Source organism: Prauserella sp. PE36 (assembly GCF_003311655.1).
GTDB lineage: Bacteria > Actinomycetota > Actinomycetes > Mycobacteriales > Pseudonocardiaceae > Prauserella_A > Prauserella_A endophytica.
This window is the reverse complement of sequence record NZ_QEQT01000085.1, coordinates 1-57,009: the sequence shown is the minus strand read 5'-3', so window position 1 is coordinate 57,009 and position 57,009 is coordinate 1. Positions and strand designations below refer to the sequence as shown.

The following is a 57,009-nucleotide window of genomic DNA, read 5'->3' as shown; positions in this document are numbered from 1 at the left end:
GCGGCTAGGGTGGGGCAGATCCCAAACGCGGAGGTGGATTTCGTGCTCGTCGTCGGGTTCCCGGCCGGCGCGTTCCAGGCGAACTGCTACCTGCTGGCCGCCGACGCCGGTCACGGCTGTGTGATCGTGGACCCCGGCGAGGGCGCACGCGAGGGTGTCGACGCCGCGCTGCGGGAGCACCGGCTCACCCCGGCGGCCGTGCTCGCCACGCACGGGCACTTCGACCACGTGTACTCGGCAGCCGAGATCGCCGACGCGCACGGCATCCCGGTGTGGATCCGGCCCGAGGACCGCGTGCTGCTCTCCGATCCGCTGAAGGGGCTCGGCCCGGAGCTCGCCGCCGCGTTCGGCTCCGTCAGCCTCACCGAACCGCGCGACGTCCGGGAACTCGGCGACGGCCCGCTCGAGCTGGCCGGGCTGCGGATCACCACCGGTCACACACCGGGGCACACCCCCGGCTCAGCCGTGTTCCGGCTCGACAGTGACGAGGGCGGGCAGCTCGCGCTCACCGGCGACACACTGTTCGCGGGCTCCATCGGCCGCACCGACCTGCCCGGCGGCGACGCCAGGGAGATCGCCAGCTCGCTGCGTACCCTGCTGACCTACCCCGACGACACCGTCGTCCTTCCGGGGCACGGACCCACCACGACCATCGGCCGCGAGCGGGCCACGAATCCGTTTCTGGAAAACGGCGGGGGGATGTCATGACCGAACCGGAACCTGCCCAGCGCGAGCCGGGTCCCGAGCCGGACCGGATCCCGCTCTACGGGGACGACGCGGCACTGCGCCGCAAGCGCATGGTTTCCGGGCTCGTCGGCGTCGTTCTGTTCGCGGCCGCGTTCGGCGGCATCGCCGGCCTCATCGGCGGCCAGGTGACCGGGCTGGTCGTGGCCGGGATCATCGCGCTGCCGCTGCTCTACCTCGTGTCCTACAACGCGCGCCGCCAGGTGTGGCTGGAGGGCAAGACGGTGGTGGTGCGCAACTGGGGCAGCAGGCGCATCGACCTCGTCACGGCGGGGCGCATCGACCTGCTGGTCTCCGACGTCCGCGGCACCCGCACGGTGAGTCTGCTGGTCAACGCCGCCGAGCGGGGCAAGGCCATCAAGATCGACCTCGCCGTCTACGCCGGCACCGGTGGTCGCGAGCTGGGCATCCTCGCGCTGCGGAGGCTGGCCGACGCACTGCTGAACAACATCGACGCCAACGGCGTGGTGTTCTCGGAGTTGCTCGTCGCGCAGCTGCGGTCGGAGGCGCGCGGCGACGCCGCGGCCGACCGCCCGCTCTACCGGCTCGCGTCGGCCGCGCCGTCCGGCAAGCTGGTCCAGCGCTTCACGATGGACGCCGTGAACCGGTTCGTGGCGACCCTGGAGTGACGGCCTGCCCGTCCGCTCCCGGAGTGGTCAGGCGGCGTTCGATCGCGGTCAGCTGCGCGCGCATCGCCTCGAGCTGGTAGACGATCTCCGGCAGTTCCTGGGCGGCGAACACCGACAGCCGTTCCAGCTGTTCGCCCGTCTCCCGCAGGTCGCCGAGCAGCGCCGCGATCCTCGGCAGCGCCTCGATCGCCGCGTGGGCGGCGCGGCCGGCTCGGAGCGCGGTGTCCAGCACCCGGCGAGGGCTGGCGAGAGCTGAACCGAACATGGCGCCTCCAGCCGGGAAGGTTGCCCTGGACACGCCACTTCGTACCGCACCGGCGGCTGCCAAGGGGAGGCGGGGCGTGCCGGTGAGGCTGGTGTGACTACGGAGTATTCGCGGGGCTGATGTGATCCGGCAGATCCTCCCGGACGACGATCAGGGCGGCCAGCAGGGTGGTCACCGGCACCGCGGCGACGATGCCGATGCTGCCCGCGAGCGTGCGGACGATCTCGGACGCGATGTCCTGCGAGCCCAGGATCGAACCGAGCCCCACGCCCGACAGCGAGGCCAGCAGCAGCACCGGCAGGGCGGCGCCCGCGTAGGCCATCACGAGCGTGTTGACCGCCGACCCGACATGGTCGCGGCCGATGCGCAGGCCCGCGCCGTAGAGCTCGCGCCAGCCCAGTGACGGGTTCGCCCTGCGCAGCTCCCACACGGCGCTGGTCTGGGTCACCGTGACATCGTCGAGCACGCCGAGCGCGCCGATCACCACCCCGGCCAGCAGCAGGCCGCGCGCGTCGATGCCGTGACCGAGCGAGGCGATGAGCGTGGACGTGTCGTCGCTGAGCCCGGTCAGCTCCGACATGGCCGAGAAGATCGCCGACAGGATCCCGATGAGCGTCAGGGACACCATGGTGCCGAGCACGGCGACCGACGTCCGCGCGGACAGGCCGTGGGTGAGGTACAGGGTGACGAACATGATCAGCCCGGAGCCGGCGATCGCGACCAGCAGCGGGTTCTCGCCGTGCAGGATCGCGGGCAGCACGAACACGGCGAGCGCCACGATGCTCAACCCGAGCGCGACGAGCGCGGCGAGGCCACGCCAGCGGCCGAGCGCGATCACCGCGAGCCCGAACAGCCCGGCGAGGATCAGCAGCGGCGTGCCGCGCTGGAAGTCCTGGATCTGGTAGGACTCCGAGTCCTCCGGCTGCGCGCCGCTGTAGGCGAGCACTACGGCGTCGCCGACGGCGAAGCGTGGTGTGCTCGGCTCGAGCGGAATCGTCTTACGGATGGTGGTGCCCTCGGCGTCGCCGTCGGTGAGCAGGACGTCCACGGTGAGGCACTCGCTGCCGCCCTGCGGCGGTTCCCCCACCTGGACCTGCCCCGGCGCGAGACACGGCCCGGCCTCCGCCGCGGTCACCTCGCCGTGCACCGGCGTGCCGACCGCGTTGGCGCCCAGCGCCGCCGGCTCTCCCCACGGGTACAGCAGCGCCACCCCGGTCACGGTCGCCAGCGCGAGCGGGGCGAGCAGCGCGATCAGCAGCATCTTCACCCGGCGGGACGCGGGTTCGGCTGGTCCGTGGCCGTGGCCGTGCCCGACGGGGAAAGCGGGTTCCCTGCGCTCCTCGGGTTCCCTGGGCTCCTGAGGGCGCTGTGGCGCGCTGCGCGGTCGCGCGGTCCGCCGCGTGGATTCGCGCTCCGGTGTCGCGCGCCGGGCGGTGTGCCTGCGCGGACCCGAGGGACGGTTCTCCCGTGGCTCGGCGGGGACCCGGCGGATGGGGCCGGTGTCGTCGTCGGAGATGTCGCGTGGCACCGGCCTATCTTGCGCCAACTCACCGGAACCGTCCCGAAGGCCCCCGCGTCAGAGCTGATCGAGAACGGGGTCCGGACGGCGGCGTGGTACGGAGTCGGTCCCGCCGGTCACGTCCGGCTGGGGGTCGGACGTGACCGGGGTGGGCCACCGCCACGCCGTCCCGTTCTCACCCGGCTTCTCTCCGGCAGATTCCGGCGAGCGAAACGGCCGCGTTGTCGCCCGTGCCGCCCGCCCGCGACCCTCCCGCGTACACCGAACGCGAGGAGGCAGGACGTGGACGAGCGTACGCCGCGGCCCCCGGAGCGACACGAGTTCCGGGTGCGCAGAAGGATCGCGTTGGCCGGCGGTGCGCTCACGCTCGTGGTGTACCTCGCGATTCCCGCCCTCACCGCGTTCACGACCCTGTTCGACGGGCACCTCGGCCCCGTCGGGCTCGGCTACGTGGCGGCCGCGTTCGCGATCCTGTTCCCGCTCGGCGGCGCCTACGCCTACTGCCGGTGGGCCAACCGAAGGGAGGGCGCGTCATGAACGTCCTCGCCGTCGTCGTGGTGATCGGGATCGTCGCGATCACCCTTGGTCTGACCAGCTTCGCGGCGCGCCGCAACCGCGACACCGATGACCACTACATCGCGGGCAGGCGCGTGAGCGGCTGGCAGAACGGCCTCGCGCTCGCCGGCGACCAGCTGTCCGCGGCGTCGTTCCTCGGCATCACGGGCGCGGTGGCGCTGTCCGGATTCGAGGGGATGTACCTCGCGCTGGGCATCCCGGTGGCCTACCTGCTGGTGCTTCTGGTGATCGCCGAGCCGCTGCGCAACCTCGGCCGGTTCACCCTCGCCGACGCGGTGGCCGCGCGGTTCGACGGCCGGCTGCTTCGCGGTGTGCTCGCGGTGGCGTCGCTGATCCTGTCCGTGGTCTACATGCTCATCCAGTTCGTCGGCGCCGGCCTGCTCGCGCAACTGCTGCTGGGCGTCGACTTCACGCTCGCCGTGCTGCTGATCGGCGCGCTCATGACCGTCTACACGTTCCTCGGCGGAATGGTCGGGACCACCTACATCCAGGTGTTCAAGGCGGTTCTGCTGATCGCGACCGTGCTGGTGATGCTCGGCATCGTGATGTCGCGGACCGGCTGGAACCCCGTCGGCTCGATGATCGAGGCGGAGCGCGAGTTCGGCAGCGAGGTCGTCGTGCCGCGGCACGACGACACCACCGCGGGGCTGAACAACCTGTCCCTCAACCTCGGCGTTGCGCTCGGCATCATGGGCCTGCCGCACGTGATGATCCGGTTCCTGACCGTGCGCGACGCCAGGGCCGCCCGCCACTCGGCCCAGTTCGCGATGTGGCTGTTCGCGTTCTTCTTCCTCACCCTGCCTGTCTTCGGGTACGCGGCGCTGCGCGAGGTGGGCCGGGAGCAGATCCTCGCCGACAACCCCGGCGGCAATCTCGCCGCGGCCCGGCTCGCGGAGATCATCGGCGGCAACCTGCTGTTCGCGATCGTCGTCGGCGTCGTGATGGCCACGATCCTCGCCGTGCTCGCGGGGCTGTCCATCGCGTCATCCGGCGCGGTCGCGCACGACCTATACAACGTCGCGATGCGCGAGGGAAAGGTCAGCCGCCGCAGGCAGTTCGTGGTCGGCCGCGTGGCCGGGGTGGCGATCTCGGTTGTGGCGATCCTGCTGGCACTCGGCGCCAAATCGCTCAACGTGGCCTTCCTCGCCAACGTCGCGTTCGCCATCGCGGCGAGCACGACGATGCCCGTGCTGCTGCTGACGATCTACTGGCGGGGCTTCAACCGCGTCGGCGCGACGTGGGGACTCGTCGGCGGGCTGGTGGTTTCACTGGGACTGGTGCTGATCGGTCCCGACGTCCTCGGCGAGGACCACTTGTTCCCGCTCTCGGTGCCCGCGCTCGTGTCGGTGCCGGCCGGGTTCTTGTGCGCGTGGCTCGGCAGTCTTGTGGGCAGGAACCGGCCGCAGGCGCGGGGTATCCCGTACGACGACCTCGTCGCGATGGCGTTTCCCCGGCGGCGGAGCACCGATGACAGCGAGGAAGTGATGGCGTGAACGGGTATTCGACGAGCAGGGCCTTCCTGGAGGCACTCCACGAGGGCGGCGTCCGGTACGTCTTCGCCAACCTCGGCAGCGACCACCCGGGGCTCGTCGAGGCGTACGCGCGGGCGAGGGCCGACGGGACCCTGGGCGAGCTGCCCGAGCTGGTGATCTGTCCCCACGAGAGCGTCGCCATGTCGGCGGCGCAGGGCTACGCGCAGGTGACCGGTGTGCCGCAGGCCGTGGTGGTGCACGTGGAGTGCGGCACGCAGAACATCGGCGGCATGTTGCACAACGCGGCCAAGGGCCGCGTCGGGGTGCTGCTCTACGCTGGCGCGTCGCCGTTCACGCAGGAGGGTGAGCTGCCGGGCAGCCGCAACGAGTTCATCCAGTGGATCCAGGACGTGCACGACCAGCGCGGCATCGTGCGCGGATACACCAAGTACGACAACGAGATCCGCACCGGGCACAACGTCAAGCAGCTCGTGCACCGGGCGTTGCAGCTCGCACGCAGCGAACCGGCCGGGCCGGTGTACCTCGTCGGCCCGCGCGAGGTGATGGAGTCACCCGCGCCCCGGCAGCACGCCGACCCCGCTTCCTTCGGTCCGATCGCTCCCTCGGCGCTCGCGCCGGAGGTGGTCGAGCGGATCGGCGACGCCCTCGCCGGGGCGCGCAACCCCGTGGCCGTGACGTCCTATCTGGGCCGCGACCCGGAGGCGGTGCCGGGGCTCGTGGAGCTGTGCGAGACGCTGGCGCTTCCCGTGCTCGAGTCGGTGCCCATGCACGTGAACTTCCCCGGCGACCACCCGTTGCACTGGGGATACCAGTGGAACGAGCAGCGCGACAACCCGCTGCTGGCCGCCGCCGACGTGGTGCTCGTGCTCGGCAGCGACGTGCCGTGGATCCCGGTGAAGAACCGGCCCTCGCGGGACGCGCGGCTGTTCGTCGTCGACGTCGACCCGCTCAAGGAGCAGATGCCGCTGTGGCACGTCCCGGCCGAGTGTTTCGCGAGGGCCGACCTGCGCACGGCCGTCACCCAGCTCACCGGGTACGTGCGGGGCCGCGTGGACGCCGACGTGGTGGCCGACCGCGCGGCCCGTGCCGCCGCCGAGCACCACCGCCAGGTCCGCTCGCAGGTGGAGCGCGAGCAGCCGGACGGGGAGGTGATCACGCCGGAGTATCTGGTGGCGTGCGTGCGGGAGGCCATCGACGACGACACGATCGTGCTCACCGAGGCGATCACCAACTACCCGGTGGTCAGCGAGCACCTGCGGCGCTCGCGGCCCGGCTCCCTGATCGGCTCCGGTGGGGGCTCGCTCGGCTGGTCGGCGGGTGCGGCGATCGGGGTGAAGCTGGCGGCGCCGGAGCGCACGGTCGTGTCCTTGATCGGCGACGGATCCTACCTGTTCGGGGTGCCGTCGTCGGCGCAGTGGGTGGCGCGGCGCTACGGCACTCCGAGCCTGACGGTCATCTTCGACAACCGGGGCTGGAAGGCGCCGAAGATGTCCACGCTCGGTGTCTACCCGGACGGGGTGGCGGCCCAGCGGTCGGACTTCCCGGTGGGCTTCGAGCCCGAGGCGGACCTCCCGGGCATCGCCGAGGCCGCGGGCGGGGCGTGGGGCCGGACGGTGCGCGCCGCGAGCGAGTTGAAGGGCGTGCTCGCGGAGGCTCTCGGAGTCGTGCGGTCCGGACGCTCGGCGGTGGTCAGCGTGCACGTGCCGGACGCCTGAAGCTTTCAGTCAGTGGAAACCCCGGTTGATCTGGGCTGTCGTGATCGTCACCATCACGCACGTGAGCGGGCAGAGTCGCCATGCGGACCGCCCGGCGCCGAAATCGGTGCTGGCGCGGGGACTGTCATTGCTGGACGCGTTCGGAGCGGGCGAACCCGAGCTGAGCCTTGCCGAGATCGCCGCGCGCAGCGGGCTGCCGAAACCCACGGCCCACCGGCTGCTGGCAGAGCTGGTGGAGTGGGGCGCCCTTGAGCGGTCGAGTCCGGGGCACTACCGGCTCGCGACGAAGCTCTTCCGGCTCGGCCAGCTCGTGCCGCGGCACCGGGTGCTCAGGGAGGCGGCGCTGCCGCACCTGGAGCAGCTCTACGAGGCCAGCCACGAGAACGTGCACCTGGCCGTTCCCGACAACGTCTACACCCTCTTCCTGGAGAAGCTCACCGGCCGCGAGTCGATGAGCATCCGCTCCCGGGTCGGCGGCCGGATGCCGTCGCACTGCACGGCCACCGGCAAGGTGTTCCTCGCGTGGGGCGGCCGTGACCGGCTCCGCCGCGTCGTCGACGCCGGCCTGCCCCGGTTGACGCCCAGGACCATCGTGCTGCCGGGCCTGCTGCACCAGGACCTCGAGCGCACGATTGCCCGTGGCCTCGGCATCAACCGCGAGGAGGCCGAGCCCGGCGTGTCCGCCGTGGCCGCCCCGGTGCTCGGCGCGAGGGGTGAGGTAGTGGCGGCCCTGTCGGTGACGGGCCGCTCCCACCGCCTCGACCTCGACCGGGTCGGCGGCCTCGTGCGTGCCGCGGCGAACGCGGTGTCGGCGAGCCTGCCCGCGGTGGCCGGCGCTCAGAACGGGTAACCGGCGACGTCTCCGCGCAGCGTGACCCAGCGGGTCTCGGTGAACGCCTCGATGTTGGCGGCGGCACCGCCGAAGCGGGAGCCCGTGCCGGAGGCGAGCACCCCGCCGAACGGAGCGTGCGCCTCGTCGTTCACCGTCTGGTCGTTGATGTGCACGATGCCGGTCGGGACGCGGTCGGCCAGCGCGAGGCCCTTGGCGATGTCCTTGGTCAGGATGCCCAGCGAGAGCCCGTACTCGCTCGCGGCGGCCAGCCGCGCGGCCTCTTCGATCGTGCCGAACCTCGCGACCGGCGCCACCGGCCCGAACACCTCCTGGTCGTAGGCGGGCACGCTCGGCTTCGCCCCGGCCAGCACGGTGGGCCGGTAGAACAGCCCCTCGTACTCCCCGCCGGCCGCGAGGCTCGCGCCCGCGTCGACGCTGGAGCCCACCAGGGCGTGGATCTTGTCGCGCTGCCGCTCGTCGATGATCGGCCCGAGCGCGACCTCCCCCGTGGCCGGGTTCCCGACCGGCAGCCCGGCTGCCGTCGCCGCGAGGCGCTCGACGTACTCGTCGTAGATCGACTCGTGGACCAGGTGCCTGCCCGTTGTCATGCAGATCTGACCCTGGTGGAAGAACGACCCCCACGCCGCCGCGCTCGTCGTGGCCGCGACGTCGGCGTCGTCGAGCACGATCAGCGCCGAGTTGCCACCCAGCTCGAGGTGGGCGCGCTTGAGGTGACGGCCCGCCAGTTCGCCGACCGCACGGCCCGCGGCCGTCGACCCGGTGAACGAGATGACGCGGACGTTCGGATCCTCCACCAGCGCCTGCCCGACCTCGGCTCCACCGGGCAGCACATGAAGTACCCCAGGCGGCAGCCCGGCCTCCTCGAAGACGCGTGCGAGCGCGACCCCACCGCACACGGCCGTGCGCGGGTCTGGCTTGAGCACCACGGCGTTGCCGAGGGCGAGCGCCGGGGCCACCGATCTGATGGACAGGATCAGTGGCGCGTTGAACGGCGAGATCACTCCCACCACGCCTGCCGGAACGCGGCGCGCCATGCTCAGCCTCGGCGCCTCGCTCGGCAGCAACTCGCCCAGCGGGTGCGAGGGCAGTGCCGACGCCTCGAAGCACTCGCCCTCGGCGACGTGCAGCTCGAAGTCAGCCTTGCCGGGGATGCTGCCGGACTCGCGGATCAGCCAGTCGCGCAGCTCCTCTGCGTGCGTGCTCCACAGCTCACCGGCCCGCCGCAGGATCGCGGCCCGCTCGGAGAAGGGCGTCGTGGCCCAGTCGCGCTGCGCCTGCGCGGCAACGGCCGCGGAGCGGGCGACGTCAGTCGCCGACGCGGCGCCGACCCGGCCCAGCTCCTCGCCGGTCGCCGGTTCGACAACGGTCGTCTCACCGCCATCGGCCTTCTCCCACGAGCCGGTGAAGACCCGGCCGTGCCATGTCCGGACGTCGAGAAAGCTCACGGTCACTCCCATCCGCATCGTGCGCGCTGTGGCGTCATGATGGACTGGGTCCGGTCCCGGTCGCAGTGCGCCTTTCCATCGACCGGAACGCGGGTGCGGGCCTGAGGTGTCCGATGCCCGTGCGCCGTGTGGTCCCGTGTCCTCTCCGTCGAGCCGTGTGGCAGGGAAGGCCGCTTCCCCGTCCCGATGCCGACGATCGCGGCGGGCTCTGTGTGGTCACGCCCTGTGGGCTGTTGGCATCGCGTACCTCCTCTCCTGATCGTGGGTGCCGATCCCCGTCGCACCTGGGCGCTCGCCGCGCGCGAGATCCCCTCGTCCAGGTTCCTGTGCGGGTCCGGCCCGACGCCGGTGACCGCGCGTTGCCTTGACACTACATCGAACATATGTTCGAATCAAGTCTGTGAGATGGGATGGCCAGCGAGCCGACGGGAACGCCGAGCAGGCGCTGCTCGGGCTGTCCGGCCTGATCCGCTCCGTGCGGTCACCGGACTTCTCCGGCGTGACCTTTCACGAGGTCCACGCCCGCTCGGTGCTGAACAAGGTGCCCGACGCGTCGCGGGTGCCGTTCCGATGGACGATCAACCCGTACCGGGGCTGTTCTCACGCGTGTACCTACTGCCTCGCGGGCGAGACGCCGATCCTGCTGGCGAACGGCCGGACGAAGCCGTTGGCCGAGCTCGAGGTCGGCGAGGAGATCTACGGCACGCGGCTGGAGGGCGACTACCGGCGCTACGTGCCTACGCGCGTGCTCGCGCACTGGTCGACGATCAAGCCCGCCTACCGGATCAACCTGGAGGACGGCACGAGCCTCGTCGCCAGTGGCGACCACCGGTTCCTCACCAACCGTGGCTGGAAGCACGTCACCGGAGCGCAGCAGGGCGCGGCGCGCAGGCCGTACCTCACGACCGGCAACAAGCTCATGGGCGTCGGCCGCTTCGCCGCCCAGCCGGAACTGTCGCGCGCATACCGCGAGGGCTACCTGAAGGGGATAGGCGCCGGGCGGGGACCGGCCGAGGGTGAGGCGCTGGACCGGATCCGGTCGTTCTCGCAGGGGCACGGCGGTGCCAGGGATACCGCCGTGCCGATGGTGCCGGATGAGGACTGGCAGAAGGGCTTCCTCGCCGGGATCTTCGACGCCGAGGGCAGCCACTCGCGAGGCATCGTCCGGATCTCGGTACTGGCACCGGACGTGCTCGACACGGCGCGCCTCGCGTTGAAGCGCTTCGACTTCGCGCACGTCGTCGAGGATCCGGGCCGGGCCAGCGGTCTGCGGGTGCTCCGGCTCTCGGGCGGGCTAGCCGAGCGGCTGCGCTTCTTCCACACCACCGACCCCGCGGACACCCGCAAACGCACCATCGTCGGAATGGCGATCAAGTCGGGGGCGCGGCTCGGGGTCGTGTCCGTCGAGCCGCTGGGAGTGGAACGGCCGCTGTTCGACATCACCACGGGCACGGGGGACTTCATCGCCGACGGGGTGGTGAGCCACAACTGCTTCGCGCGCAACACCCACACCTATCTCGATCTCGACGCGGGCAGGGACTTCGACACCCAGGTGGTCGTGAAGGTCAACGCGCCCGAGGTCCTCGCGGCTCAGCTCCGGCGTCCGAGCTGGAAACGCGAGCACGTCGCGATGGGCACGAACACCGACCCGTATCAGCGCGCCGAAGGCAAGTACGAGCTGATGCCGCGCATCATCACGGAGCTGGCCGGGTCGGGCACGCCCTTCTCGATCCTCACCAAGGGCACGGTGCTGGCCAGGGACCTGCCCCTGCTGCGGACGGTGGGCAGGGACGTCTCCGTCGGCCTCGGGGTCTCGATCGCATTGCTGGACCGCGACCTGCAGAGCACGCTCGAACCGGGCACGCCGAGCCCGAGGGTGCGGCTCGCGCTCGTGCGGAAGGCGCGGGAGGCCGGGTTGCCCTGCGGGGTGTTCCTCGCTCCGGTGCTGCCGGGGCTCACCGATTCCACCGAGGCGCTCGAGAGCCTCTTGGCGGAGGTGGTCGATGCCGGCGCGACGGGTGTCACGGTGATCCCGCTGCATCTGCGTCCAGGTGCGCGGGAGTGGTTCGCGCGTTGGCTGGCGGAGCACCACCCGGACCTCGTGCCGCGCTACCGGCAGTTGTACGCGCGGGGCAGTTACGTGAACGCGGCGTACCGGCGGTGGCTGTCCGCACGCGTCACGCCGCTGCTGCGCCGGTACGGGCTCGATCCCAGGTCCGGTGGTGAGGAGCGTGGCGTGCCAGGGGATGAGGAAGCCGGCTGGCCGGACGGCAGCATGCCGCGTGGGGAGAGGGGGCCGATCCGGACGAAGGGAGACCAGATGACACTGCTTTAGGTGCCCGCGCACTCGGGAAACCTGGTGGCGGCCGACCCCGGTCGGTTCGTTAACCTGAGCCGTCGGCGAAACGCCGCTGCACACCGATGGCAAGACCGCTACCACTGCTTTCCGAGAGGATCCTGCGAAAGTGCTTCGCACCCACAACGCCGGCACGTTGCGTGTCGAGCAGGCTGGCCAGACCGTCACGCTCACCGGTTGGGTGGCCCGGCGGCGGGACCACGGCGGGGTCATCTTCGTCGATCTCCGGGACGCGAGCGGGGTCGCGCAGGTCGTCTTCCGTGAGGGCGAGATGGCCGAGCGGGCGCACCAGCTCCGCGCGGAGTACTGCATCAAGGTGGTCGGCGAGATCGCGAAGCGGCCCGAGGGCAACGAGAACCCGGAGATCCCGACCGGGCAGATCGAGGTCCTGGTCACGGAGCTGGACGTGCTGTCCGAGTCGGCGGTGCTGCCGTTCCCGATCGACGAGCGGCTCGAGGTCGGCGAGGAGGTGCGGCTCAAGCACCGGTACCTCGACCTGCGCCGCAACGGTCCCGCGAGTGCGATGCGGCTGCGCAGCGAGGTCAACCGGGTGGCGAGGACCGTCCTGCACGACGAGGGCTTCATCGAGGTGGAGACGCCCACGATGACGCGCTCGACGCCCGAGGGCGCCCGCGACTTCCTGGTGCCCGCACGCCTGCGGCCGGGCTCCTGGTACGCGCTGCCCCAGTCGCCGCAGCTGTTCAAGCAGCTGCTGATGGTGGGCGGGCTCGAGCGGTACTACCAGATCGCCCGGTGCTACCGCGACGAGGACTTCCGTGCCGACCGGCAGCCGGAGTTCACGCAGCTCGACATCGAGATGAGCTTCGTCGAGCAGGACGACGTGATCGCGCTCGGCGAGCGGGTGGTCACCGCGCTGTGGAAGCTCGTCGGGGTCGACGTGCCGCAGCCGTTCCGCCGGATCAGCTACGCCGAGGCGATGGCGAAGTACGGCACGGACAAGCCGGACCTGCGGTTCGGTCTGGAGCTCACCGAGCTGACGGAGTTCTTCGCCGACACGCCGTTCCGCGTGTTCCAGGCGCCCTACGTCGGTGCGGTGGTCATGCCAGGCGGTGCCGACCAGCCGCGGCGGCAGCTCGACGCCTGGCAGGAGTGGGCCAAGCAGCGCGGGCACAAGGGCCTCGCGTACGTGCTCGTCGGTGAGGACGGCACGCTCGGCGGTCCCGTGGCGAAGAACCTGTCCGACCACGAGCGGGAGCATCTGGCCGAGGCGGCGGGCGCGAAGCCCGGCGACTGCGTGTTCTTCTCCGCGGGCAAGCCCAACGACGCGCGGCAGCTGCTCGGTGCGGCTCGCGTGGAGATCGCGCAGCGGCTCGGCATGATCGACGAGAACGCGTGGTCGTTCGTGTGGGTGGTGGACTTCCCGCTGTTCGAGGCCGCGGACGAGACCGACGACGTCGCCGTGGGCGGCGGCAAGTGGACGGCGCTGCACCACGCGTTCACCTCGCCGACGCCGGAGTGGATCGAGAAGTTCGAGTCCGACCCCGGCAACGCGCTGGCCTACGCCTACGACATCGTCTGCAACGGCAACGAGATCGGCGGCGGCTCCATCCGTATCCACCGCGGTGACGTGCAGCGGCGCGTCTTCGAGGTGATGGGCCTTTCCGAGGAGGAGGCGCAGGAGAAGTTCGGCTTCCTGCTGGACGCGTTCCAGTTCGGCCCGCCGCCGCACGGCGGCATCGCGTTCGGCTGGGACCGCATCGTGATGCTGCTCGCCGGCGCGGACTCGCTGCGGGACGTGATCGCCTTCCCGAAGACCGGCGGCGGCTACGACCCGCTGACCGGCGCCCCGGCGCCGATCACCGCAGAGCAGCGCAAGGAAGCCGGGGTGGACGCGAAGCCGCAGCAGCGCGGCTGACGGCCGGTGCCGCAGCTCAGGACCACCGGTGCCGCAACTCAGGACCGTCTGCCCGCCGGGGCGCACCGACGCGGTACCGGCGGCGGGCTCCGGCGCCGCTCCGGGGCGGCCCACGTGGTGCCGTGGGGCACCGCCGTTTCGCCCGAGGGCGACATTGGAGGCCGACAGCGCGCGGGGCCGCCGACGAGGTCGTCAACGGGCTCTACGAGCAGGAGTTCGGACGGGGTCGTCACCCGGCTTTGCCGCAGTAGCTCGACCACACCGGCGCACTCGAGCTGGAGATGTGCCCCAGCCTGCTACGCCGCGGTCGCAGCCGTGCTCGGACAGTGGTCCCTGTCCGCCTCGGCCAGGGCGGTTCGTTGTGAACCGTCCTGGGCATCGCGCTCGCGGCGGTTTGGTGAGGACGGCGCGGGTACGAAGGAAACGTTCCGCGGCGTCGCCCCGACCACCGTCGGACGGTTGAGGGACAATCCCGCGAAATCTTCATGTTCTCGCCGACGTTGTGGTCACCGCTGCTCGTTCACTAGTAGGGTCGGAGCCAATGACTGTGGACACCTCCTCTACCGATGAGTCGCCGATCGGTGCAGGAGCGGAACTTCTCTCTGTCGATGCCGCCGTCGCCGCCGCCGAGGCGGTGCTCGCCCAGCGGTTCGGCAGCACGATCACTCTGATCGATGCCGAGGACCTGGCCGGGAGCGGCCCCGCCACCGTGGTCAGGGCCCGGGTCGACTCGTCGTCCTTCGCCCTACCACGCACGCTGGTGATCAAGCACTACCCGGGTGCGGCCCGGCAGGGGCAGGACGACTCGTTCGCCAGGGAGGCGGCGAGCTACCAGCTGTTCACGGCGCTCTCCCCCGAGGACCGGATGTGCCCCGAGCTCCTGGCACACAGCGCCGACCAGCGGGTGCTGGTGATCGACGACCTCGGGAGGATGCCGACTCTCGAGGACAAGCTCTGCGGGGGCGACAGCCGCGCCGCCGAGACGGCCCTGCTGTCGTGGGCCCGCTCGCTCGGGCGCCTGCACTTCAGCACGGCCAACCGCGAGGCCGACTTCAACGCGCTGCTGCGCAGGCTCAACCCGCGGAACCGGACCGGCGAGGCGCCGGACGACGCGGGCGCCGCGCCGGGCGACGTCACCGAACAGACCCCGCACCTGCTGGAGCAGGCCTTCGGCATGCGGACGCCCGACGCCGTGCGGGAGGCCGCCGCGCGTGCCGCGGAGCAGATCCGAGCCGGCGGCTACCGCGCGTTCAGCCCGGTGGACCTGTGGCCCGACAACAACCTGGTCACCGGCGCGGGTGTGCGGTTCCTCGATTTCGAACACGGCCGGGTGCGCAGCGCGCTGATCGACGCGGCTCATCTGCGCGTGCCGTTCGTCTCCGCCTCGCACCCGCTGTCGCTGCCAGCGGGGATGAGGGAGGCGATGATCGCGGCGTGGCGCGCCGAGGTCGTCGGCCTCTGGCCCGCCCTGGCCGACGAGGACACGCTGTCCGCGTACCTGCTCGACACCGAGCTGCTGGCCGTGTGGCACGCGACGTGCCGGCACGTGCCCGGGCTCGCCGACGTGCGCAACGCCTCGCGCACCGGGCGCGCGGCCGCGCTGGTCACCTGGTGGCGCGGTCTCGCCGAGCACGCGGAGCACAGCGACCGCGAGTGCGACACCGCGGTCGCGGAGCACGCCGCCAGGGTGGCAGCGGCGCTCGACACGCGCTTCGGGCCGGATCTGGAGCTCGCGCTGTACCCCGCCTTCCGTTAGGCACTGGCACCGAGCATTCCTCGACACGTCCACGCGTCGTTACCCGCGGCTCACCGCTGGTGAGCTTCGGTGGCCGATGGTGTCCACGTGGTGTGCGACGACGTGGCCAGGACAGCAATCCCCGAGACCCCACAGCCCTCCCCGCCGGTGCGGGCACGGCGCCTCGTCGTGCTCGGTGACTCGACTGCCGTCGGCCTCGGCGACCCGCTGCCCGACGGCGCCTGGCGCGGGATGGGCCCGCTCGTCGCCGACTCTCTGGGCATCGAACCCGCCGGGTACCTCAACTGCTCCTTCACGGGCGCGCGCATGGCCTGCGTCCGCACCGACCAGCTGCCCAAGGCGCTCGCGCACCGGCCCGACGTCGCGCTGCTGGTCGTCGGCATGAACGACACCCTCCGTTCCGACTTCTCGCCCCGGCGGATCGCCGCCGATCTCGACCACGTGCTGACCGAACTGGCCGCGGCCGGGGCGCTCGTGCTGCCCGTCAGGTACCACGACCACGGCCGGGTGTTCCGGCTGCCACGCTCGCTGCACCGGGCGCTGCGGGCCCGCATCGACGCGCTTAACGCCGCCATCGACGAGGTGGTGGTGCGGCACGGGGTGCCGTGTCTCGATCTCGACGCCGTGCCGGGGACCTACGAGCTCGCCTCGTGGAGCGTCGACCGGCTCCACCCGTCCGAGCTGGGGCACCGGTTGCTCGCGCGCGGGTTCGGGGAGTTGCTCGCCGGCGCGGGGTACGCGGTGCCCGCGCCGGTGAGCCTGGTCTGCTCCGGGGGCAAGGAGATCGGCGCGCTCGACCACGTCGGCTGGCTCGTGGTCAAGGGCATCCCGTGGCTGTGGCGGCGGGGCCGGGACCTCATGCCCTACGCCGCGGGGATCATGCTGCGGGCCGCCACCGAGCGGCGCCGCCGTCCGGCCGGAGCGGAGGAGAGCCCGGCCGAGCTGCCCGCACCCGCGGCGGCGCACTGAACCGACGCGCCGAGGGGGCGCGCCGGATGTCGGCCCTCGCGGCTACCGTCGAGGTGTGCACCAAGACGAACTCTTCACGGTGAACCCGGACGTGGCCCCGCCGCCGGAGCCCGTCGCGGTCTCGGAGCCGCCGCCCCCGCCGCCCGGCTCTCCGCTGGCCGTGCGGATGCGCCCGCGCACCCTCGGCGAGGTCGTCGGTCAGCAGCACCTGCTGGGGGAGGGCGCGCCGCTGCGCAGGCTGGTCGAGGGCGCGGCCCCTGCGTCGGTCCTGTTGTACGGCCCGCCGGGCACCGGGAAGACGACGCTCGCCAACCTCGTGTCGACGGCGACGGGCCGGCGTTTCGTCGCGCTGTCGGCGCTCTCGGCAGGGGTCAAGGAGGTCCGGGGCGTCATCGAGGAGGCCAAGCGGCGCCGCCGCTACAACGGCGAGAACACGGTGCTGTTCATCGACGAGGTCCACCGCTTCTCCAAGACCCAGCAGGACGCGCTGCTTGGCGCGGTCGAGGACCGCACGGTGCTGCTCGTCGCCGCCACCACGGAGAACCCGTCGTTCTCCGTGGTCTCCCCGCTGTTGTCGCGCTCGCTCGTGCTTCAGCTGCGCCCGCTCACCGACGACGACATCCGGGACCTCCTGGGCCGCGCCCTCGCCGACGAACGCGGCCTCGGCGGCGAGTTCACCCTCACCGACGAGGCGACGGCGCACCTGGTGCGACTCGCGGCGGGTGACGCGCGGCGCGCGCTCACCGCGCTGGAGGCCGCGGCCGACGCGGCCTCGGCCACGAGCAGCCCCACGATCGAGCTCGCCACCGTGGAGTCCACTGTGGACAAGGCTGCGGTGCGCTACGACCGCGACGGGGACCAGCACTACGACGTCATCAGCGCGTTCATCAAGTCGATCCGCGGTTCCGATGCCGACGCCGCGCTGCACTACCTCGCCCGAATGATCGAGGCGGGGGAGGACCCGCGCTTCATCGCGCGCAGGCTGGTCGTGCACGCGAGCGAGGACATCGGGCTCGCCGATCCCACCGCGTTGCAGGCAGCGGTCGCGGCGGCGCACGCCGTGCAGTTCATCGGAATGCCCGAGGGCAGGCTCGCGCTGGCACAGGCGACGCTGCATCTCGCCACGGCGCCGAAGTCCAACGCGGTGATCACCGCGATCGACAGCGCGCTGGCCGACGTCCGCTCCGGCGGCGTCGGCACGGTGCCCCCGCACCTGCGGGACGGCCACTACGCGGGCGCGGAGAAGCTCGGCAACGCGCAGGGCTACCGCTACCCGCACAACGTGGCCGAGGGAGTGCTCGCCCAGCAGTACCCGCCGGACGAACTGGTGGGCCGCGACTACTACGAACCGACCCAGCGCGGCGCCGAGCGCACGCTCGCCGAGCGGGTGCCGCGGCTGCGCCGCACCATCAGGGGAGGCTGATCCGGCGAAGGAGGGACCATGACGGGCAACCCGGTCGTCGCCGTGCTCGGCACGGGCACCATGGGGCTGCCGATGGCGCTGAACCTGCTCGAAGCGGGCCTGCCCGTGCGGGCGTGGAACCGCACGGTCGGCCGGGCGCAGCCACTCGCCGAGCTGGGCGGGGACCTGGTCACCGAACCACGCGCGGCCGTCGGGGGAGCCGACGTGGTGGTGACGATGCTCGCCGACGGTCCCGCCACGCGCGAGACCGTCGAGCCCGTGCTGGATTCGTTCGGCCCCGCTGCCGTGTGGCTGCAGATGGGCACGATCGGGCCGGCGTGGACGGAGACCCTCGCCGGCCTGGCCGCCTCGGCCGGGGTGGACTTCGCCGACGCGCCCGTGCTGGGCACCAGGAAACCCGCCGAGGACGGCACGCTCGTGGTCCTCGGCTCAGGGCCGGCACACGTGCGGGGACGCTGCGAGCCGGTGTTCGACGCGGTCGGCAGCCGCACACTCTGGGTCGGTGACACGGGTGCCGGCAGCAGGCTCAAGCTCGTCGCCAACGCGTGGGTGCTCGCGCTGACCAACGCCACGGCCGAGAGTGTGGCGCTCGCGCGTGAGCTCGGCCTCGACCCGGAGCTGTTCCTCGAAGCCATCGGGGGAGGCCCGCTCGACGCCGGCTACGCGCACGTCAAGGGCGAGGCGATGATCACGGGGCAGTTCCCGTTGAGCTTCGCCGTGCGGCACGCGCTCAAGGACGCCGACCTCGTTCTCGCCGAGGAGGGCGACGCCGATCTCGCCGGGGTGCGCGCCGCCCGGCGGCACCTCGCGGCCGCCGCGGAGGCTGGCCACGCCGACGACGACATGGCGGCGCTGTACCGCGGAGTCGTGAGCCGGGACAGGGCGGACGCGCGGCAGGGTCGCACGGCCGGGGCCGACGACGCACGGTAGCCTGACCCGCACATCGACGTCGCCACCGATCCTGGAGGAGGGCACGTGTCGGCAGGGCAGATCGCCGCACTGATCGCCGCTGGCGCATTCGTGCTGCTGGTGTTGTTCCTCGCGATCGCGTTGATCAAGCTCGGCCGCACGCTGGACGAGGCCACGATCGCGATCCGCAAGGCACACGAGAACACCGACCCGCTGCTGCACGGCGCGAACGACACGATCACGCATGTCAACACGCAGCTCGAGCGTGTGGACGGCATCACGGCCAACGCGCAGGCCGTCTCGGGCAACGTGTCGGCGCTGTCGTCGGTGTTCACCGCGACCCTCGGCGGCCCCCTCGTGAAGACCGCCGCGCTGTCCTACGGACTGTCCAAGGCCGTGCGCGCGCGCCGCAAGGGCAAGGCCGAGAACGGCAAGCACACGCTGCGCCGGGGCAGGAAGAGCAAGCGATGAGGCGGCTGTTCTGGCTCGGCATGGGCGTCGCCGCCGGGGTCGCCCTCTCCCGTAAGGCGACCGAAACGGCTCGTCAAGCCACTCCGGCGGGGTTAGCCTCGAACCTGGGCGACGCCGTGCGGGAGCTGGCGGGCGCCATCGGCGCGTTCGGTGCGGACGTCCGCGCCGGGATGAGCGAGCGGGAGCAGGAGCTGAGCGACATCGTGGAGCGGCGCACGGGCCTTCCGGGGAGGACCGAGGCCACGAGGTACACGGCGGCGGGCGGCAGGCACGCCGCCACCGAGTCGCGCGCCCGGCGAGCGCCCCGGGCGGAGAGCTGAGCGGCGTCGTTCGCCGCGCTCCCCGCCGTCACCGCCGTCCCCGAAACCAGGCTCGCGCCCGATCCGGTGCCGCCGAGCCTCACCCAGAGGAAAACCAGTGGAAACACACGAGATCAACAAGCGGTTCCTGAACTACTTCGAGGGGCACGGGCACACCAGGGTGCCCAGCGCCTCGCTGATCCTCGACGACCCGACCCTGCTGTTCGTCAACGCGGGCATGGTCCAGTTCAAGCCGTACTTCCTCGGCGAGGTGCCGCCGCCCTACCCGCGTGCCACGAGCGTGCAGAAGTGCGTGCGCACCGGGGACATCGACGAGGTCGGCAAGACCACGCGGCACAACACGTTCTTCCAGATGGCGGGGAACTTCTCGTTCGGTGACTACTTCAAGGAAGGCGCCATCGCACGTGCCTGGGAGCTGATCACCACCTCGCAGGACGACGGCGGCTTCGGGTTCGACCCCGGCCGCATCTGGGTCACCGTCTACGAGAACGACTCCGAGGCCGCGGGCCTGTGGCGGGAGATCGCCGGCATCCCGTCCGAGCGGATCCAGGCCCGCGACGGCAGGGACAACTACTGGGACATGGGCGTGCCCGGCCCCGGCGGCCCGTGCTCGGAGATCTACTACGACCGCGGCCCCGCGTACGGTCGCGAGGGCGGCCCCGTCGTCGACGAGGACCGCTACCTGGAGATCTGGAACCTCGTCTTCATGCAGGACGTGCGAGGCGACCAGAGTCCGAAGTACGGCCACCCTCCGGTCGGTGAGCTGCCGAAGAAGAACATCGACACCGGCATGGGCGTCGAGCGGGTCGCGTACCTGCTGCAGGGCGTCGAGAACGTCTACGAGACCGACCTCGTCCGCCCGGTGATCACCAAGGCGGAGGAATTCTCCGGCCGCCGCTACGGTGCGAACCACACCGACGACGTGCGCTTCCGCGTCATCGCCGACCACGCGCGCTCGGGCGTCATGCTCATCACCGACGGTGTCACGCCCGGCAACGAGGCGCGCGGTTACGTGCTGCGGCGCCTGCTGCGCCGCATCGTGCGTTCCGTGCGCCTGCTCGGCGTGCACGAGCCGGTGCTGCCGGAGTTCGCCAAGGTGGTGCGCGACGCGATGTCGCCGTCGTACCCGGAGATCGCGCGCGACTTCGACCGCATCAGCGACGTGATGCGCGTCGAGGAGGAGACCTTCCTCTCCACGCTCACCAGCGGCTCGAAGATCTTCGACCTCGCCGCCGAGGAGACCAAGCGCTCCGGCGGCGACATCCTGGCCGGGGACAAGGCGTTCCAGCTGCATGACACCTACGGCTTCCCGATCGACCTGACCCTCGAGATGGCCGCGGAGCAGGGCCTTTCGGTCGACGAGGACGGTTTCCGCACGCTCATGGAGGAGCAGCGGCAGCGGGCCAAGGCCGACGCCGCGGCACGCAAGAGCGGCCACGGCGATCTCTCCGAGTACCGCAAGGTGCTGGAGCAGCACGGCGAGACCGAGTTCCTCGGCTACACCGACCTCCAGGCCACCTCGCGCGTGCTCGCGCTGCTGCAGGACGGCGTGCCCGTGCCCTCGGTCGGCGAGGGGCAGCGGGCCGGCCTGATCCTCGACCGCACGCCGTTCTACGCCGAGAGCGGTGGCCAGATCGCCGACACCGGCACGCTCTTGGGTCACGGCGTCGAGCTGAAGGTGCTCGACGTGCAGAAGCTCGTGCCCGGCCTGTTCGTGCACAGCGTCGAGGTGATCGCGGGCGAGGTCGGCCTCGACACCGAGCTGACGGCGTCGGTCGACGCCACGCGCCGCGCCTCCATCGAGCGGTCGCACTCGGCCACGCACCTCGTGCACGCGGCCGTGCGCGGCGCCTACGGCAAGCGCGCCGCCCAGGCGGGCTCGCTGAACTCGCCGGGTCGCATGCGCTTCGACTTCACCACGCCCGGCTCGGTGTCGGCCGACGTGCTCACCGAGGTCGAGGAGGAGGTCAACGACTACCTCCAGACCGATGTCGAGGTGCAGTCCTACGTCACCACGAAGGACAAGGCGCTCGAGCTCGGGGCGGTCGCCCTGTTCGGCGAGAAGTACGGCAACGACGTGCGCGTGGTCGACATGGGCGACTACTCGCGTGAGCTCTGCGGTGGCACGCACGTCGGCCGCATCGGCCAGCTCGGCCTCGTCAAGCTCGTCAGCGACGCGTCGATCGGCTCTGGAGTGCACCGCGTCGAGGCGCTCGTGGGCACCGACGCGCTGAGGCACGTGCGCAAGGAGCAGCTGCTCGTCTCACAACTGGCCGGAACGCTGAAGGTACCGACCGACCAGCTGCCCTCCCGCATCGAGGACGTGCTCTCGCGGCTGCGCAACGCCGAGAAGGAGATCGAGCAGCTTCGCACGCGGCAGGTGCTCGGCTCGGCGGGGTCGCTGGCGGAGAAGGCGCAGGACGTGGGCGGTGTCTCCCTGGTCGCGGAGCAGCTCGCCGAGGGCGTCGACGCGGGTGGCGTGCGCGCGCTCGCGGGTGAGGTCCGCAACCGGCTGGGCTCGCGGCCCGGCGTGGTGGCGCTGTTCGCCCCCGCCGACGGCAAGGTGAGCTTCGTCGTCGCCACCACCGCTGCGGCGCGAGACAAGGGGCTCGCGGCGGGCAAGCTGGTGCCCGCGTTCGCCGAGGCGGTCGGCGGTCGCGGCGGCGGCAAGCCGGACATGGCACAGGGCGGCGGCACGAACCCCGCGGGCATCGACCAGGCCATCGCGGCGCTGCGCGGTGCCCTCGCCTCGGGGTGAGCGACATCCGTCCGGACCGGCCCGGGGAGCAGGATCCCGGGGCCGGCCGCAGGCTTGCCGTCGATGTCGGGTCCGTGCGGGTGGGCGTGGCCCTCAGCGATCCCGCGCCCATCCTGGCGAGCCCGCTCGCTACCCTGTCGCGTGATGCGGACGACGACACCGATCTCGACGAGCTGGCGCGGCTTGTCGCCGAACACGAGGTGGTCGAGGTGATCGTGGGACTGCCGAGGACACTGGCCGACCGCCACGGCGCGGCGGCCGAGACCGCCGCGGACTACGCCCGCAGGCTCGCCGAGCGGGTGGCCCCCGTGGCGGTGCGGCTCGCGGACGAGCGGCTCACCACGGTGAGCGCCAGCCGCATGCTGTCCCAGCGCGGCGTCAAGGGCCGTAAGCAGCGGGCCGTGGTGGACCAGGCCGCCGCCGTCGAGATCCTGCAGGGCTGGCTCGACGCGCGCGGCGCGGCGATCGCGAGGGAGGCCGGTCCGGCATGAGCACCCCCGACGACGGTCCCGGCGGCAGGCGCCGCCTCCGCCCGGCCCAGCGGTCCCCGCAGGCGGAGCGCCCGCCCCGGCCCCCGCGCCAGGCCGCGGCGGAGCCGCCCCAGCGCCCGCTGCCCTCCGACCCGCCGGTGCCGAGGCGCCCGCCCGCCCGACGGGCGCGGCACGCCGCACCCGAGCCAGGCCCCGCGCCGCGTCCCGGGGAGCCGAGGGGCGCGGTGCCCGAGCGCAGGCCCCGGCCGCCCGCCCGCCGCAGGCGCTCGCCCAACGAGGGCGTGCCGCCGGACGAGAACCCCACCGAGGTGCTCGGCCTCGACTTCGGCGACCGGGACTACCGCGACTACGACGAGTACGGCGACTACGACGACCTGCTCGACGAGGACATCCACGACGAGTACGGCGACGGGGACGACGAGCGGGCCGTCCCCGAGTACTTCGAGGACGAGCGTGAGGACCGGCCGGAGCCGAGGGCGCCGCGCAAGCGCCGCAAGCGGTTTCTGGGCTGGCTCGCCGCGCTCACGGTGATCGTCCTGCTCGCCGGGGGTGCCTACTACGGGGCGCGTGAGCTGCTCGGCTTCGGCTTCGAGGACTACGAGGGCACCGGCGAGAACGACGTGCTCCTGCATGTCGAGGAAGGCGACTCGACGCGCGCCATCGCCACGAAGCTCAACGAGCTCGACGTGGTCGCGAGCGCCGAGGCGTTCGTCGACGCGAGCGCGGACGACGAGCGCGTGCTGGGCGTGCAGCCCGGCTACTACGTGCTCAAGACGAAGATGTCGGGCGCGAGCGCGGTGAGCGGCCTCGTGGCGCCGGATGCCAGGGTCGGTGAGCTGCAGCTGCGGGCAGGCACCCAGCTCGACGACATCCAGCAGCCCGACGGCTCCGTCACCCCCGGCGTGTTCTCGCTGCTGTCGCAGGCCTCCTGCGCGGACCTCAACGGCGAGAGCACGTGCATCCCGGTGGAGGAGCTGCGGCGCGTTGCCGACACCACCGACCTCGCGCAGCTGGGCGTGCCCGAATGGGCCGCCGCCGACGCCGCGAGGGCCGAGCCGGGCCGCAAGCTCGAGGGCATGATCGCCCCGGGTGTGTACGACGTGAAGCCGGGCTGGGACGCGGCGACGCTGCTCGGCGAGGTGCTCAAGACCTCGACGCTGCGGATGCAGGCCGCCGGGCTGCCCGACGCGGCCGGGCGGACCGGCTACAGCCCGTACCAGATCCTCATCATCGCGTCGCTGATCGAGCGCGAGGCCGTGGCGAACGACTTCGGGAAGGTATCCAGGGTCCTGCACAACCGGCTCGCGGAGGACATGCGGCTCGAGCTCGACTCGACCATCAACTACGTGCTCCACCAGCCCGAGGTGCGCACCAACGACGCGGACCGGGCGCGGGCGGGTGCGTACAACACCTACCGCAACCGCGGCCTGCCGCCGACACCGATCGCCGCGCCGAGCCTGGAGGCCATCACCGCGGCGGAGGAGCCCCCCGAGGGGCCCTGGCTGTACTTCGTGAAGTGCGAGACCAACGGGCTCTCGTGCTTCTCGGTCGACTACCAGGAGCACCTGCGCAACCGCGACGACGCGATCGCCCGTGGTGTCTTCTAGTCCCCGCCGCGCGGCGGTACTCGGCAAACCGGTGGAGCATTCGCTCTCGCCGGTGCTGCACGGTGCCGCGTACGCCGCCCTCGGCCTGCCGGACTGGACCTACGAGCGGATCGAGGCCGACGCCGAGAGCCTGCCCGGTCTCGTGTCCGGCCTCGGTCCCGAGTGGGCGGGGCTGTCGGTGACGATGCCGGGCAAGCGCGCGGCGCTGGACCTCGCCACCGAGGCCACGCCGAGGGCCACCGCCGTGGGAGCCGCGAACACGCTCGTGCACCTGCCCTCGGGTGGCTGGCGCGCCGACTGCACCGACGTGGACGGCGTCGTGGGTGCACTGCGCGCCGCGGGTGGCTACACCGAGGGCCGGACGGCGATGGTGCTCGGCGCGGGAGGCACCGCCGCGGCGGCCGTCGCGGGCTTCGCCGCGCTCGGCCTGGAGCTGGTGCGGCTCGTCGTCCGGGAGCCCGCGCGGGCCGAGGAGTCGGCGGCGGCCGCGAAGCGCGCCGGACTGGCCGTGGAGGTGCTGCGCTGGTCCGACGTGGACTTCGCCGCCGTCACCGGCGACACCGACGTGCTCGTCAACACGGTGCCGCCCGACGCGGTCGCCCCGCACCTGGCGGAGCTGGCCGCCGTCGGTTGCGTGCTGGACGTGATCTACCACCCGTGGCCGACGCCGCTCGCCGAGGCCGTCGCCGCGCGCGGCGGCCGGGTCGCGACCGGGCTGGACATGTTGCTGCACCAGGCTTTCGGCCAGGTGGAGCAGTTCACGGGGCAGGCGGCGCCGAAGACCGCGATGCGGGACGCCCTGCGTGAGGCGACGGGCGGCATTCTGCCGCTGCCGCTGGACTGATCGTCCGAAAGTCGCTCCCCGCCGTTCACCTTGTGCCCGTAGGGTGAGCGCGACTGGGAGGTAGACACAAGTGCGCACATCTCGCGGGTGGTTGCCCGTTCTCGCCGTCGTGGTGCTGGCCGTTACCGCCGCGCCCGCCTCGGCCACGCCCCGGCCCGGCGCGAGCGCCGAGTTCGCGACGTTCAACGCCTCGCTCAACCGCGGCTCCGAGGGCGCCCTGCTCGCGGATCTGTCCACACCGGACAACCCGCAGGCGCGTGAGGTCGCCGAGGTGATCCAGCGGAGCAGGCCGGACGTGTTGCTGGTCAACGAGTTCGACTACGTACCGGGCAACGCGGCCGCCGACGCGTTCCGCGACAACTACCTGGAGGTCGGGCAGAACGGCGCGCGGCCGATCGACTACCCGTACGCCTACACCGCGCCCGTCAACACCGGGGTGCCCACCGGTTTCGACCTCGACCGCGACGGCACCGTCGGCGGCGGCAACGACGCGCACGGCTTCGGCGTGTTCGAGGGCCAGTACGGGATGCTCGTGCTCTCGAAGTACCCCATCGACACCGCGAAGGTCCGCACGTTCCAGCATTTCCGCTGGCAGGACATGCCTGGCGCCCTGCTGCCCGACGACCCGGCCACGCCGGAGCCCGCCGACTGGTACTCGCCAGAGGCGCTGGACGTGCTGCGCCTGTCGTCGAAGTCGCACTGGGACGTTCCGGTGCGCGTGGGCAAGCGCACCGTGCACTTCCTCGTCGCGCACCCGACGCCGCCCACCTTCGACGGCCCCGAGGACCGCAACGGCACCCGCAACCACGACGAGATCCGGTTCTGGGCCGACTACGTCACCCCCGGCAAGGGCGGGTACATCTACGACGACGCGGGCGGACGCGGTGGGCTGCGCGAGGGCGAGCGGTTCGTGATCGCGGGCGACTACAACGCCGACCCGTTCGACGGCGACAGCGTCGCGAGCGCCGCCCGGCAGCTGCTCGACGCGCCCCGCGTCCAGGACACCAAGCCGGCCAGCCTGGGCGCGGCCGTGGCGGCCGAGCAGCAGGGCGGCGCCAACACCGGACACGAGGGCAGGCCGTGGCTCGACACGGCCGACTTCAACGACGAGGCGCCGGGCAACCTGCGCGTGGACTACGTGCTGCCATCGCGGGGCCTGCTTCCGTTGAGTGACGGCGTGTTCTGGCCGGTGCCGGGCTCGGAGCTGGCGCGACTGAACGACGCCTCCGACCACCACCTGGTGCACGTCGAGGTGGCTGTGCCCTAGCGTGACGCCCATGAAGATCGCGATCCTCGACGACTACCAGAACGTCGCGCTCGGCCTCGCGGACTGGGCTTCGCTCGATGCCGAGATCGAGGTGTTCACCGAGCACATCCGGGACCGGGACGAGCTCGCGCGCAGGCTCGCGGGGTTCGAGGTGGTGGTCGCCATGCGCGAGCGCACCCCGTTCCCCGCCGAGCTGCTGGAGCGGCTGCCGGACCTGCGCCTGATCGTCAGCGCCGGCGGCCCGCGCAACCCCTCGATCGACATCAAGACGGCGACCGAGCGGGGGATCGTGGTCAGCCACACCGGGTACCTGCCGCACCCGGCCGCGGAGCTGACGTGGGCGCTGATCCTCGCGGCGGTGCGCGGGCTGCCCGTCGAGGAGCGGTCGGTGCGCGAGGGCGGCTGGCAGGTCGGGGTCGGCACGGGGCTGCACGGCCGCACGCTGGGCCTGCTCGGGCTCGGCAGGCTCGGTGCGAAGGTTGCCCGCGTCGGGCAGGCGTTCGGCATGCGCACGATCGCGTGGAGCCAGAACCTCACGCCCGAGAAGGCCGCCGAGCACGACGTGACGGCGGTGTCGAAGGAGGACCTGCTGCGCGAGTCGGACATCGTGACCGTCCACCTCGTGCTGAGCGGCCGCTCGCGGGGTCTCGTCGGCGCCGGTGAGCTTGCCCTGATGAAGCCGGACGCATGGCTCGTGAACACCTCACGCGGGCCGATCGTCGACGAGGGCGCGCTGGTGGAGGCACTGCGGGAGCGGCGGATCGGGGGCGCCGCGCTCGACGTGTTCGACCAGGAGCCGTTGCCTGCCGACCACCCGCTGCGGTCGCTGCCCAACACCGTCCTCACGCCGCACATCGGGTACGTGACACGTGAGGTGTACGAGGTGTTCTACCGCGACGCCGTGGAGGACATCGCCGCCTATCAGGCGGGCGAGCCCATCCGCGTCATGCCAGTTCCCTGAGCACGGCGTCGGTGTAGGCGGGCCAGGCCTCGGCGGCCCACGGCCCGAAGTCGCGGTCGGTCAGCGCCACGCATGCCACGCCGGCGTCCGGGTCGATCCACAGGAACGTTCCGGACTGTCCGAAGTGGCCGAACGTGCGCGGGGAGCTGAGGCTGCCCGTCCAGTGTGGGCTCTTGTGGTCGCGGATCTCGAAGCCGAGGCCCCAGTCGTTGGGCTTCTGGTGGCCGAACCCGGGCAGCACGCCGGTGAGCCCGGGAAAGGCCACCTCGGTCGCCCGCGCGAGCGTGGTGGGCGCCAGCAGCTTCGGCTGCTGTAGCTCGGCGGCGAACAGCACGAGGTCATCCACAGTGGACTCCGCGTCGGCTCCCGGCGAGCCGTTCAACTTCGTGCTGTTCATCCGCAGCGGCTGGAACAGCGCCTCGTCCTGGTAGGCCGCGAACGGGATGCCCGAGTGCTCGGTGAGCGCGTCGGCGAGCTGCTCGAAGCCCGCACTGGAGTACATCCTGCGCTGCCCGGGAGGCGCGTAGACCTTGTGCTCGTTGAAGCCGAGGCCGGCCGTGTGCGCGAGCAGGTGCCTGACCGTGGCGCCCTCGGGACCCGCGGGCGTGTCCAGCTCGACCACGCCCTCCTCGATCGCGATCAGCGTCGTGTAGGCGGTGAACAGCTTGGTGACCGACGCGAGCGGGAAGACCCGCCCGGTGTCGCCGTGGCTGCCCAGCACGCTGCCGTCGGCGCGCACTACCGCCGTCGCCACGTTGTCCACCGGCCATCGCTCGATCAACCGCACACTGTCCATGGCCCCCAGCCTACGAACGTGCGAGGTGCCTCCCGAACCAGGCCCCGGCCTGCTCGGCCACGTGCTCCAGCGCGCCGGACTCCTCGAACAGGTGGGTCGCGCCCGGCACGATCTCGATCTCGTATGGCGCCCGCAGGTTCTGTGCGGCCTGCTCGTTGAGCCTGCGTACCTGCTCGTCCCGCTCGCCGATCACGAGCAGCACGGGGCAGTCGACCTCGCCGAGCGCGTCGCCCGCCAGGTCGGGCCTGCCGCCTCTCGACACCACCGCGCGCACGTGCTCCCGGCGCCTCGCCGCCGCGACCAGCGCGGCCGCGGCGCCGGTGCTCGCGCCGAAGAGGCCGATCGGCAGTCCGTGCGTGCGGTCGTCCTCTGTCAGCCGGTCGACGGCGTCTACCAGGCGTCCGGCGAGCAGCTCGACGTCGAAGCGCAACTCGGCCGTGGCGGCGTCGGCGCGTTCCTCGTCGGGGCTGAGCAGGTCGAACAGCAGTGTGCCGAGCCGCTGGTCCTGCAGCGTCCTGGCCACGGCCACGTTGCGCGGGCTGTGCCGGGAGCTGCCCGAGCCGTGCGCGAACGCGACCACCCCGATCGCGTCGGCGGGCATCGTGAGATCGCCGGGCAGAGCCGCGTCCTCGGTCTCGACGGCGAAGGGCACGGTCATCGCTCACGCCCCCTTCGCCAGCAGGTCGAGGACCTCGTCGTCGGTGGTCTGGCCGAAGTCGTCGTACCACTGGCCCACCGCGCGGAAACCCTCCGGCCGCAGCGCGCACACCACCTCGTCGGCCTCCGCGCGCAGCCCCTCGGCCGCCTCCGCCGCGCACACGGGCGTGGCCAGTATCAGCCTGCGCGGACCGTCGGCCCGCAACGCCCGCAGCGCCGCCGTCGCGGTGACGCCCGTGGCCAGGCCGTCGTCGATCAGCAGGACGTCGCGGCCCTCGGCCCGCTCGGGTTCCCGGCCCTGCAGGTAGAGGTCGACCCTGCGCTGTGCCTCGGCCCGCTCGCGCTCGCAGGCCTCCTCGAGGTCGCCGGGGCCGAGCCCGAGCGCCCGCACACTGCGGTCGTCGAAGGTCGCGGGCCCGTGTGCCGTGACGGCACCGATGCCGAACTCGGGATGTTCCGGAGCGCCGATCTTCCTGGCGACGGCGACGCCGAGGGGTGCGTCCAGCTCGGCGGCGACCTCCGCCGCGACGGGCACGCCGCCCCTGGCGAGGCCGAGCACGACGGGCTCCACCCAGTCGCGCTCGCTCAGCAGCCCGGCCAGCCTGCGGCCCGCGTCCCGGCGGTCGGTGTACGTCTGGCTCGTGGTGGCTGGTTGTCGCATCAGCTCGTCCGGCCCTCCTCGATGTGCTGACCCGCCTGGTTCAGCCGGGTTCCCCGCGTCGCTTGCGGTGGATCACCCAGCCGAGGTCGACGGCCATGCCCACGGCGAGCACGCACAACAGCACGGTGGCCCACACGATCCCGTTGACCGCGAAGAGCACCGCCGCGCCCGCGCACAGCACCACCGTGACCGCGGCGAGGACGATCCGCAGGGTCAACGCGCTGTAGGCGGGTGCCGCACCGCCGAAGCCACCGGTCGGGTCGTGGTAGTCGGGCAGGCCCCGCGCGTACTCCTCGCGGGTGCGAGGCCGCTGCCTTTCCCGTCGTTCCATGTGTCCCGGGTACCCGGCGTGGCGGTGTCCCATGCGTGCGGCGGGCCCCCTCGGCGACCGGAGGGGGCCCGCTCAGGAGTGGTTCAGGCGTCGAGGTCGGTCGCCACCAGCTCGGCGATCGCGGTGACGGCCTCCTCGGCACCGGTGCCGTCGGCGGCGATCACCACCTCGTCCCCGAACGCCGCGCCGAGCGTCATCAGGTTCAGCACGCTGCCCGCGGGCACCGGCTCCCCGCCGTCCTTGGCGATCGTCACCGTGACCGGCTGCGCGGCGGCGGCCTTCGCGACGAGGGCCGCGGGCCTCGCGTGCAGGCCCACCTTGCTCGCCACCGTGACCCGTTGTTGCGGCATGTTTCGCGCTCCCGTCAGGACCGGGCCGACTTGTCGGCGGGTTCGGACTTCTCGGTGGCTTCGGGCGCGCCCTCGGATGCCGCCGCGCTCTCCTCGTCCTCCTCGCGGCCCGGCGTGCGCAGGTTCCACTTCGTGATGACCCACCTGAAGAGCAGGTAGTAGATCACCGCGTACACCAGGCCGATCGGGATCAGCCACAGCGCACCGCTCGCGGCGGGCGCCCCCGCGTTGAGCAGGAAGTCGATGCCACCGGCGGAGAACGAGAAGCCGAGGTGGATGTCCAGCGCGTTGACCAGCGCCAGCGACAGGCCCGTGAGCACCGCGTGGATCAGGTACAGCGGCCAGGCCACGAACATGAACGCGAACTCGATGGGCTCGGTGACACCGGTGAGGAACGACGTGAGCGCGGCGGAGAGCATGATCCCGCCGACGATCTTCTTCTGGCTCGGGCGGGCGGTCTGCCAGATGGCCAGCGCCGCGGCGGGCAGGGCGAACATGAAGATCGGGAAGAAGCCGGTCATGAACGCGCCCGCGTTGGGGTCGCCCGCGAAGAAGTTGTTGATGTCGCCGCCGTCGAAGATCAGCCAGACGGGCACGTTGATCAGCTGGTGCAGGCCGACCGGGATGAGCAACCGGTTCAGGAACCCGTAGATGCCGCCGCCGATCACGGCGTCACCGGTCACGGCCTCGCCGAGGTTCTGCATGCCGGCGTCGATGGCGGGGAAGATCAGCCCGAAGGCCACGCCGAGCACGAGCAGCACGAAAGAGTTGATGATCGGCACGAATCGCCTGCCGCCGAAGAAGGCCAGGTATGGCGGGAGCTTGATGCGGTAGAACCGCTGCCACAGCACGGCGGTCACGAGACCGACGATCACGCCGGAGAGCACGCTGTACGGCCAGCGGATGGGCTGCAGGTACCAGCCCTCCGAGAACCCTTCGAGCTCGTTGATCGGCGCGAACACCTGCACGACCTTGCTGAAGACGACGAAGCCGACGACCGCGGCCACACCCGTCGAACCGTCCCCCTTGCGCGCGAAGCCAACGGCGATGCCCACCGCGAACAGCAGCGGCAGCCAGTCGAACAGCCCACCGCCCGCCGCGGCGAGCACCTTCGCGATGTCCTCGGTGGCCGACCATCTGCCGAGCATGTCGTCCTGGCCCAGCCGCGACAGCAGACCTGCCGCGGGAAGGGTGGCAATGGGCAGCATGAGGCTGCGCCCGAAGCGTTGCAGTCCCGCCAGCCGCCTGCCCTTGCCCTTCGTCTCCGCAGAGGGGGTGGCGCTCATGAGCGTCCTCCATGTTCCGGAAGGGGGCCGGAATCCGGGGAGTTCCGGTCCAGTTTCATGGTCACCTGGTACTGATCTCCCCGGTACCAGGACGTCATGTCCTCCACCGGCTTCCCGCGCATGCTCGAGATCCGGCGGAAGACCAGTAGCGGGCCCGCCGTGCGGATGCCGAGCAGCCGCGCGGTCTCCCGGTCCGCCGACTCCGCCCAGACGGTCTGCCAGGCATGGTCGAAGCGGATGTCGTAGTGCTCGGCGAGCTGCGCGTACAGCGAACCGGTGAGGTCGAGGCCGAGCAGCCCCGGCACGGCACGTGGGTGGTACCAGCCGCGCTCGACGGCCAGCGGCACCCCGTCGGCCAGCCGCAGCCGCCGGATCCCCAGCGCCTCCTCGTTCCCGGCGAGGCCGAGTGCGGCGGCCGTCGACGGGGGCGGGATCTCACTGGCGGCGCCGAGGCTCCTGGTCGTCGGGACCAGGCCGCGGCGCCGCATGTCCGCCGTGAACGACATCAGGTAGAGCTGCAGCTCCATACGCCCGGCCGCGGTGAACGTGCCCTTGCCCCGCACCCGGGACAGCAGGCCCTCGTCCACGAGCTTGCCGATCGCCGTGCGCACGGTCAGCCGGGACACGTCGTAGCGTTCCGCGAGCTCGCGCTCCGACGGGATGGCTGAGCCGGGTGGCAGCTCGCGTTCCACCATCCGGCGCAGTATTTCGCGCAGCTGCGTGTGTTTGGGGGTCGGGCCGTCGACGACGCGGTCGGGCGAGGCGCCGGTCATCGAGTCCATCGGCACCTCCGGTGCTCGCGTCGACGGGCGAAGATTGGTACGTTCCGGTCTAGACCATTTGTTGATGGGGCAGAATGCTCCGTTACCCGACCGGGTGTCAACCACCGTTACGGGTTCGTGCTCCGTAACCGAACAGATCCAGGGAGACCGCCATGGCGGACGACAGGCCGGCGAAGATCCTCGCGGCGCTCGGCGGCGCGGACAACATCATCGAGATCGAAGGATGCATCACGCGGCTGCGCTGCGAGCTGGAAGACGGCTCGCTCGTCGACGAGCCCGCGCTGAAGCAGGCGGGCGCGCACGGCGTGGTGAAGGTCGGCGACGTCGTGCAGGTGATCGTCGGCCCCGAGGCCGACACCATCGCCAGCGACATCGAGGACCTGATGTGAGCCTGGCCGTGCAGAGCCCGGTCGCGGGCACGACCGTGGCGCTGACCGAGGTGCCGGACCCGGTGTTCGCGCAGGCCATGGTGGGTCCCGGCCTCGCGGTGCGGCCGGACGGAGGGCGGGCCGACGCGGTGGCCCCCCTCGACGGCACGGTGGTGACACTGCATCCGCACGCGTTCGTCGTCGCGGGCGAGGACGGCCGGGCCGTGCTCGTGCACCTCGGCATCGACACGGTCAAGCAGAAGGGCGAGGGGTTCACCCTGCACGTCGTGAAGGGCGAGCAGGTGCGCGCGGGACAGCCAGTGGTGGGCTGGGACCCCGACGCCGTGGCGGCGGCGGGCTACTCGCCGATCGTGCCCGTCATCGCGCTCGACGCTCAGGAGAGCGCGCTCGCCGGGCTGCGGCTCGGCTCGGCGGTGGCCGCGGGCGACGCGATTTTCACCTGGGCGGGCTGAGGCGCCGACGGGAGACGGGGATGCCCCACCCCCTCAGGCATCCCCGCCACTGGGCGACCGCGCTCACGCGGTCACGATCTGGTCCCGCTCGATGGCGACCTTGACGGCGGGCAGCGGTTCGCTCGCCGGTCCGTTCTTGACCTCGCCCGTGAACGCGTCGAACCGCGAACCGTGGCACGGGCACACCAGCTCGGCGCCCTCCGGCGCGACCGCGCAGCCCTGGTGGGTGCACACGGCGCTGAAACCGGCGACCTCGTTCTGGCTGCGTCGCGAGATGATCGCGTCCTGACCGTCAGGCGTCTTCACGGTGGTGGCGCCGCCGACGGGCACGTCGTTGAGGGCGGCGACCCGCTGGCCCGCGGGGGCCGCGCTCGACGGCTGTCCTCCTTCGGTGGGCGGGCTTTCGGTTTCTCCGTCACCACACGCGGCGAGCACGACGGTTCCGGCGGCTGCTCCGGCTACGGCGGCACCGGTGGTCAGAACGGTGCGGCGGGTGTGAGATTGGGCAGTCATGCTTCTGGACACGAGGCCGCCGCCGGTTCGGTTCAATCCAGCGCGACGTCGAACCGGAACGGGCGCTGCCCCGTGTCACTGACAGAGAGGTCGTCACTGATCGGCGGAGCGGGCTTGGGAGTGGAGCGATGGTCGGCTGGATTCTGCGGGTGCTGGTGGCGCTCGGTTTGCTCGGTTCGGCATGGGTGCACTGGGTCGTCTGGCTCGACTGGGCCCGCAACACGGACGTCGTCGGCCCGCTCTTCCTGGTCAACGTCATCGCCGGGGTCGTGATCGCGATCGCCGTGCTGCTGTGGCGGCATTGGCTGCCCGCGCTGGCGGCGGTCGGTTTCGGGCTCGCGACGCTCGGGGCCTACGTGCTGTCGCTGACGGTCGGCTTCTTCGGGGTGCAGGAGCAGTTCGCCACCCAGGAGGAGGTGTGGGGCGTCGTCACCGAGGTCGCGTGCGTGGTGTTCGGCCTCGCGCTGCTGGTGCCCCGGAGGACCACGGCGACCGCGAGGGAGAGCGGGCGGGTGTGAGCGATGAGGCCGAGCCCCAGTTGATGCGGGCGTTGCACGACGAGCACGCGGCCGCACTGTGGTCGTACGCCCTGCGCCTGACGAGCGGGGACCGTGGCCGTGCCGAGGACGTCGTGCAGGAGACCCTGCTGCGGGCGTGGCGCCATCCCACGGTGCTGGACCAGTCTCAGCGCTCGGCGAGGGCCTGGCTGTTCACGGTGGCCAGGCGGATCGCGATCGACGACTGGCGCTCGGCCACGAGCCGTTCCGAGGTCGCGACGGACCCGGTGCCTGAGTTCCCGGTGCCGGACGACACCGAGCGCGCGGTGCAGGGCTGGCTCGTGGCCGACGCGCTCGGCGAGCTGTCTCCTCGGCATCGCGAGGTGCTCCTGCTGTGCTTCTTCCAGGGGATGTCCGTCGCCGATGCGGCGGCTCAGCTGGGAATCGCGGAGGGAACGGTCAAGTCGCGGACGCACTACGCCCTGCGCGCGCTCCGGCTGGTGCTCGAGGAGAAGGGGGTGACCCGGTGAACGACGCGTTCGGCACGCGAGCCGATGCGTTCGCGGCGTTCGATGCCGCGTACGTGCTCGGGGCGCTCGCGCCCGAGGACCGTGCCGCGTTCGAGCAGCACCTCCCGCACTGCGACTCGTGCGCGCGTTCGGTGCGGGAGCTGGCCGGGCTGCCCGGCCTGCTCGCCCAGGCCGACGTGGTGGCCCACCTGAACCCGGAACCGCCACCGCCCGATCTCCTGCCTGCCCTGCTGGTGACGGTGCGGCGGCAGCGGCGGCGCCGGGTGCTGACGACGCTCGCGGCCGTGGGCGCGGCGGTGGCGGCGTGCGCGGCGCTGGTGCTCGCGCTCGTGCTGCCCGGCGGGCAGCCGCCCCGGGAGGAGATGATCGTGCTCGGCTCCTACCCCGTGCAGGCGAGCGTCAACCTGACCGAGGCGGACTGGGGCACGCGAGTGGACATGTCGTGCAGCTACCGCGGTGGCAGGGGAGGTGACTACATCCTGGTCGCCGTGCGGGCCGACGGCACCGTGCGCCAGCTGGCGAGCTGGTACGCGGTGCCCGAGGACACCGCCGAGCTGTCGATCGGTACCCCGCTCCGGCGTGCCGACATCGACGCACTGGAGATCCGTCTCCCGGACGGCCCTGCCCTCCTCCGCCTCCCGGTCTCCGGCTGACGCTGCGCGAGTCCCCCGCTCCAGCCCGCGAGTCCCCCGCTCAGGACCGCGAGTTGCCCGCTCCAGCGCGCGAGTTGCCCGCTCGGGACCGCGAGTGGCCCGCTCCAGTCCGCGAGTTGCCCGCTCCAGCCCGCGAGTTGCCCGCTCGGCAGCGAGTTGCCCGCTCGGCCCGCGAGTTGTGCGCCCGGGACCGCGCGGCATGCCCGGGGAGGCCCCCGTGGGAGGCCCCGTGTGGCTACGGCGAACGGGTGAGATCGGCCGCACCCGCGCGCGAACGGAGTCTTCACTCCGGTTACTCCTTGCCCTCCGGTGTCCCGGCCACGACTCTGGAAGGCGTGTACTGGGGACTGATCTTCGCCGTCGCCGGCCTCGTCATCGGCTGGGCCGCGAGCAGGGTGCTGGGCCGAACGCGGCGCCCTGCCGCCGTGCCGGTCTGGTGGTGCGCGGGCGGCACGGCGTCGCTGTGGGCCGTGGTGGCCTGGCGGTGGTCGGCGGACGGCATGCCCGGTTGGTGGCTGCCCGTGCCGCTCGTCGTCACCGCGCTGGCCGTCCCGCTCGCGCTCACCGATCTCCGTCACCGGCGCCTTCCCGACGCACTCACGGTGCCCGCGTATCCCTTGGTGGGCGCCGCGGTCTGCGTCGCGGCGGCGGCGGGGCCCGAAGGCGCGCTCGCGGTCAGGGCGGCATCGGCCGCCGTGCTGTTCGCGGGAGTCCACGCCCTGGTACACGCCGTCGCGCCGGCCGCGCTCGGAGCGGGCGACGTGAAGTTGTCGGGCAGCCTCGGTGGCGCGCTCGGCGCGACGGGCTGGCCGGCACTCGTGGTCGCCGCCTGCGCGGCGGCGGTGGCCACGCTGGTGCTGGCCGGAGCGGCGGCCCTGCTCCGCGTGCGCCGGTGGCGCGGAGGAGTCCCGCACGGGCCTGGCCTGCTGGCCGTCACGTGCCTGGTCACGCTGTTCCCGGGCGCCGGGCTGGAGGCGGGAGCGGAGGTGACTGTGGGCAGCTGAAGCAAGATCGGCGCCTCGTGACAGGATTCGGTACGTGTTGCGCTGGATAACCGCAGGTGAGTCCCATGGGCCCGCTCTGGCCGCCATCCTCGAGGGCATGGTCGCCGGAGTCGAGGTCACGACCGCCGACCTGAGCGAGCAGCTCGCCCGTCGGCGACTCGGCTTCGGCCGGAGCCCCCGCATGGGCTTCGAGACCGACCGGATCGAGTTCGTCGGAGGCGTCAGGCACGGTCGTACCCAGGGCGGCCCGATCGCGGTCCAGATCGAGAACGCCGAGTGGCCGAAGTGGGAGAAGGTCATGGCGGCCGATCCCGTCGACCCCGCCGAGCTGGAGGGCCTGGCGCGCAACGAGCCGCTGACGCGGCCCCGGCCCGGTCACGCTGACCTGCCCGGGATGCAGAAGTACGGCTTCGACGAGGCACGTCCGGTGCTCGAGCGGGCCAGCGCGCGGGAGACCGCGTCGCGCACCGCGCTGGGCACGGTGGCGCGGCTGTTCCTGCGGCAGCTGCTGGATGTCGAGATCGTCAGCCACGTCGTGTCCATCGGTGCCGCCGAGGCTCCCGAGGGGCCGCTGCCGGAGCCGGGTGACCTCGCCGCGATCGACGAGAGCCCCGTCCGAGCCTTCGGCGATGAGGCCACGCAGGCGATGGTCGCCGAGGTGGACGCCGTCCGGCAGGCCGGTGACACGGTCGGTGGTGTGATCGAGGTGATCGCGTACGGACTGCCGCCGGGCCTGGGCTCCCACGTCCACTGGGACCGGAGGCTGGACGCCCGGCTGGCCGGCGCGCTGATGGGCGTGCAGGCGATGAAGGGCGTAGAGGTCGGCGACGGGTTCACGACGGCGCGGCGCTGGGGCAGCAGGGCCCACGACGAGATCGACAGGGGCAAGGGGCCGAAGGGCGTCACGCGGCGCTCGAACCGTGCCGGCGGCCTGGAGGGCGGTATCACCAACGGCGAGCCGCTGCGGGTCCGGATCGCGATGAAGCCGATCTCGACCGTGCCGCGCGCGCTCTCCACCGTCGACGTGGAGACCGGCGAGCCGGCCGTGGCGATCCACCAGCGCTCCGACGTGTGCGCGGTGCCGAGGGCGGGTGTGGTCCTGGAGTCGGTCGTGGCGCTGATCCTGGCCGACGCGGCGCTGGAGAAGTTCGGCGGCGACTCGCTGGCCGAGTCCAAGCGCAACGTCGAGAGCTACCTGGCCGGGCTCGAGGCGTGGTGGGACCGGTAACGCGACGGCGGAGGCCGAGGGCGGGCGTCCGAGCGCGGAGGCTACCGTGACCAGCATGACCACACGCGGCCCCGTTGTTCTCGTCGGCCCGCCCGGCTCGGGCAAGAGTACGGTGGGGCCGCTGCTCGCCGGGCTGCTCGGTGTGGCCTACGCCGACGCGGACGCCGACCTCGAGGCCGAGACGGGCCGCCGCATCGCCGAGATCTTCGCCAACGACGGTGAGCCCGCGTTCAGGGCCATCGAGGAGGAGATCGTCGCGGCCGGCCTGGGCCGGCACTCGGGTGTCTACGCGCTCGGCGGAGGGGCGCCGCTGTCGGAGATCACGCGGAAGCGGCTGAGTGAGCACACCGTGGTGTTCCTGTACGTCGGCATGGCCGAGGGCGTGCAGCGCACCGGCCTGTCGACCGCGCGCCCGCTGCTGGCCGGGGTGAACCCGCGCGCGACGTACAAGGAGCTGCTCGACAAGCGGCTGCCGATCTACCGTTCGGTCGCGACGATCGAGGTCGACACGACCGGTCGCGCACCCCGCGACGTCGCGGCCGTGATCGCCGAGCGGCTGGCCGGCCTGGCGGAGGAGTCCGGGCGCGACGGCGCCGAGGAGTCGTTCGCGGAGTGACAATGCGTACCCGCGTCCGGCAGGCCGGGGTCACCGCGCCGCCGACCGGGTCCCGATGAGGAGGACGATGACCACCGACCCGGTCCGTATCGAGGTCAAGACCGCCCAGCCGTACGAGGTCGTGGTGGGCCGTGGGCTGCTCGCCGAGCTCACCGAGACGGTGCGTGACGCGTCCAAGGTGGCGCTCATCCACCCGCCGACGCTCACGACGACAGCCGAGGCCGTCCGCGAGGAGCTGGCCGGTGCCGGGCTCGACGCCCACCGCGTGGAGATCCCCGACGCCGAGGACGGCAAGGCGCTGCGCGTCGCGGACTTCTGCTGGGACGTGCTCGGCCAGATCGGGCTCGACCGGCGCGGTGTCGTCGTCGCACTGGGCGGCGGCGCGGTCACCGACCTCGCCGGGTTCGTCGCGGGCACCTGGATGCGGGGCGTCCGGCTGGTGAACGTGCCGACGACGTTGCTCGGCATGGTGGACGCCGCCGTCGGCGGCAAGACGGGCATCAACACCGAGGCGGGCAAGAACCTCGTCGGCGTCTTCCACGAGCCCTCGGCGGTGCTCGTCGACCTCGCGACGCTGGAGACGTTGCCGCCGAACGAGCTGGTGGCGGGGATGGCCGAGGTCGTCAAGGCGGGCTTCATCGCCGACCCGCGCATCCTGGAGCTGATCGAGCAGGACTCGGCCGCGGCCGTCGACACGCAGGGGCCGGTGCTCGGTGAGCTGGTCCGGCGATCGATCCAGGTCAAGGCCGACGTCGTGTCGGCGGACCTGCGCGAGTCGGATCTGCGCGAGATCCTCAACTACGGCCACACCCTCGGGCACGCCATCGAGCGCCGGGAGCGGTACCGGTGGCGGCACGGCGCGGCCGTGAGCGTGGGGCTCGTGTTCGCCGCCGAGCTGGCCCGCCTCGCCGGCAGGCTCGACGACGCGACCGCGGACCGGCACGCCGCCGTGCTGCGCTCGCTCGGGCTGCCGACCTCCTACGACCCCGACGCGCTGCCGCAGCTCATCGACGGCATGCGCGCCGACAAGAAGAACAGGTCGGGCACGCTGCGGTTCGTCGTGCTCGACGGGCTCGCCAAGCCGGGCCGCATGGAGGGACCCGACCCGGCGCTGCTGGCCGGGGCCTACTCCGTGATCGCGGGCGGCGAGGCCAAGGACGGGGGCGTGTTCCTGTGAACGTGCTGGTGCTCAACGGGCCCAACCTCGGCAGGCTCGGCAAGCGCGAGCCGTCCGTCTACGGCTCCACCACCCACGACGACCTGGTGCGGCTGTGCGTCGAAACCGGGAAGGAGCTCGGGCTCGAGGTCGAGGTGCGGCAGACCGACCACGAGGGCGAGATGGTCGGCTGGCTGCACGAGGCGGCCGACGCCGGTGTGCCCGTGGTGCTCAACGCCGGGGCCTGGACGCATTACTCGATCGCCGTGCGCGACGCGGCCGCTCAGCTGGCCGCGCCGCTGATCGAACTGCACATCTCCAACGTCCACCGGCGCGAGGAGTTCCGGCACCACAGCGTGCTCTCCGACATCGCGACCGGCGTGCTCGCCGGTTTCGGGGTGGACGGCTACCGCCTCGCCCTGCGCTGGCTGGCCGACAACGAAGGGTGACCGCGGTCCCGGTTTCGCGGGCCACGCGGCTCAGGAGCCGCGGGCTGCCCGAATCGGACGCCTGCGCGGTGGCGTCACTGTTCGCGCCCCGGAGCTGAGCAGGTTCCCGCGGGGCGGCGTCGCGGGGATGATCGAGCGGCGGCTCGGGTACGCGGGGCGGCCGGGCACGTGCACTGGTCTGGGTGATCGAGCTCGGCGGTGAGGCGATCGATCGGCCTCGTCGACCTCCGGCCGCTCACAGAGCTGCCGGGGGAGGCCGCCGAGATCGGCCGACGAGCTGACGGCGGCGGTCCTCGGGGCGGGCCCACGGCCGCAGTTCGCCGACGCCTACCCGCGCGCGGACGCTCCCGGGCGCTACGCGGCGTGTCCGCAGAACATCAACGGATTCGAGGCGGAACCCGTTGCCACACCACGAGGTCTGCACCCGTTCGGGTGAGGGGTTCCGTAGACTGAGCGGGTCCAGGCCGAGGCATTCCGGCCGTGGGGGAGGGATGGAGGTCCGCCGCCAGCATGCGCTCCCGGCATCGTCGAGCACGTGTCGCCGGTGCGGCACTCGCCGTCACGGTGAGCGCCGCCCTGGTCGCGGGGTGCACCGCGGGGACCGCCCGGCCGCAGGCCGAGGGCGCGGAGCCGGGGATCGGCGTTGGTCCCGAGCAGCCCGTACCCACCGAGGAGCAGGTGCCGCTGCAGGCTGACCGGTACCGGGCCAGCCCCGGTGTGGTCGCCGCGGGCGGGGCGGACGCCGTCTACAACTACGGGCCGACGGTGATGTCGGACGGCGGGCAGACGCGCATGTGGTGGTGCAGCCAGTACGGCAGCGCCGCGCCGCCGGGCGACGACATCCTCTACGCCGAGGCCGGCTCGCCGGACGGGCCGTTCGCCGGTCCTGGCGGCGGCATTCCGGAAGCCGTGCTCTCCGGCAACCCCGGTGCGTTCGACGGGGTGCACACGTGCGATCCGTCCGTGATCCGGGTCGACGGCACGTACTACATGTACTACACCGGCGCGGCGGGCAGCCACGCGCTCGGCAACTCGATCGGTCTCGTGACCAGTACCGACGGGAGGAACTGGACGCGTCCCGGCACCGATCCGATCGTCCGGCCCGCCCACGACACCCACCGCGACAACACCTACGGCGCGGGTCAGCCTGCCGCGGTGTACCTAGACGGCTGGTTCTACCTGATGTTCACCGACACCACGGGCCGTGCCGCGGGCTGGAACGGCGCGGGCCAGTTCCTGTTGCGCGCCAAGGACCCCACGTTCTCCGCGGGCGTGCAGGCACTGGGGCCGCAGGGTTTCACCGAGGTGCCGCACACCGAGACCGCGCGCACCAACTCCCTCGTCGACGCCTTCAGCGCCGACCTCATGTGGGTCGACGCGCTCGACGCCTTCGCGATCGCGCACCAGACCGACAAGGGCACCACGATCACCTTCTGGAACAGGGAGTTCACGGCGACGCCGTACCAGCCGGTGACGATCCCCGACGAGTGGGAGGAGGGCCCCGGGCTGGTGCGCAGGCCCGACGGTCACGCGCCGGTCTCGGTCGACGACCCGTGTGGCCGGGTGCCCATCGACGTCATCCACGCGACCGTGATCGGCCGGGCCAACGCGCCGACGGACCTGCGGCACTACGGGCTCGACCTGCACGGGCTGGACGCCTGCGCAGAGCCGAAACGTGCGCTGGCCGTGCTCGACGGCTTCGCGATGCCCTCGCCGGTGCGTACGATGGACCTGGTTACCGACGGCAAGGTGGTGCGGGTCGACCGGCGCTCGGTGGCCGAGCAGCTGGCCGGGGTGGTGCTGGACGAGCGGCTGCCCGTGCTCGACCGGCTGCCGGTGGACGTGCGGCTGCGGCCGGGGGCGCCGGCGGTGGAGGCGCCCGGTCTGGGAGCCGGTTTCCTGCTGGACGGCACGCTGTGGCCGGTCACGCCGGCCGAGGTCGTCGAGCTGAACGGCTCACCGGCCGAGCCGGTGAGCCGGGCGGAGTGGGAGGCCTACCCGGCGGGGCCGACCTTGGGCTTGCGCGGTTGAGGCCGCGGCCGGGGCGCCGGTTCCTCGGCGGTCCCGGCGTCGGAGTCAGGGCCAGAGTCGGCGCCGGCGTCCTCGCGGGTCGTGTGCAGCTTCCCGCCGACGAGCAGGCCGAGGCCCGCTGGCACGAGCACGAGCAACGCCGTGAAGGCGGCGCCTCCGGTCAGCGCGGAACCGAGCTCGCCGACCCCGGTCTGGTCCACGAACGCCGCGCGGCCGACGACGTTGAGCACGCCGGCGACCGGCCCGGCGACGAGCGCGGCGATGAACCAGGTGCGGCCCGCGTCGACCAGGCCGAGCCACGCGTCGAGCGCGCTCCACAGCGCGGCCGCCCCCACCAGCAGGGCGAGCACGACGGCGGTGACGGTGGTCGACTCGGTCGGCTGGAAGACCGCGATCTTCGCGAGTGCGACGGTGGCGGCGGCATGCAGCACGGCCATGCCGAGTCCGCGAACAACCCAGGACGGCATCGGCCCACTGTAACCGCAAGTATCGTGAGGTCGAGTCCTAAGCTTGGCCCGTGGCCGAGAATTCCCGCACCGCGACCGAGATCCGCGCCGCCCGCAGGGAGGCGCTGCGTGACCTGCTCCGTCCCCAGGGCCTCGACGCCTTACTCGTCACCGACCTGCTGAACATCCGCTACCTCACGGGTTTCACCGGCTCCAACGCAGCACTGCTCGTGCACGCCGATGACGACGACCGGACCCTGTTCTGCACCGACGGCCGCTACACGACCCAGGCCGCCGCGGAGGTGCCCGACCTCGAGCGCGTCCTCGGCCGGGCGAGCGCCGTGACCCTGCTGGCCCGCGCCGCGGCGAAGGCGAAGGACTACGCGCGCACCGGCTTCGAGAGCCAGTACGTCAGCGTCGAACAGCACGCGGTGTTCGTGGAGGCCGCGGACGATGTAGAGCTGCACCGGGCGCCGGGCCTGGTCGAGCGCCTGCGCGCGGTGAAGGACGAGACGGAGGTCGAGGCGCTGCGCCGGGCGTGCGCCGCCGCCGACCGCGCGCTGGCCGACCTGATCGAGCACGGCGGGCTGCGCGCGGGCCGCACCGAGCGGGAGGTGGCGCGCGACCTGGAGAACCGCATGCTCGACCACGGCTCCGAGGGCCGGTCGTTCACCTCGATCGTCGCGGCGGGGGCCAACTCGGCGATTCCGCACCACCGGCCTGCCGACACGCCGTTGGCGGCCGGCGACTTCGTCAAACTGGATTTCGGGGCGACCGTCGACGGGTACCACTCGGACATGACGCGCACCGTCGTGCTCGGCACCGCCTCGGACTGGCAGCGGGAGCTCTACGAGCTCGTGCTGCGTGCCCAGGCCGCGGGTCGCGCCGCCGTGGTGCCCGGAGCCGAGGTGGCCGCGGTGGACGGCGCGGCACGGGACGTGATCGTCGCGGCGGGCCGGGGCGAGGAGTTCTCGCACGGTCTCGGCCATGGCGTCGGCCTGCAGATTCACGAGGCTCCCAGTCTCGCCGCGACCGGCGCCGGTACACTGTCCGCCGGTATGGCGGTCACCGTCGAGCCGGGCGTGTATCTCGCCGGCCGGGGTGGCGTGCGCATCGAGGACACGCTCGTCGTGCGGGAGGGGACTCCCGAGCTCCTCACCCTGACCAGCAAGGAACTCGTGGTCGTTTAGTACGCGGCCCACCGAATCACAGGGAGAACTCACACCCGTGGCCACCACCAACGACCTGAAGAACGGCCTGGTGCTGAACCTCGACGGCCAGCTCTGGTCGGTCGTGAACTTCCAGCACGTCAAGCCCGGCAAGGGCGGTGCCTTCGTGCGCACCACCCTCAAACACGTGCTGTCCGGCAAGGTCGTGGACAAGACGTTCAACGCGGGTACCAAGGTCGACACCGCGACGGTGGACCGCCGCAACATGACCTACCTGTACAACGACGGCACCGACTTCGTCTTCATGGACGGCGAGACGTTCGACCAGATCAACGTCCCCCGCGAGACCGTCGGCGACGGCGCCAACTACCTGCTCGAGAACACCGAGGCGCAGGTGGCGATGCACGAGGGTCAGCCGCTGTACGTCGAGCTGCCCACTTCGGTCGAGCTGGTCATCCAGCACACCGACCCCGGCCTGCAGGGCGACCGCTCCACCGGTGGCACGAAGCCGGCGACGCTGGAGACCGGCGCCGAGATCCAGGTGCCCCTGTTCGTCAGCACCGGCGAGAAGGTCAAGGTCGACACCCGAGACGGCCGTTACCTCGGCCGCGCGTGAGAAGCCCGGTGACCTCGGAGAGCCCTTCCCGGCGTGCGCCCATCGGGCGCCGCGCCTCCCGCCGCCGCGCGGTGGAGTTCCTGTACGAGGCCGCGCAGCGGGAGGCCGACGCGGTGACGTTGCTGTCCGACCGCGTCGGTTCCGTGGACGTGGACCCCATCAGCGACTACACGATCTCGCTGGTCGAGGGTGTGACGGCGCGGCGCGAGCGCATCGACGAACTGCTCGCGGAGCACGCGCAGGGCTGGACGCTGAGCCGGATGCCGCCGGTGGACCTCGCGATCCTGCGGATGGGGGTCTACGAGATGCTCTGGTCGGCAGACGTGCCGGACCCGGTCGCGATCGACGAGGCGGTGGGGCTGGCCAAGGAACTGTCCACCGACGACTCGCCGCGCTTCGTCAACGGTGTGCTCGGCCGCATCGGCAACATCGCCGACCGCCTCAGGGCGGTGCTCTAGGCACCCGTCACCGCCGGGTCGTGAGCGAGGGGTCTCCCGCTCACGACCGCGCGGCGGCGATCAGTCTTCCTTGGAAGGGCGGGCCTCGGGCGGCAGCACGCCCCAGTCGATCAGCTGCTCGGTGAGTTCACCGGGCGTCATGTCGTAGATGATCGCCAGCGACCGCAGGTCCTCGGTGCGGATCGACAGCACCTTGCCGTTGTAGTCGCCGCGCTGGCTCTGGATGGTCGCCGCGTAGCGGGCCAGCGGGCCGACCTTCTCGGCGGGCAGCTGCTGCAGCCGCTCGAGGTTTATCACGATCTTCGTGGCCGGCTCGGCGCCGGAGGGAACCCGGCCCTCGGGCAGCAACTCGACCACCGGGACGCCGTAGAAGTCCGCGAGCTCGGCCAGCTTCTGGACGGTGACCGCACGGTCGCCACGCTCGTAGGAGCCCACCACGACCGCCTTCCAGCGGCCGCCGGACTTCTGCTCGACCCCGTGCAGGGACAAGCCCTGTTGCTGGCGGATACCGCGGAGCTTGGCCCCGAGCGCCTTGGCGTAATCGCCCATCTGGTGGTTCTCCGTTTCCTCGTCCCGAGATCGGCCCGGATGACCGACAGGGAACTCGTGAGTCGAATACTCAGAGTAATGGTTACTCGTAGTCGTCACCAGGTCAAGCAGATCATCCCTGGCTGGGGGTTCTCGCACCCGATCGCACCACCCGAACGGATGACGAGCCTCACCTGCTACTGTCTGTGCGGTTCCCGCCTAACCAGGGGAATCGACATCCTTTAAGGACCCGTCCAGTGAGGCGGGGAAGGAGGTCCACCGTGGCGCCACGCCCACGTGGCGCGACGGAACCGGCTGCTGAGCGCGAGCTGCTCTCGGCCGGGGATGTCGCGCGCACCATCGCCCGAATGGCCCATCAGGTCATCGAGAAGACCGCTCTTGATTCGACGGGCGCGATCCCGCCCGTGCTGCTGGGCATCCCGACTCGCGGCATCCCGCTCGCGACCCGTCTCGGCGCGCGGATCAGCGAGTTCTCCGGCGTCGACGTGCCCACCGGCGCCCTCGACGTGACGCTCTACCGCGACGACCTGCGGCGCAAGCCCACCCGCCCGCTCGAACAGACGCAGCTGCCGGGCACCGGCATCGACGACCGCGTCGTGGTCCTCGTCGACGACGTCCTGTTCTCCGGCCGCACCATCCGGGCCGCGCTCGACGCGCTGCGGGACCACGGCAGGCCCCGGGTGGTGCAGCTCGCCGTGCTGGTCGACCGAGGCCACCGCGAGCTGCCGATCCGCGCCGACTACGTGGGCAAGAACGTGCCCACCTCCCGCTCGGAGGAGGTCTCGGTCCTGCTGTCCGACGTGGACGACCGCGACGCCGTGCTGCTGGGGGAACGCCGATGAAGCACCTGCTGACCACCGACGGCCTGGCCGAGGACGCCGCCACCGCGATCCTCGACACCGCCGACGAGCTCAAGCGCACCCTGCTCGGGAGGGAGGTCAAGAAGCTGCCGACGCTGCGCGGCCGCACGGTGATCACGATGTTCTACGAGAACTCCACCCGCACCAGGGTTTCGTTCGAGATCGCGGGCAAGTGGATGAGCGCGGACGTGGTGAACGTCTCGGCGGGCGGCTCGTCGGTAGGCAAGGGGGAGTCGCTGCGCGACACCGCGCTCACCCTCTCGGCCGCGGGCGCCGACTGCGTGATCGTCCGGCACCCCGCCTCGGGGGCGGCGCACCGGCTGGCCGGCTGGCTCGCCGATGTCGGCACGTCGGTGGTGAACGCGGGCGACGGCACCCACGAGCACCCCACACAGGCGCTGCTCGACGCTGCCACGCTGCGCGAGCGGCTCGGCGGGCTCAAGGACCGGCGGATCGCGATCGTCGGCGACGTGCTGCACAGCCGCGTCGCCAGGTCCAACGTGCACCTGCTCGCGACCCTCGGCGCGGAGGTGGTGCTCGTCGCGCCGCCGACGCTGCTGCCCGTCGGCGTCGGATCGTGGCCGGTGACCGTGTCGCACGAGCTCGACGCCGAGCTGCCCGCGCTCGACGCCGTGATGATGCTGCGGGTGCAGGCCGAGCGCATGCACGGCGGATTCTTCCCGTCCGCTCGCGAGTACTCGATCGCCTACGGGCTCAACGAGGCGCGGCTGGGCCTGCTGCCCGAGGGCGCCGTGGTGCTGCACCCCGGTCCGATGCTGCGCGGCATGGAGATCGGCTCCGCCGTGGCCGACGCGCCGCAGTCGGCGATCACCGAGCAGGTCCGCAACGGGGTCCACGTGCGGATGGCCGTGCTCTACCACCTGCTTGCCGGAGAGGGAGAACAGTGAGCGAGATCGTCATCAGGGGCGCGAGGCTCTACGGCGAGGGCGACCCGGTGGACGTGCACGTGGCCGACGGCACCATCGCCGCGATCGGCACGGTCACCGCGAGCGAGGACGCCGAGGTGATCGAGGCGGACGGGCAGGTGCTGCTACCCGGCTTCGTCGACCTGCACACCCACCTGCGCGAGCCGGGCCGAGAGGACACCGAGACGATCGACTCGGGCTCCGCCGCGGCCGCCCTCGGCGGCTACACCGCGGTGTTCGCCATGGCCAACACCGACCCGGTCGCCGACAACGCGGTGGTCGTCGAGCACGTGTGGCGGCGTGGCCGGGAGGTCGGCCTCGTCGACGTGCACCCGGTCGGCGCGGTCACCGTCGGGCTCAAGGGCGAGAAGCTCGCCGAGATGGGCACGATGGCCAAGTCGGTGGCCGGGGTGCGGTTGTTCTCCGACGACGGGCACTGCGTGGCGGACCCGCTGCTCATGCGCAGGGCGCTGGAGTACTCGACGGCGCTGGGCGTGGTCGTCGCGCAGCACGCCGAGGAGCCGAGGCTCACCGTCGGCGCCCAGGCCCATGAGGGGGAGCGGGCGGCGCGGCTCGGCTACACCGGCTGGCCCTCGTCGGCGGAGGAGTCGATCGTCGCCCGCGACTGCGTGCTCGCCCGGCACGCAGGCGCGCGCCTGCACATCTGCCACGTCTCCACCACCGGCACGGTCGACGTCCTCGGCTGGGCCAAGGGCCTCGGCATCGACGTCTCGGCCGAGGTGACGCCCCACCACCTGCTCCTCACCGACGAGCGCCTGGCCACCTACGACCCGGTGAACAAGGTCAACCCGCCGCTGCGGGCCGACGCCGACGTGGCGCGCATGCGCCGGGCACTGGCCGACGGCGTGATCGACTGCGTGGCCACCGACCACGCCCCGCACGCCGTGCAGGACAAGGACTGCGAGTGGGCGGCGGCCAGGCCGGGCATGCTCGGCCTGCAGACCGCGCTGTCGATCGTGGCCGAGACGATGGTGCGCCCCGGCCTGCTCGACTGGCGCGGGGTGGCGAGGGTCATGAGCGAGCGGCCAGCCGAGATCGCGGGCCTGCCCGACCAGGGCAGGCCGCTGGCGGTCGGCGAGCCTGCCAACCTGGTGCTGGTGGACCCGGACGCGGAGTGGACGGTGCGCGGCGCCGAGCTCGCGAGCGTGGCCGCCAACACACCGTACGAGGGATTGCGACTGCCCGCCGTGGTGAGCGCCACGCTGCTGCGCGGGCGGATCACGTCGCGCGAAGGGAAGATTGGGTAATGGAGAGGCTTCTGCTGACGCTGCTGGTCATCGCGTTCTTCGCGCTCGGGGTCTACGGGATGTGGCGGGGCTGGCGACGCCAGGCCCGCGCGCAGAGCGTGCGCGTGCCGCCCTTCCCCGACGTGCCGGAGGACCTTGGCGAGCCGCTGCTCTCAGCCAAGGGGCTCTACGTGGCGACCACCAACGCGGGGCACTGGCAGGAACGCGTGGTGACGCGGGGTGTGGGCCTGCGCGGCCCGGCCGTGCTGCGGCTGTACGACGAGGGCGTCGAGGTGGACCGCGCCGGTACGGTGAGCTTCTGGATCCCCCGCGAGTCCATTGTGGACGTCAAGACCGCCAAGGGGATGGCGGGCAAGGTGATGGGAACGGACAGTCTTCTGGTGTTCACGTGGCGCGCCGACGACGTCGAGCTCGACACCGGGTTCCGCGGGGACGATCTCGCGGTCTATCCACAGTGGATCAACCAGGTCAAGGGAGGTGCCCAGGTATGAGCGGCACTCGCACGCCGGCCGCGCTCGTCCTCGAGGACGGCCGGATCTTTCGGGGCACGGCCTACGGCGCGCAGGGGCGCTCGCTGGGCGAGGCGGTCTTCTGCACCGGCATGACCGGCTACCAGGAGACGCTGACCGACCCGTCGTACCGCGGCCAGATCGTGGTCCAGACCGCGCCGCAGATCGGCAACACCGGGTGGAACGACGAGGACGACGAGTCCTCGCGGATCTGGGTGGCCGGCTACGTGGTCCGCGACCCGGCGCGCACTCCGTCGAACTGGCGCTCGAAGCGCACGCTCGACGACGAGCTGCGCGCGCAGGGCATCGTCGGCATCGCCGAGATCGACACGCGCACGCTGACCCGGCACATCCGGGAGCACGGCGCCATGCGCGCGGGCGTCTTCTCCGGTGACGCGCTCGCGTCCACCGACGACCTCGTGGCCCAGGTGCTCGCGAGCCCGCCGATGCAGGGCGCCGACCTGGCCGGCGAGGTCACCACGGAGAAGCCCTACGTGGTGGCCGCCGAGGGCGAGCGGCGCTACCGCGTCGCCGCGCTGGACCTCGGCATCAAGTCGAACACGCCCCGCCAGATGGCCAAGCGCGGCATCGAGGTGCACGTCCTGCCCGCCGCGAGCACGCTGGACGACGTGCTGGCGGTGGAGCCCGACGGCGTGTTCCTATCCAACGGGCCCGGCGACCCGCAGACCCAGACACACGCGATCGAGCTGACGCGGGCGGTGCTCGGCAGGCAGGTGCCGCTGTTCGGCATCTGTTTCGGCAACCAGATCCTCGGCCGCGCGCTGGGGCTGGGCACCTACAAGATGCGCTTCGGTCACCGCGGCATCAACGTCCCGGTGCTCGACGCCGACACCGGCCGCGTGGCCATCACGGCGCAGAACCACGGTTTCGCGCTCGAGGGCGAGCCTGGACAGCGGTTCGAGTCGCCGTTCGGCACGGCCAAGGTGAGCCACTACTGCGCGAACGACGGCACGGTGGAGGGCCTGCGGTGCGAGGACGTGCCCGCCTTCTCCGTGCAGTACCACCCGGAGGCGGCGGCCGGTCCGCACGACGCCAACCCGCTGTTCGACGAGTTTGTGACCTTGATGGAGAAAAGCAAGTAATGCCCAAACGCACTGACATCGAGCACGTCCTCGTCATCGGGTCCGGGCCGATCGTGATCGGGCAGGCCGCCGAGTTCGACTACTCCGGCACCCAGGCCTGCCGGGTGCTGCGCGCCGAGGGCCTGCGCGTGAGCCTCGTCAACTCCAACCCGGCGACGATCATGACCGACCCTGAGTTCGCCGACTCGACCTACATCGAGCCGGTGACCCCGGACTACGTCGAAAAGGTCATCGCCGCCGAGCGCCCCGACGCGCTGCTGGCCACGCTGGGCGGGCAGACCGCGCTCAACACCGCGGTCGCGCTGCACGAGCGCGGGGTGCTCGAGAAGTACGGCGTGGAGCTGATCGGCGCCGACATCGACGCGATCCAGCGCGGTGAGGACCGGCAGAAGTTCAAGGACATCGTGCGGTCGGTGGGCGGCGACGTGCCGCGCAGCGCCGTCTGCCACTCCATGGACGAGGTGCGCAAGACCGTCGCCGAGGTGGGCCTTCCGGTGGTGATCCGGCCTTCGTTCACGATGGGCGGGCTCGGCTCCGGCATGGCGCACACCGACGAGCAGCTCGAGCGGCTCGCGTCGCTGGGCCTCGAGGAGAGCCCCGTCACCGAGGTGCTCATCGAGGAGAGCGTGCTCGGGTGGAAGGAGTACGAGCTCGAGCTGATGCGCGACCGCCACGACAACGTCGTGGTGGTGTGCTCGATCGAGAACGTCGACGCGATGGGCGTGCACACCGGTGACTCGGTGACCGTTGCCCCCGCCATGACGCTGACCGACCGCGAGTACCAGCACATGCGCGACGTCGGCATCGACGTGCTGCGCGAGGTCGGCGTCGACACCGGCGGCTGCAACATCCAGTTCGCGATCAACCCGCGCGACGGGCGCATGGTCGTGATCGAGATGAACCCGCGCGTGTCGCGCTCCTCGGCGCTGGCGTCGAAGGCCACCGGCTTCCCGATCGCCAAGATCGCCGCGAAGCTCGCGATCGGCTACACGCTCGACGAGATCAGCAACGACATCACGGGGGAGACCCCGGCCAGCTTCGAGCCGACGCTCGACTACGTGGTCGTGAAGGTGCCCCGGTTCGCGTTCGAGAAGTTCCCCGGTGCCGACCCGATGCTCACCACGACGATGAAGAGCGTCGGCGAGGCCATGTCGCTGGGCCGCAGCTTCCCCGAGGCGCTCGGCAAGGCCATGCGCTCGATGGAGACCAAGCGCGTCGGCTTCTGGACCCAGCCCGACCCGGAGGGCGCCACGCTGGAGTCGACGCTGGAGGACCTGCGCACCGCCCACGACGGCAGGCTCTACGCCGTCGAGCGCGCGCTGCGGCTCGGCGCCACCGTCGAGCAGGTGCACGAGGCCAGCGGCATCGACCCGTGGTTCATCGACCAGATCGCGCTGATCGGCGAGGTCGGCGCGGAGGTGCGGGACGCGCCGGTGCTGGATGGTCAGCTGCTGCGCCGCGCCAAGCGCACCGGGCTGTCCGACCGGCAGATCGCCGCGCTGCGGCCCGAACTGGCCGGTGAGGACGGCGTGCGCGCGCTGCGGCACCGCCTCGGTGTGCACCCGGTGTTCAAGACCGTCGACACGTGCGCGGCCGAGTTCGAGGCGAGGACGCCGTACCACTACTCGGCCTACGAGGCCGATCCCGCCGCCGAGACGGAGGTGGCCCCGCAGCCGGAGAAGCCGAAGGTGCTGATCCTCGGCTCCGGGCCGAACCGCATCGGGCAGGGCATCGAGTTCGACTACTCGTGCGTGCACGCGGCGCTGGCGCTGCGGGAGGCCGGGTTCGAGGCCGTGATGGTCAACTGCAACCCGGAGACGGTCTCCACCGACTACGACACCTCCGACCGGCTGTACTTCGAGCCGCTGACGTTCGAGGACGTGCTGGAGGTCGTGCGCGCCGAGCAGGCGTCGGGCACGGTCGCCGGCGTGATCGTGCAACTGGGCGGCCAGACCCCGCTCGGGCTCGCGCAGCGGCTGGCCGACGCGGGCGTGCCGATCGTGGGCACCCCGCCGCAGGCGATCCACCTCGCGGAGGACCGGGGCGCGTTCGGCGAGGTGCTGACCTCGGCCGGGCTCCCGGCCCCCGCGTACGGCACGGCGACGTCGTTCGAGGGAGCCAAGCGGATCGCCGACGAGATCGGCTACCCGGTGCTCGTCCGGCCTTCCTACGTGCTCGGCGGGCGCGGCATGGAGATCGTCTACGACGAGGCGTCGCTCGCGGGCTACATCCGGCGCGCCACGGAGGTAACCCCGGAGCACCCGGTGCTCGTGGACCGCTTCCTCGACGACGCCATCGAGATCGACGTCGACGCCCTCTACGACGGCGAGGAGCTGTACCTGGGCGGCGTGATGGAGCACATCGAGGAGGCCGGCATCCACTCCGGCGACTCGGCGTGCGCCCTGCCGCCGATCACGCTGGGCCGCACGGACCTCGAGGAGGTGCGCCGCTGCACCGAGGCGATCGCGCGCGGCGTGGGCGTGCGCGGGCTGCTCAACGTGCAGTACGCCCTCAAGGACGACGTGCTGTACGTGCTGGAGGCCAATCCGCGTGCGTCCCGCACGGTGCCGTTCGTGTCCAAGGCGACGGCGGTGCCGCTCGCCAAGGCCGCGTCGCTGCTCATGACGGGCGCGTCGATCAAGGACCTGCGCGAGCGCGGCGTGCTGCCCGCCGACGGCGACGGCGGGCACCTGCCCGTCGACGCGCCGGTGGCCGTCAAGGAGGCCGTGCTGCCGTTCCACCGGTTCCGCACGCCCGAGGGCCACGGCGTGGACTCGCTGCTCGGCCCCGAGATGAAGTCCACGGGCGAGGTGATGGGCGTCGACACGTCCTTCGGCACCGCGTTCGCGAAGTCGCAGGCCGGTGCCTACGGCTCGCTGCCGACGAGCGGCAAGGTGTTCGTCTCGGTGGCCAACCGTGACAAGCGCTCGCTGGTGTTCCCGGTCAAGCGGCTCGCCGACCTCGGCTTCGAGGTCCTCGCGACGTCGGGCACGGCCGAGGTGCTGCGCCGGAACGGGGTGCCGTGCACGGTGGTGCGTAAGCACTACCAGGGCAGCACCGCCGACGAGCCGAACATCGTCGAGGTGATCCTCGACGGCGGCGTCGACATGGTGATAAACACCCCGTACGGCAACAGCGGGCCCCGCGTGGACGGCTACGAGATCCGCACCGCGGCGGTGTCGAGGGGAATCCCGTGTGTGACCACCGTGCAGGGCGCTGCCGCCGCCGTACACGGCATCGAGGCCCTCATCCGGGGTGACCTGGGGGTGCGCTCGCTGCAGCAGCTCCAGGCGTCCCTGCGGGCCGGATCGTGACCGAGTACCCACCTGCAGTGAAGGCCACCATGCCTGCGCTCAACGCAGTGAAGGTGGCCTTCACTGCGGACGTCGCGGAGGAGAGGAGCCGGCGTGGTTGAGGGGTTCGGGGCGCGGCTGCGGCGCGCCGTCGCCGCGCGGGGCCCGCTGTGCGCGGGCGTGGACCCGCACCCGCAGCTGCTGCGGGCGTGGGACCTGCCCGCCGACGCGCGCGGGCTGGAGACGTTCGCGCTGAGCGCCACCGAGGTGCTCGCCGAGCACGTGGCGGTGGTGAAGCCGCAGTCGGCGCTTTTCGAGGCGCACGGCGCCAAGGGGGTCGCCGTGCTGGAGCGGGTGATCGAGTGCGCGCGCCAGGCGGGCGCACTCGTCCTGCTCGACGTCAAGCGCGGCGACATCGGCTCCACGATGGCCGCCTACGCGCTGGCGTACCTCGGCGAGGGCTCGCCGCTCGCGGCCGACGCGATCACCGTGTCGCCCTACCTCGGCTTCGGCGCGCTCGAACCCGCGTTCGCGCTGGCCGGGGAGACGGGGCGGGGCGTGTTCGTGCTCGCGCGGACTTCGAACCCGGAGGGCGAGGGCCTGCAGCGGGCGGACGCGGGTGGTCGCACGGTTGCGCAGTCCGTTGTGGACGATGCGGGTGCGCGCAACGCGGGCGTCGCTCCGCTGGGCGCCGTCGGCGTTGTCATCGGGGCCACCAACCTGCCAGGCGAGCTGGATCTCGCTGGGCTGAACGGGCCAATCTTGGCTCCGGGTTTCGGTGAGCAGGGCGCCGGTGCGCGGGACCTCGCGCCGCTGTTCGGCGACAGCCTGCCGAACGTGCTGCCCGCCTCGGCGAGGGCCCTGTTGAAACACGGCCCGGATCCGGCGGCGCTGCGTGCCGCGGTGCTGCGCACGGCCGATGAGCTGAACCGCGTGCTCAAGTAGGGTCTGCGCCCGGTTCCCGCCCTGGTCGAACCGTATGTTGATCTTGCACTAGGGTAAGCGGCGTGGCGCAGGCGGGGGTGTCGGCGCCGCACCGGGAAACGCATTCGCAGGGTCGCGGGCTGACACCGCGCGACCATTTGTGAGTAGGGTCGTCTCTGGCCGTGCCGCGGCGTCCAGTCGCGGCGCGACAGCACCGTCCGCCAGGCCGTCATCCAGCGTCCTGGCGGCGCGGTCAGCGCCCACCCCCGCATTGTGGGTCCAGGTCAAGGGTGGGTACGGTCGCCACACCCACCCAGAATTTGAGTAATACCGGAGGAAAACGTGGCACTTCCCCAGCTCACCGAGGAACAGCGTGCTGCGGCGCTGGAGAAGGCCGCCGCCGCCCGTCGCGCCCGCGCGGAGCTCAAGGAACGGCTCAAGCGCGGCGGTACGACCCTCGCCGACGTGCTGAAGCAGGCCGACGAGGACGAGGTCCTCGGCAAGATGAAGGTCTCCGCGCTGCTGGAGGCCCTGCCGGGCGTGGGCAAGGTGCGTGCGCAGCAGACGATGGAGCGGCTCGAGATCGCTACCAGCCGTCGCCTGCGCGGCCTCGGCGACCGGCAGCGCAAGGCGCTGCTCGCCGAGTTCAGCGGCGAGTGAGCGAGCGGCGACACCGCGGCTCGATCGAGGCCGGCGTACGCGGCGGCCGAGTGACAACTGGTGAGCCGGTGCCGGCTGAGACGGCCCGGCACCGGCTCACCGTCGTTTCGGGACCATCCGGGGTCGGCAAGTCCAGCGTCGTCGGCGAGCTGCGGCGGCTGAACCCCGATGTGTTTTTCAGCGTCTCGGTGACCACCCGCGCGCCCCGGCCCGGCGAGGTCGACGGCGAGCACTACCACTTCATCGACCGCGAGACTTTCGACGCCATGGTCGCCAAGGGCGAGCTGCTGGAGCACGCGGAGTTCGCGGGCAACCGCTACGGCACGCCACGGGCGCCCGTGGAGGCCGCGCTGAACGCGGGACGGCCCGCCGTGCTCGAGATCGAGCTGCAGGGCGCGAGGCAGGTGCGGCAGGCGATGCCGGAGGCCCAGCTCGTGATGCTCCTGCCGCCGTCGTGGGGCGTGCTCGTCGACCGGCTCACGGGCCGCGGCACCGAGCACGACGAAGCCGTGCGGGCCCGGCTGACGGAAGCGGAGCGTGAGCTCGCGGCCGCCGCGGAGTTCGACGAGCGGGTCGTGAACGACGACGTGCAGGTCGCCGCGCGCCGATTGCTAGACTTGGTAACCGGCGAAAACAAGTCTTTCGACGATTCGGAGCACAGTCAGTGACCTCGATTACCCTGGGTCCTCAGAGCGAGCACCTCGAGGGCATCACCAACCCGCCCATCGACGACCTGCTCGAGAAGGTCAGCTCCAAGTACGCGCTGGTGATCTACTCGGCCAAGCGCGCCCGTCAGATCAACGACTACTACGCGCAGCTCGGTGAGGGCCTGCTCGAGTACGTCGGCCCGCTCGTCGAGCCGGGTCCCCGCGAGAAGCCGCTGTCGATCGCGCTCCGCGAGATCCACGCCGGTCTGCTCGAGCACACCGAAGGCGAGTAACGCCTCGGTGAGCTCGAAACCGCGGGTCGTCCTGGGCGTCGGTGGCGGTATCGCGGCCTACAAGGCGTGCGAGGTGCTCCGCGGGCTCACCGAGTCCGGGCACGACGTGCGGGTGGTGCCCACCGAGGCCGCGCTGAACTTCGTCGGCGCGGCCACCTTCGAGGCGCTGTCCGGACATCCCGTCCACACGGGTGTGTTCACCGAGGTGCCCGAGGTCCAGCACGTCCGCGTCGGCAAGGACGCGGACCTCGTGCTCGTCGTGCCCGCCACCGCCGACCTGCTCGCCAGGGCGGCCCACGGTCTTGCCGACGACCTCCTCACCAACACCCTGCTCACGGCACGGTGCCCCGTCGCGTTCTTCCCCGCGATGCACACGGAGATGTGGGAGCACCCCGCCACGCGCGACAACGTGGCGCTGCTCCGCTCGCGCGGGGCGGTCGTCACCGAGCCCGACTCGGGACGGCTGACCGGCGTCGACACCGGCAAGGGCAGGCTCGCCGACCCACGTGAGATCGTCGACGTCGCGCGCCTGCTGCTGGCCCGTTCCGACGCGCTGCCCCGCGATCTCGAGGGCCTGCGCGTGGTCGTGTCGGCGGGCGGCACACGCGAACCGCTCGACCCCGTGCGGCACCTCGGCAACCGCTCGTCGGGCAAGCAGGGATACGCGCTCGCGCGGGTCGCCGCCCAGCGCGGCGCCGACGTCACACTCGTCGCCGCCCACACCGAGGCGCTGCCGGAGCCCGCCGGGGCCGAGGTCGTGCACGTCTCCACGGCGCGCCGGCTCGGCGCCGCGGTGGAAGAGGCGGCGAGCACCGCCGACGTCGTCGTGATGGCCGCCGCGGTCGCCGACTTCCGGCCCGCCGACACCGCCGACCACAAGATCAAGAAGACCGATCACAGCCCGGACCCGACGATCTCGCTGGTCCGCAACCCGGACATCCTCGCCGGGCTCGTCGAGGCCCGCAGGCCAGGCCAGGTGATCGTCGGCTTCGCCGCGGAGACCGGCGACGAGCACGGCAGCGTGCTCGAGCATGCGCGGGCCAAGCTGAAGCGCAAGGGGTGTGACCTGCTGGTGGTCAACGCCGTCGGTGAGGGCAAGGCCTTCGAGATGGAGGAGAACACCGGCTGGCTGCTCAGCGCGGACGGCACCGAGCAACGGATCCCGCTGGGCGCGAAGTCCCTGCTGGCGGCCACAGTGTGGGACGCGGTGACCGAGCTGGTGCGCCACCGCGCCCATCGCCAGTAGGCTCACAGCGGGCATTCGCCCACGTGCCGTTGTCGATCGAGGATGTGAGGACGTCGTGACCGCGTCGAACCGTAGGCTGTTCACGTCGGAGTCGGTGACCGAGGGGCACCCGGACAAGATCTGCGACGCGATCAGCGACTCGATCCTGGACGCCCTGCTGGCGAAGGACCCGCGCAGCCGGGTCGCGGTGGAGACCCTGATCACGACGGGCCAGGTGCACGTGGCCGGCGAGGTCACGACCGAGGCGTACGCGGACATCCCGACGATCGTGCGGGAGCGGATCCTCGACATCGGCTACGACTCGTCGGCCAAGGGCTTCGACGGCAACTCCTGTGGCGTGAACGTGGCGATCGGCTCCCAGTCGCCGGACATCGCGCAGGGCGTGGACACGGCGTACGAGTCGAGGCTGGAGAA

59 protein-coding genes are annotated in these 57,009 nt (G+C 72.0%); 46 read left to right on the top strand and 13 right to left on the bottom strand.

Features of this window, described 5'->3' with window-relative positions:
* Positions 1–42: 42 nt before the first annotated feature.
* Both DI005_RS24325 and DI005_RS24320 read left to right on the top strand, forming a co-directional pair.
* Positions 43–708 (top strand): MBL fold metallo-hydrolase, encoded by a 666-nt coding sequence (locus DI005_RS24325; RefSeq protein WP_112274888.1) that lies wholly within the window; start codon positions 43–45, stop codon positions 706–708.
* Positions 705–1,373: a hypothetical protein gene (locus DI005_RS24320; protein ID WP_113643652.1), complete on the top strand. Its 669-nt coding sequence runs from the start codon at positions 705–707 to the stop codon at positions 1,371–1,373. Before DI005_RS24325 ends, DI005_RS24320 begins: the two co-directional genes overlap by 4 nt.
* Here DI005_RS24320 and DI005_RS24315 read toward each other — a convergent pair.
* Both DI005_RS24315 and DI005_RS24310 read right to left on the bottom strand, forming a co-directional pair.
* On the bottom strand, positions 1,330–1,638 hold the full coding sequence (locus tag DI005_RS24315) for a hypothetical protein (protein ID WP_112274570.1): 309 nt from the start codon (positions 1,636–1,638) through the stop codon (positions 1,330–1,332). The genes DI005_RS24320 and DI005_RS24315 overlap by 44 nt on opposite strands.
* Before the next feature lie 97 nt (positions 1,639–1,735).
* Positions 1,736–3,166: a YibE/F family protein gene (locus DI005_RS24310; protein ID WP_113643651.1), complete on the bottom strand. Its 1,431-nt coding sequence runs from the start codon at positions 3,164–3,166 to the stop codon at positions 1,736–1,738.
* A gap of 273 nt (positions 3,167–3,439) precedes the next feature.
* Between DI005_RS24310 and DI005_RS24305 the strand changes: the two genes are divergently transcribed.
* From DI005_RS24305 to DI005_RS24290, 4 genes are all read left to right on the top strand, one after another.
* Complete coding sequence (locus DI005_RS24305) at positions 3,440–3,694, top strand: DUF485 domain-containing protein (RefSeq protein WP_112274566.1); 255 nt, start codon at positions 3,440–3,442, stop codon at positions 3,692–3,694.
* Positions 3,691–5,226, top strand: a complete 1,536-nt coding sequence (locus DI005_RS24300; RefSeq protein WP_112274564.1) for a cation acetate symporter — start codon at positions 3,691–3,693, stop codon at positions 5,224–5,226. The genes DI005_RS24305 and DI005_RS24300 overlap by 4 nt, the downstream gene beginning before the upstream one ends.
* On the top strand, positions 5,223–6,941 hold the full coding sequence (locus tag DI005_RS24295) for a thiamine pyrophosphate-requiring protein (RefSeq protein ID WP_113643650.1): 1,719 nt from the start codon (positions 5,223–5,225) through the stop codon (positions 6,939–6,941). The genes DI005_RS24300 and DI005_RS24295 overlap by 4 nt, the downstream gene beginning before the upstream one ends.
* A 61-nt stretch (positions 6,942–7,002) precedes the next feature.
* Complete coding sequence (locus DI005_RS24290) at positions 7,003–7,791, top strand: IclR family transcriptional regulator (RefSeq protein ID WP_112274886.1); 789 nt, start codon at positions 7,003–7,005, stop codon at positions 7,789–7,791.
* Here DI005_RS24290 and DI005_RS24285 read toward each other — a convergent pair.
* A complete protein-coding gene (locus DI005_RS24285) occupies positions 7,779–9,239 on the bottom strand; it encodes a benzaldehyde dehydrogenase (RefSeq protein ID WP_112274884.1) in 1,461 nt (486 codons plus the stop codon). The two genes, DI005_RS24290 and DI005_RS24285, sit on opposite strands and share 13 nt — an antisense overlap.
* A gap of 400 nt (positions 9,240–9,639) precedes the next feature.
* Here DI005_RS24285 and DI005_RS24280 point away from each other — a divergent pair, with 400 nt between their 5' ends.
* From DI005_RS24280 to DI005_RS24215, 14 genes are all read left to right on the top strand, one after another.
* Positions 9,640–11,574: an intein-containing Rv2578c family radical SAM protein gene (locus DI005_RS24280; protein WP_199543179.1), complete on the top strand. Its 1,935-nt coding sequence runs from the start codon at positions 9,640–9,642 to the stop codon at positions 11,572–11,574.
* Positions 11,575–11,704: 130 nt separating this feature from the next.
* Positions 11,705–13,471 (top strand): aspartate--tRNA ligase, encoded by a 1,767-nt coding sequence (gene aspS / locus DI005_RS24275; RefSeq protein ID WP_112274560.1) that lies wholly within the window; start codon positions 11,705–11,707, stop codon positions 13,469–13,471.
* 541 nt (positions 13,472–14,012) lie between these two features.
* Positions 14,013–15,227 (top strand): phosphotransferase, encoded by a 1,215-nt coding sequence (locus DI005_RS24270; protein ID WP_113643649.1) that lies wholly within the window; start codon positions 14,013–14,015, stop codon positions 15,225–15,227.
* A 168-nt stretch (positions 15,228–15,395) separates the two neighbouring features.
* Complete coding sequence (locus tag DI005_RS24265) at positions 15,396–16,196, top strand: SGNH/GDSL hydrolase family protein (protein ID WP_170200613.1); 801 nt, start codon at positions 15,396–15,398, stop codon at positions 16,194–16,196.
* 55 nt (positions 16,197–16,251) lie between these two features.
* Positions 16,252–17,619 (top strand): replication-associated recombination protein A, encoded by a 1,368-nt coding sequence (locus DI005_RS24260; RefSeq protein ID WP_112274554.1) that lies wholly within the window; start codon positions 16,252–16,254, stop codon positions 17,617–17,619.
* Between the two features lie 18 nt (positions 17,620–17,637).
* A complete protein-coding gene (locus tag DI005_RS24255; RefSeq protein ID WP_112274552.1) occupies positions 17,638–18,549 on the top strand; it encodes an NAD(P)-dependent oxidoreductase in 912 nt (303 codons plus the stop codon).
* A gap of 45 nt (positions 18,550–18,594) precedes the next feature.
* Positions 18,595–18,999: a DUF948 domain-containing protein gene (locus DI005_RS24250; RefSeq protein ID WP_112274550.1), complete on the top strand. Its 405-nt coding sequence runs from the start codon at positions 18,595–18,597 to the stop codon at positions 18,997–18,999.
* Positions 18,996–19,319, top strand: coding sequence for a hypothetical protein (locus DI005_RS24245; RefSeq protein WP_112274548.1), 324 nt, complete (start codon positions 18,996–18,998; stop codon positions 19,317–19,319). The genes DI005_RS24250 and DI005_RS24245 overlap by 4 nt, the downstream gene beginning before the upstream one ends.
* Before the next feature lie 97 nt (positions 19,320–19,416).
* Positions 19,417–22,077 (top strand): alanine--tRNA ligase, encoded by a 2,661-nt coding sequence (gene alaS, locus DI005_RS24240; RefSeq protein ID WP_113643647.1) that lies wholly within the window; start codon positions 19,417–19,419, stop codon positions 22,075–22,077.
* The gene (gene ruvX / locus DI005_RS24235; protein WP_112274544.1) at positions 22,074–22,568 is read left to right on the top strand and encodes a Holliday junction resolvase RuvX; all 495 of its coding nucleotides are present in this window, start codon (positions 22,074–22,076) and stop codon (positions 22,566–22,568) included. Before alaS ends, ruvX begins: the two co-directional genes overlap by 4 nt.
* Positions 22,565–24,175, top strand: coding sequence for an endolytic transglycosylase MltG (gene mltG, locus DI005_RS24230; RefSeq protein ID WP_113643646.1), 1,611 nt, complete (start codon positions 22,565–22,567; stop codon positions 24,173–24,175). The genes ruvX and mltG overlap by 4 nt, the downstream gene beginning before the upstream one ends.
* Positions 24,165–25,019: a shikimate dehydrogenase gene (locus DI005_RS24225; RefSeq protein WP_369973617.1), complete on the top strand. Its 855-nt coding sequence runs from the start codon at positions 24,165–24,167 to the stop codon at positions 25,017–25,019. Before mltG ends, DI005_RS24225 begins: the two co-directional genes overlap by 11 nt.
* Before the next feature lie 70 nt (positions 25,020–25,089).
* Positions 25,090–26,286, top strand: a complete 1,197-nt coding sequence (locus tag DI005_RS24220) for an endonuclease/exonuclease/phosphatase family protein (RefSeq protein ID WP_113643644.1) — start codon at positions 25,090–25,092, stop codon at positions 26,284–26,286.
* A gap of 10 nt (positions 26,287–26,296) precedes the next feature.
* Positions 26,297–27,247, top strand: a complete 951-nt coding sequence (locus DI005_RS24215; protein ID WP_113643692.1) for a D-2-hydroxyacid dehydrogenase family protein — start codon at positions 26,297–26,299, stop codon at positions 27,245–27,247.
* Here DI005_RS24215 and DI005_RS24210 read toward each other — a convergent pair.
* The 7 genes from DI005_RS24210 to DI005_RS24180 form a co-directional block, all read right to left on the bottom strand.
* A complete protein-coding gene (locus DI005_RS24210; RefSeq protein WP_113643643.1) occupies positions 27,231–28,043 on the bottom strand; it encodes a serine hydrolase in 813 nt (270 codons plus the stop codon). The genes DI005_RS24215 and DI005_RS24210 overlap by 17 nt on opposite strands.
* Positions 28,044–28,053: 10 nt before the next feature.
* On the bottom strand, positions 28,054–28,701 hold the full coding sequence (locus DI005_RS24205; protein WP_113643642.1) for a dienelactone hydrolase family protein: 648 nt from the start codon (positions 28,699–28,701) through the stop codon (positions 28,054–28,056).
* 3 nt (positions 28,702–28,704) lie between these two features.
* Positions 28,705–29,361, bottom strand: coding sequence for a phosphoribosyltransferase (locus DI005_RS24200; protein WP_113643641.1), 657 nt, complete (start codon positions 29,359–29,361; stop codon positions 28,705–28,707).
* Between the two features lie 40 nt (positions 29,362–29,401).
* Positions 29,402–29,692, bottom strand: coding sequence for a hypothetical protein (locus tag DI005_RS24195; RefSeq protein ID WP_113643640.1), 291 nt, complete (start codon positions 29,690–29,692; stop codon positions 29,402–29,404).
* A gap of 83 nt (positions 29,693–29,775) precedes the next feature.
* On the bottom strand, positions 29,776–30,042 hold the full coding sequence (locus DI005_RS24190) for an HPr family phosphocarrier protein (RefSeq protein WP_112274527.1): 267 nt from the start codon (positions 30,040–30,042) through the stop codon (positions 29,776–29,778).
* Between the two features lie 14 nt (positions 30,043–30,056).
* Positions 30,057–31,328 carry a PTS transporter subunit EIIC gene (locus tag DI005_RS24185; protein WP_112274525.1) on the bottom strand — a complete coding sequence of 424 codons (1,272 nt, stop codon included), beginning with the start codon at positions 31,326–31,328 and terminating at the stop codon, positions 30,057–30,059.
* Entirely contained in the window at positions 31,325–32,110 is a 786-nt protein-coding gene (locus tag DI005_RS24180; protein ID WP_369973616.1) for a GntR family transcriptional regulator, read from the bottom strand. Before DI005_RS24180 ends, DI005_RS24185 begins: the two co-directional genes overlap by 4 nt.
* Before the next feature lie 152 nt (positions 32,111–32,262).
* Between DI005_RS24180 and DI005_RS24175 the strand changes: the two genes are divergently transcribed.
* Positions 32,263–32,499: a glucose PTS transporter subunit EIIB gene (locus DI005_RS24175; RefSeq protein ID WP_112274523.1), complete on the top strand. Its 237-nt coding sequence runs from the start codon at positions 32,263–32,265 to the stop codon at positions 32,497–32,499.
* Positions 32,496–32,951 carry a PTS glucose transporter subunit IIA gene (locus DI005_RS24170; RefSeq protein WP_113643639.1) on the top strand — a complete coding sequence of 152 codons (456 nt, stop codon included), beginning with the start codon at positions 32,496–32,498 and terminating at the stop codon, positions 32,949–32,951. The genes DI005_RS24175 and DI005_RS24170 overlap by 4 nt, the downstream gene beginning before the upstream one ends.
* 63 nt (positions 32,952–33,014) lie before the next feature.
* On the opposite strand, the gene DI005_RS24165 is transcribed toward DI005_RS24170, so the two are convergent.
* Positions 33,015–33,464 (bottom strand): ubiquinol-cytochrome c reductase iron-sulfur subunit, encoded by a 450-nt coding sequence (locus DI005_RS24165; RefSeq protein WP_112274519.1) that lies wholly within the window; start codon positions 33,462–33,464, stop codon positions 33,015–33,017.
* Between the two features lie 128 nt (positions 33,465–33,592).
* On the opposite strand from DI005_RS24165, the gene DI005_RS24160 reads away from it, so the two are divergent.
* The 9 genes from DI005_RS24160 (at position 33,593) to DI005_RS24120 (ending at position 41,628) form a co-directional block, all read left to right on the top strand.
* A complete protein-coding gene (locus DI005_RS24160) occupies positions 33,593–33,982 on the top strand; it encodes a hypothetical protein (RefSeq protein WP_113643638.1) in 390 nt (129 codons plus the stop codon).
* 23 nt (positions 33,983–34,005) lie between these two features.
* On the top strand, positions 34,006–34,491 hold the full coding sequence (locus DI005_RS24155) for a sigma-70 family RNA polymerase sigma factor (protein WP_233520303.1): 486 nt from the start codon (positions 34,006–34,008) through the stop codon (positions 34,489–34,491).
* The gene (locus DI005_RS24150; RefSeq protein ID WP_113643637.1) at positions 34,488–35,144 is read left to right on the top strand and encodes an anti-sigma factor; all 657 of its coding nucleotides are present in this window, start codon (positions 34,488–34,490) and stop codon (positions 35,142–35,144) included. The genes DI005_RS24155 and DI005_RS24150 overlap by 4 nt, the downstream gene beginning before the upstream one ends.
* 335 nt (positions 35,145–35,479) lie before the next feature.
* Positions 35,480–36,148 carry a prepilin peptidase gene (locus tag DI005_RS24145; protein WP_113643636.1) on the top strand — a complete coding sequence of 223 codons (669 nt, stop codon included), beginning with the start codon at positions 35,480–35,482 and terminating at the stop codon, positions 36,146–36,148.
* A 34-nt stretch (positions 36,149–36,182) separates the two neighbouring features.
* Positions 36,183–37,376, top strand: coding sequence for a chorismate synthase (aroC, locus tag DI005_RS24140; RefSeq protein WP_113643635.1), 1,194 nt, complete (start codon positions 36,183–36,185; stop codon positions 37,374–37,376).
* Between the two features lie 55 nt (positions 37,377–37,431).
* On the top strand, positions 37,432–37,992 hold the full coding sequence (locus DI005_RS24135) for a shikimate kinase (protein ID WP_112274877.1): 561 nt from the start codon (positions 37,432–37,434) through the stop codon (positions 37,990–37,992).
* A 67-nt stretch (positions 37,993–38,059) separates the two neighbouring features.
* Positions 38,060–39,169 (top strand): 3-dehydroquinate synthase, encoded by a 1,110-nt coding sequence (gene aroB, locus DI005_RS24130; RefSeq protein WP_112274507.1) that lies wholly within the window; start codon positions 38,060–38,062, stop codon positions 39,167–39,169.
* On the top strand, positions 39,166–39,597 hold the full coding sequence (aroQ, locus tag DI005_RS24125; protein WP_113643634.1) for a type II 3-dehydroquinate dehydratase: 432 nt from the start codon (positions 39,166–39,168) through the stop codon (positions 39,595–39,597). The genes aroB and aroQ overlap by 4 nt, the downstream gene beginning before the upstream one ends.
* Positions 39,598–40,107: 510 nt before the next feature.
* Entirely contained in the window at positions 40,108–41,628 is a 1,521-nt protein-coding gene (locus tag DI005_RS24120) for a family 43 glycosylhydrolase (protein WP_112274503.1), read from the top strand.
* Here the strand turns inward: DI005_RS24120 and DI005_RS24115 are convergent.
* Complete coding sequence (locus DI005_RS24115) at positions 41,592–42,095, bottom strand: B-4DMT family transporter (RefSeq protein WP_199543177.1); 504 nt, start codon at positions 42,093–42,095, stop codon at positions 41,592–41,594. The genes DI005_RS24120 and DI005_RS24115 overlap by 37 nt on opposite strands.
* Before the next feature lie 50 nt (positions 42,096–42,145).
* On the opposite strand from DI005_RS24115, the gene DI005_RS24110 reads away from it, so the two are divergent.
* From DI005_RS24110 to nusB, 3 genes are read left to right on the top strand one after another with little or no spacing between them, the layout of a single operon-like run.
* Complete coding sequence (locus DI005_RS24110) at positions 42,146–43,264, top strand: Xaa-Pro peptidase family protein (protein WP_199543175.1); 1,119 nt, start codon at positions 42,146–42,148, stop codon at positions 43,262–43,264.
* Between the two features lie 37 nt (positions 43,265–43,301).
* Positions 43,302–43,859 (top strand): elongation factor P, encoded by a 558-nt coding sequence (efp, locus tag DI005_RS24105; RefSeq protein WP_112274499.1) that lies wholly within the window; start codon positions 43,302–43,304, stop codon positions 43,857–43,859.
* 8 nt (positions 43,860–43,867) lie between these two features.
* Positions 43,868–44,317 (top strand): transcription antitermination factor NusB, encoded by a 450-nt coding sequence (gene nusB / locus DI005_RS24100; RefSeq protein WP_113643632.1) that lies wholly within the window; start codon positions 43,868–43,870, stop codon positions 44,315–44,317.
* Positions 44,318–44,377: 60 nt separating this feature from the next.
* Here nusB and DI005_RS24095 read toward each other — a convergent pair whose 3' ends face one another.
* Positions 44,378–44,866, bottom strand: coding sequence for a transcriptional regulator (locus DI005_RS24095; RefSeq protein WP_003096372.1), 489 nt, complete (start codon positions 44,864–44,866; stop codon positions 44,378–44,380).
* Positions 44,867–45,126: 260 nt separating this feature from the next.
* Between DI005_RS24095 and pyrR the strand changes: the two genes are divergently transcribed.
* The 12 genes from pyrR to DI005_RS24035 all read left to right on the top strand — a co-directional run.
* A complete protein-coding gene (gene pyrR, locus DI005_RS24090; protein WP_113643631.1) occupies positions 45,127–45,708 on the top strand; it encodes a bifunctional pyr operon transcriptional regulator/uracil phosphoribosyltransferase PyrR in 582 nt (193 codons plus the stop codon).
* A complete protein-coding gene (locus tag DI005_RS24085; protein ID WP_113643630.1) occupies positions 45,705–46,634 on the top strand; it encodes an aspartate carbamoyltransferase catalytic subunit in 930 nt (309 codons plus the stop codon). The genes pyrR and DI005_RS24085 overlap by 4 nt, the downstream gene beginning before the upstream one ends.
* The gene (locus DI005_RS24080; RefSeq protein WP_112274491.1) at positions 46,631–47,920 is read left to right on the top strand and encodes a dihydroorotase; all 1,290 of its coding nucleotides are present in this window, start codon (positions 46,631–46,633) and stop codon (positions 47,918–47,920) included. Before DI005_RS24085 ends, DI005_RS24080 begins: the two co-directional genes overlap by 4 nt.
* Entirely contained in the window at positions 47,920–48,411 is a 492-nt protein-coding gene (locus DI005_RS24075) for a transporter (protein WP_112274489.1), read from the top strand. The genes DI005_RS24080 and DI005_RS24075 overlap by 1 nt, the downstream gene beginning before the upstream one ends.
* Positions 48,408–49,532, top strand: a complete 1,125-nt coding sequence (gene carA / locus DI005_RS24070) for a glutamine-hydrolyzing carbamoyl-phosphate synthase small subunit (RefSeq protein WP_113643629.1) — start codon at positions 48,408–48,410, stop codon at positions 49,530–49,532. Before DI005_RS24075 ends, carA begins: the two co-directional genes overlap by 4 nt.
* Positions 49,532–52,846 carry a carbamoyl-phosphate synthase large subunit gene (gene carB / locus DI005_RS24065; protein ID WP_113643628.1) on the top strand — a complete coding sequence of 1,105 codons (3,315 nt, stop codon included), beginning with the start codon at positions 49,532–49,534 and terminating at the stop codon, positions 52,844–52,846. Before carA ends, carB begins: the two co-directional genes overlap by 1 nt.
* 93 nt (positions 52,847–52,939) lie before the next feature.
* Positions 52,940–53,770: an orotidine-5'-phosphate decarboxylase gene (gene pyrF / locus DI005_RS24060; RefSeq protein ID WP_112274484.1), complete on the top strand. Its 831-nt coding sequence runs from the start codon at positions 52,940–52,942 to the stop codon at positions 53,768–53,770.
* A gap of 321 nt (positions 53,771–54,091) precedes the next feature.
* Positions 54,092–54,409, top strand: a complete 318-nt coding sequence (gene mihF, locus DI005_RS24055; RefSeq protein ID WP_005437476.1) for an integration host factor, actinobacterial type — start codon at positions 54,092–54,094, stop codon at positions 54,407–54,409.
* Positions 54,410–54,477: 68 nt separating this feature from the next.
* Positions 54,478–55,077 carry a guanylate kinase gene (gmk, locus tag DI005_RS24050; protein ID WP_233520297.1) on the top strand — a complete coding sequence of 200 codons (600 nt, stop codon included), beginning with the start codon at positions 54,478–54,480 and terminating at the stop codon, positions 55,075–55,077.
* Positions 55,074–55,349 (top strand): DNA-directed RNA polymerase subunit omega, encoded by a 276-nt coding sequence (gene rpoZ, locus DI005_RS24045; protein WP_110339306.1) that lies wholly within the window; start codon positions 55,074–55,076, stop codon positions 55,347–55,349. The genes gmk and rpoZ overlap by 4 nt, the downstream gene beginning before the upstream one ends.
* Positions 55,350–55,356: 7 nt before the next feature.
* The gene (gene coaBC / locus DI005_RS24040; protein ID WP_112274480.1) at positions 55,357–56,595 is read left to right on the top strand and encodes a bifunctional phosphopantothenoylcysteine decarboxylase/phosphopantothenate--cysteine ligase CoaBC; all 1,239 of its coding nucleotides are present in this window, start codon (positions 55,357–55,359) and stop codon (positions 56,593–56,595) included.
* A 55-nt stretch (positions 56,596–56,650) separates the two neighbouring features.
* Positions 56,651–57,009, top strand: a 359-nt coding sequence (locus DI005_RS24035) for an S-adenosylmethionine synthetase N-terminal domain-containing protein (RefSeq protein ID WP_304481739.1), incomplete at its 3' end; no start/stop codon positions are given.

Bases quoted from the DNA above. Each gene is read 5' to 3' on its own strand.
- DI005_RS24320 (WP_113643652.1), top strand. From the start codon at position 705: ATGACCGAACCGGAACCTGCCCAGCGCGAGCCGGGTCCCGAGCCGGAC.
- DI005_RS24315 (WP_112274570.1), bottom strand. From the start codon at position 1,638: ATGTTCGGTTCAGCTCTCGCCAGCCCTCGCCGGGTGCTGGACACCGCG.
- DI005_RS24300 (WP_112274564.1), top strand. From the start codon at position 3,691: ATGAACGTCCTCGCCGTCGTCGTGGTGATCGGGATCGTCGCGATCACC.
- DI005_RS24270 (WP_113643649.1), top strand. From the start codon at position 14,013: ATGACTGTGGACACCTCCTCTACCGATGAGTCGCCGATCGGTGCAGGA.
- DI005_RS24255 (WP_112274552.1), top strand. From the start codon at position 17,638: ATGACGGGCAACCCGGTCGTCGCCGTGCTCGGCACGGGCACCATGGGG.
- DI005_RS24245 (WP_112274548.1), top strand. From the start codon at position 18,996: ATGAGGCGGCTGTTCTGGCTCGGCATGGGCGTCGCCGCCGGGGTCGCC.
- mltG (WP_113643646.1), top strand. From the start codon at position 22,565: ATGAGCACCCCCGACGACGGTCCCGGCGGCAGGCGCCGCCTCCGCCCG.
- DI005_RS24215 (WP_113643692.1), top strand. From the start codon at position 26,297: ATGAAGATCGCGATCCTCGACGACTACCAGAACGTCGCGCTCGGCCTC.
- DI005_RS24210 (WP_113643643.1), bottom strand. From the start codon at position 28,043: ATGGACAGTGTGCGGTTGATCGAGCGATGGCCGGTGGACAACGTGGCG.
- DI005_RS24205 (WP_113643642.1), bottom strand. From the start codon at position 28,701: ATGACCGTGCCCTTCGCCGTCGAGACCGAGGACGCGGCTCTGCCCGGC.
- DI005_RS24200 (WP_113643641.1), bottom strand. From the start codon at position 29,361: ATGCGACAACCAGCCACCACGAGCCAGACGTACACCGACCGCCGGGAC.
- DI005_RS24195 (WP_113643640.1), bottom strand. From the start codon at position 29,692: ATGGAACGACGGGAAAGGCAGCGGCCTCGCACCCGCGAGGAGTACGCG.
- DI005_RS24190 (WP_112274527.1), bottom strand. From the start codon at position 30,042: ATGCCGCAACAACGGGTCACGGTGGCGAGCAAGGTGGGCCTGCACGCG.
- DI005_RS24185 (WP_112274525.1), bottom strand. From the start codon at position 31,328: ATGAGCGCCACCCCCTCTGCGGAGACGAAGGGCAAGGGCAGGCGGCTG.
- DI005_RS24180 (WP_369973616.1), bottom strand. From the start codon at position 32,110: ATGGACTCGATGACCGGCGCCTCGCCCGACCGCGTCGTCGACGGCCCG.
- DI005_RS24175 (WP_112274523.1), top strand. From the start codon at position 32,263: ATGGCGGACGACAGGCCGGCGAAGATCCTCGCGGCGCTCGGCGGCGCG.
- DI005_RS24165 (WP_112274519.1), bottom strand. From the start codon at position 33,464: ATGACTGCCCAATCTCACACCCGCCGCACCGTTCTGACCACCGGTGCC.
- DI005_RS24160 (WP_113643638.1), top strand. From the start codon at position 33,593: ATGGTCGGCTGGATTCTGCGGGTGCTGGTGGCGCTCGGTTTGCTCGGT.
- DI005_RS24155 (WP_233520303.1), top strand. From the start codon at position 34,006: ATGCGGGCGTTGCACGACGAGCACGCGGCCGCACTGTGGTCGTACGCC.
- DI005_RS24135 (WP_112274877.1), top strand. From the start codon at position 37,432: ATGACCACACGCGGCCCCGTTGTTCTCGTCGGCCCGCCCGGCTCGGGC.
- aroB (WP_112274507.1), top strand. From the start codon at position 38,060: ATGACCACCGACCCGGTCCGTATCGAGGTCAAGACCGCCCAGCCGTAC.
- DI005_RS24120 (WP_112274503.1), top strand. From the start codon at position 40,108: ATGCGCTCCCGGCATCGTCGAGCACGTGTCGCCGGTGCGGCACTCGCC.
- DI005_RS24115 (WP_199543177.1), bottom strand. From the start codon at position 42,095: ATGCCGTCCTGGGTTGTTCGCGGACTCGGCATGGCCGTGCTGCATGCC.
- DI005_RS24095 (WP_003096372.1), bottom strand. From the start codon at position 44,866: ATGGGCGATTACGCCAAGGCGCTCGGGGCCAAGCTCCGCGGTATCCGC.
- DI005_RS24085 (WP_113643630.1), top strand. From the start codon at position 45,705: ATGAAGCACCTGCTGACCACCGACGGCCTGGCCGAGGACGCCGCCACC.
- DI005_RS24075 (WP_112274489.1), top strand. From the start codon at position 47,920: ATGGAGAGGCTTCTGCTGACGCTGCTGGTCATCGCGTTCTTCGCGCTC.
- carA (WP_113643629.1), top strand. From the start codon at position 48,408: ATGAGCGGCACTCGCACGCCGGCCGCGCTCGTCCTCGAGGACGGCCGG.
- carB (WP_113643628.1), top strand. From the start codon at position 49,532: ATGCCCAAACGCACTGACATCGAGCACGTCCTCGTCATCGGGTCCGGG.